Below are 56,414 nucleotides of genomic sequence, written 5' to 3'. Positions count from 1 at the left end.
GCCCCGGGAGCGCCTGGACCGCATGGTCGCCGAACTCGCCCGCGCCCAGGACCATCTCGGCACCGGCTACGTCGGCGGCGTCCCCGGCGGCGCCGCGCTCTTCGAAGGGCTCCGCGACGGCGAAGGCGTGGGCACGCTCGGCTCCAGCGACCACTGGGTCCCCTGGTACAACCTGCACAAGACCTTCGCGGGCCTCATCGACGCCCACACCCTCCTCGGCCACGACAAGGCGCTCCACATCGTGCTGCGCCTCGCGGACTGGTGGCTCGACATCGCCGCCACCATCGGCGACGACGCGTTCGAGACCATGCTCGACACCGAGTTCGGCGGCATGAACGAGGCCTACGCCGACCTCGCCGCCATCACCGGCCGCGCCGACTACGCCGACATGGCCCGCCGCTTCTCCCACCGCGCGATCCTGGGTCCGCTCCTGGAGCGCCGCGACGACCTCACCGGCCGCCACGCCAACACCCAGATCCCCAAGGCCGTCGGCTACGCCGCCACCGCCGCCGTCACCGGCGACACGGAACTCGAAGGCGCCGCAAGGCACTTCTGGCACCAGGTCGTCGAGCACCGCTCGGTCGCCCTGGGCGGCAACTCCGTCCGCGAGCACTTCCACGCCTCCGACGACTTCACCGCCATGATCGAGGACCGTGAAGGCCCCGAGACCTGCAACACCTACAACATGCTCAAGCTGACCCGCCGCCTCGCCGCCGCGGGCCTCGAACCCGCCCACCTCGACTTCGCCGAGCGCGCCGTCTACAACCACCAGCTCGCCTCCCAGCACCCCGGCCACGGCGGCCTCGTCTACTTCACCTCCATGCGCCCGGGCCACTACCGCGTCTACTCCCAACCGGAGACGAGCATGTGGTGCTGCGTCGGCACCGGCATCGAAGCCCAGGCCAAGTACGGCGAACTCGTCTTCGGCGAACACGACGGCGCGCTGGCGGTCAACCTGTACCTCCCCGCGCAGCTCGACGCGCCCGAGTTCGGCGGCCGCGTCCGCATCGAGACCGCCTTCCCCGCAGAGGAAACCGTCACCGTCGTCCTCGACCTGGACGAGCCGCGCGCGTTCGCGCTCCGCCTGCGCGCGCCCGGCTGGTCCGACGGCCTCGCCGACCTCGCGGTCAACGGCGAAGCGGCGCAAGCCGAAGCCGTCCCGGGAGCCGTCCTCATCGAGCGGACCTGGCAGCCCGGCGACACTGTCACCTTCCGGCTCCCGCTGCGGCTCAGCGCCGAACGGCTCCCCGACGGCTCGCCCTGGCAGGCCTACTTCGCCGGTCCCGTGCTCCTCGCCGCCCGCAACGGCGACAGCCGCCTGGACGGCCTCCTCGCCGACGACTCCCGCATGGGCCACGTCGCCCACGGCCCGCTCATGAGCCTCGGCGACGTGCCGATCGTCCCCGACCTGCCCGCCGCCGACGTCCTCGAACCCGAAGGGCCGCTCCGCTACCGGCTCGCCACGGCCGACCCGGCCGGCACCGTGGAGCTGGAGCCGTTCCACGGGCTCCACGACGCCCGCTACACCGTCTACTGGCCCGTCGCCGAGCCCGCGCGGATCGCCGAGCGCCGGGCCGCCCTCGCCGCCGCCGACCGCGACTCCCTCGCGCTCGACCGCACCACGGTCGACAAGGTCGCGTTCGGCGAGCAGCAGCCCGAGAGCGACCACGCCTTCCGCGGCCGGGACACGCAGGTCCACACCACCGCCGACGGCCGCCGCTCCCGCTCGACCACCGCGTCGATGGCCGTCACCTTCAAGGACCCGCAGGCCCAGGCCCAAGGGCTGCGCATCGGCTTCCGCCTCGACGGCCCCGCCGCCGTCGCGATCCGCCTCGGCGGCGTCCTCGTCGCCGAAGAGCGCTGGGACGGCGGCGGCGAGGCCTTCGACCTCGACTACCCCGTCCCCGGCGAGCTCGCGGCCGAGCCCCGCCCCGCCGCGCTCGACCTCGAACTCACCGCCCTCGACGGCCTCCCGACCCCCGCGGTCACCACGGCCCGGCTGACGCGCTGGGCCGCGCCTTAGCGGATTCGCGACGTGTTCCAGGTCGCCGTCCCGGGCTGTCACACTCGGGACGGCTGCGCCGTCTTAGTTTCGGACACAGTCGACCGAAGGAAGGGAACGAGACGATGGACATGCAGCGTGAGGCGGACGGGACGGCGATCCGGGGGCTGTTCGGATCGATCGTGGAGGGGTTGCGCGCCAAGGACCTCGACGCGATCGGGCGGCTGTACGCAGAGGACGTCGTGTCCTTCGACGTTGAGCCGCCGCTCCAGCACGTCGGGATCGACGCGAAGCTGAAGAACTGGGCGAACGTCTTCGCCGTGTTCGCCGAAGTGGACTACGAGCTGCGGGACCTGCGGCTCACCGTGGACGAGTCGATCGCGTTCGCGCACGGCTTCGGGCGGCTCAGCGGGAAGCTGAAGAACGGTGCCGTCACGGAGGGCATGTGGGTGCGGGCGACGTTCTGCCTCGCGAAGCCGGCGGGGGAGTGGCGGATCGTGCACGACCAGGTGTCGGTGCCGTTCGACATCGCCACCGGCAAGGGAGTGGCCGACTTGGAGCCGTAGCGGGGCCGCCGCAGGGACCGGCCAGTCCGCTGCGGGCTCAGTGGCCGCCCCACTGCCATTCGAGGATCTGCGCCCGCATGAGGCGGGCCGCGGCGGGCAGGCGGTCGCCGTCGGTCCAGTGGAGACTGAGGGTGCGGTGGCAGTGCGGGTCGTCGATGGCCACCCAGGCGACCTCCGGGGTCGTCCAGGCGACGCGGGCGATCGCGGGGAACAGGCACACGCCGATGCCGGAGCTGACGAGCACGAACGTGGCGGCGGTCTCGTCGGTCTCGCAGACGATCCGCGGCTCGCGGTTGCGGTCGGCGAACAGCCGGTCGAGGAGGCGGCGCTGCCATAGTCCGGGCCGGGTCGTGACGAACGGCTCGTCGGCGAGGTCGTCGGGGGACACGCGCCCCGCGGCGGCGAGGCGGTGGCCGGGCGGGGTCGCGAGCCAGACCGGTTCGATCGCGACCACGGCCGACTCGGTGCCGGGGGCGGCGACCGGCTGCGAGGCCAGGCACAGGTCCACCTCCTGCGCGAGCAGGGCCCGCTCCATCTCGGCGGGCGCCATCTGATGGAGGTGCAGCTCGACCTCGGGGTGCGCGGCGGTGAACGCCGCGATCGGGCCGGTCAGCGGCAGGAACGTCTCCGAGGCCAGGCGCACGCTGCCCGCGCCGCCGCTGAGGGACTCGGCGACCGCGCGGCGCCCGGCCTCCAGTTCGCCGACGGCCCGCTCGACGTGGTCGCGGAAGAGGCGACCGGTGTCGTTGAGCTGCAAGCGACCCGCGCGGTCGAACAGGGGCGCGCCGAGCTCGGCTTCGAGGCGGGCGATGCTCCGGCTCAACGAAGGCTGGGCCACGCGCAGTTCGGCGGCGGCGCCGCTGAGGTGCTCCAGGCGGGCGACCGCCAGGAACTGGCGCAGGGTGTTCAGGTCCACGAGTGCTCCTCATACCGTTCGAGTCATAACATCATAGCGATATTGGTCTTTGAAGTCTTAACCATATCGTCATAACGTTGCTGGCATGCAACGAGAACTGACGATCGACGCCCCGGCAGCGGCACCCGCGCCGCCGGAGCAGTCGGCGGAGCGGACCGCGGCCAGCGGGTGGGTCCTGCGGGGCGTGTCGACCGCGTACCTGGTCGCGGGATTCGCGCAGCCGGTGTTCGCCGGGGTGTACCTGAGCGGCGACTTCGACGGCCTCGCCTGGCACATGCGCGGCGCGGACCTGGTGTCCTACATAGCGATCGCGCACCTCGTCACCGCGGGCGTCGTGTGGGCGAGAGCGCGCCGGGCCTGGCCGTTCTGGGCCTCGCTGGCGCTCGTGACGGGTGTGACCGCGCAGTACTTCGCGGGGATGTGGGGCGAGCTGTGGCTGCACTTCCCGCTCGGCGTCGCGCTGGTCGCCGGGATCGCCGGGATGTTCGCGGCGGTCTGGCGGCGCCCGCTTCCCCGGCGCCGCAAGGAGGTCCGGGCCGATGGGTGAGTGGAGTCTGCCGGTGTCGCGGCGCCGGGCGCTGGCGATCGGCGCCGGGATCGGGGCGGTCGCCGCGGGCGGGCTGGCCCTGTCCGCCGGGTGGGCCCGCCGCCCCGCCGAGACCGGGGACCAGCTGCGCAGCGCCGTGCCGCTGCCCGAGCCGTTCACGGTGCCGCTGCCGATCCCGCCCGTGCTCGCGCCCGTCGAGTCCACTGCGGACGGCGACCGGTACGAGCTGGTGCAGCAGGAGATCGACGCGGAGGTCATCCCCGGGTTCGCGACGCGGCTGTGGACCTACGACGGGGTCTTCCCCGGCCCGACGATCGAGTCGCGGCGCGGGCGGCACACGACTGTCCTGCACCGCAACGAACTCCCGGTCCCCACCGTGCTCCACCTCCACGGCGGCCGCACCCCCGCCGCCTCCGACGGCTACCCGACCGACCTCGTGCTCCCCGACGGCTGGACCGGCCACGCGGGCCACTCCATGGCCGACGACCGCGCCGCGGTGTCGAACGTGCAGCGCGAGTACGGGTTCCCGCTCGACCAGCGCGCGGCGATGCTCTGGTACCACGACCACCGCATGGACTTCACCGCCCCGGCGATCTGGCGCGGCCTCGCCGGGCTCCACTTCGTGCGCGACGACGTGGAGGACGCCCTCGACCTGCCGCGCGGCGACCATGAACTGCCGCTCATGATCGCCGACCGGGCCTTCGACGAGGACGGCCAGCTCGCCTACCCCGCGGTCGACCCGAGCCTCACCGGCGAGCACGGCGTCACCGAGCCCTACCTCGCCGGAGTCCTCGGAGACGTGGTCCTCGTCAACGGCGCGCCCTGGCCCGAGCACGAGGTGGACACCGGCCTGTACCGGCTGCGGGTCCTCAACGGCTCCAACGCGAGGCACTACGAGCTCGAAGCCGTGGCCGACGACGGCCGCACCGTGCCGCTGGTGCAGATCGGCGCCGACCAGGGCCTCCTCGCCGCGCCCGTACGCCACGAGCGGCTGCCGATCGCGCCCGCCGAACGCTACGACCTGCTAATCGACTTCGGCGGCCTGCCCGTCGGTTCGACTGTGCGCCTGCGGAACCGGCTCGGGAGCGGCGGCACCGCCGACATCATGCGGTTCCGCATCGCCCGCGAAGGCACCGCCGCCGCGATCCCCGAGACCCTCGCCGAAGACCTCCCCGAGTGGGACCGATCGGAGGCGGCCGTGGTCCGCGACCTCGCGTTCCGTGCGGGCCGCATGGACGACGGGCGGCACGGCTGGCTCATCGACGGCCTCCCGTTCGACCCCGCCCGCACCGACGTCACGGCCCGCCTCGGCGACGTCGAGGTGTGGCGGCTCGTCGCCGACGTGCACCACCCCGTCCACCTGCACCTCGTGGGCTTCCGGGTCCTCTCGCGCGGCGGCGGGGCGCCGCTGGCGCACGACGCCGGGCTCAAGGACACGATCTCGCTGCGCCCCGGCGAGTCGGCCGAGATCATCACCCGCTTCGACGGCTACCGGGGCCGGTACCTCTTCCACTGCCACAACGCCGAGCACGAGGACATGGGCATGATGGCGAATCTGGAGATCGTCTAATCCGGACCCGAGGGCGGCACCGTCACCGGCACCGCCTGAGCCACCACCCGAACCGGGACGCCGCCCCGCGCGGCGCCCCGGTTTTCCCGTTTGCCGCAACCGTTCCCGCATGCGAGGATCGGCGGATGTCCGACGCCGAACCGACCGACCGCATCGGCCTGCTCCGCTGGCAGTTCGACCTCACCTGGGCCTTGTTCGAGTACCACCTCGAACGCCTCGAAGACGAGGACTTCCTCTGGGAGCCCGCCGCCGAGACCTGGACCCTCCATCCCGCCGCCGATGGCTGGGAGCCCGACTGGGCCGACACCGAGCCCGACCCCGTCCCGGCCCCCACCATCGCCTGGCTCACCTGGCACATCGGCTGGTGGTGGACCACCGCCACCGCGCACGTCCGGGGCCGCGCCCCGCGCGACCGCGCCGACGTCAGGTGGCCCGGCCCCGCCGCCAGCGCCGAATGGCTCCGCGGCCACCGCGACGACTGGCTCGCGGCCCTCGACGCCCTCACCGACGCCGACCTCGACGCGCCCTCCGCGTACCCCTGGCCCGGCGACGCCGGGCTCACCGTCGCCCACCTCGGGGCCTGGGTCAACGCCGAGCTCATGAAGAACGCCGCCGAGATCGGCCAGCTCCGCCTCGTCCGCGCCGCCGCCTGAATCCGTGGGGCGGATGGCACACTCTGGGGATTCTGGGGACCCCGCGCCCTCGTAGAGTCGTCATCAGCAACCCAGCGACACATTCAAGCGGAGGATGAGCACCATGAGCGAATACGACGTGACCCCGGACGAGACCGACGCCGGCGTCGAGGACGAGTACACGACCGAGGACGAGAGCCTCGGCGGCCTCCCCGGCGTCACGGTCGAGGAGACCTTCGACCTCGACGGCGACGGCTACGCCGACAGCACCATCACCGCCGACGGCGTCACCTACATCGACTCGGACGGCGACGGCCAGGCCGACGGCGTCGCAGTCGACTACGACGGCGACGGCGTCTCCGACGAGCTCCTCGTCGACATGGACGGCGACGGCAGCTTCGAGACCGCCGTCTACGACACCGACGGCGACGGCGTCGCCGACACCTTCGAGTCCGACACGGACGGCGACGGCGTCGTGGACCAGGTCTCCTACGACACCGACGGCGACGGCTACGTCAACCAGGTCGTCACGGACACGAACGGCGACGGCTACGCCGACGTCGTCGCCACCGACTACGACGGCGACGGCCTCGTCGACGAGATCGAGATCGACTCGGACGGCGACGGCGCCTCGGACACGACCCTCATCGACTCCGACGGCGACGGCTTCCTCGACACCGTCTACACCGAGACCACCCCGCAGGGCGACTCCTTCCAGTCCCAGACCGGGCAGGTCATCTGACCCCTCCGGCCACGCGCCGGAACCGCTTGAATCCCGGGGGCCGCACCCGCGGCCCCCGGGGACCGCCGAGAGGACCCGAGTTGATCCCCGACCCCACCGTCCTGCACCCGATGGCCGGACAGCCGCGCGTCGTGTTCCTGAAGCCGCTCATCGAATCAGAGAAGATCGAGGTCGGCGAGTACACGTACTACGACGACCCCGACGCGGCCACGGCGTTCGAGGAGCGGAACGTCCTCTACTCGTACGGCCCCGAGAAGCTGCGCATCGGCCGGTACTGCGCGCTGGCGACGGGCACGCGGTTCCTCATGGCCGGGGCCGACCATCCGATGGTCGGGGTCTCGACGTTCCCGTTCGCGATCTTCGGCGGCGACTGGACCGAGTCGACGCTCGACATCGTCATGAACGTGGAGAGCCGCGGCGACACCACCGTCGGCAACGACGTCTGGCTGGGCTACAACACCACCGTGATGCCCGGCGTGACCATCGGCGACGGCGCGATCATCGCGAGCGGCGCCGTCGTCACCGCCGACGTCCCGCCTTACACCATCGTGGGCGGCAACCCCGCCAAGCCGATCCGCAAGCGGTTCGGCGACGAGGAGATCGAGCTGCTGCTGCGGGCCGCGTGGTGGGACTGGCCCGCCGAGCTCGTCACCGAGCACGCCCGCACGATCATGTCGGGCACGCCCGCCGACGTCTTCGCGATCGCCGAGGCGAACGGCCTCACCTGACGTTCGCGAGCAGATCCGCGATGACCCCGTAGCCGCGCTCGCGCGCATGGTCGAGCGCGCTGCGGCCGTTGCGGTCCCGGATCGAGGCGTCCGCGCCCGCGTCGAGGAGCAGCGCGACGATCTCCTGGTGCGCTTCACCGCCGTCGCCGAGCGCGACGGCTTCGAGCAGCGCCGTCCAGCCGTTGTAGTTGACGCGGTCGACGACCGCGGCGATGCCCGTGGCCGCCAGCACCTCCCGCACGTAGTCGGCGTGCCCGCGCTCCGCGGCCGGGTGCAGCGGGCTGCCGCCGCGCCGGTTGGGGACCTCCAGGTCCGGTCCCGCCGGGAGGATCGCCCGCATCATCGCCACCGACCCGGTGACGCCGCAGGTCACCCACGGCGTGTCCCCGAGGTCGTCGCGCGCGTCCGGGTCCGCGCCGCACGCCACGAGGACACGCGCCGCTTCGACCCGGTCGGCCAGCGCCGCGAGCATGAGCGGCCCGCGGCCCTTCCCGTCGCGCACCTCGACCTCCGCGCCCAGTCCCAGCAGCCGGGCCGCCTCGTCGGCGTCCCCGGTGTCAGCGGCTTCCAGCAGCCCCCGGTTCCAGTCCGCGACGTCCCCGGGCGCGGGCCGCGCGGTGCGCCGCGTCTCCTCGACGGACCGATGGCGCGGCTCGGGGACCGGCGCGCAGGCCGCGAGCGAACCGGCCCCGGCCGCCAGCACGAGCCTGCGCCCGATCCCCTTGCGCGCCTTCACTAGCTGTCCAGGTCTTCGAGGGCCGCGAGACCGGCGAGGGCGATCTCCTCGTCGATGTCGCCGCTGGGCGCGCCGCCGACGCCGATGCCCGCGATGGGGGCGCCGTCGTAGGTCACGGGCACGCCGCCCGCGAGGAACAGGGTCCCGGGGATGTCGGCGATCGTGGCGCCGTTGCCCTTGGCCGCGTTCGTCAGGTCGCTCGTGGCCTGGCCCCACGACACCGCGGTGTACGCCTTGGCCTCGGCCGAGTCGGGGCTCTGCGGGCCTGCGCCGTCGCCCTTGACCATGGCGATCGTGTTGCCGTTGCGGTCGACGATCGCGACGGTGACGCGCTGGTCGAGCTCGGCGGCCTTGTCCTGGGCGGCGTCGAGGACCGCGAGGGCCGCTTCGTGGGTGAGGGCGTTCGCGCCGCGCACGCCTTGGACCTCGGCGACCGCGACGGCCTCGATCGGCTCGGCCTCGGCGACCGGCGCGGCATAGGCGCTCGCGCCGACGATGCCGCCGACGACGGCCAGTCCGGCCACGGCCCCGACGGCCAGGCGCTTGCGGAGGTTGATCGCGTTCATTGGTGCTCCTTCGGTTCTCGCGGCGGCGGTTCCGCCGCGGCACTCGGCCAAGTCTTCGGCCGCGGGCGCCTCGGCGCATCGAGCGGCGGTTCGATCCGGTCTCCATCCTTTGATCGATGCGGGCGTCGGACCCGCCGGGCACGCTTGACGCGAAGCGCCCGCGGCCGGGCGCGCGCGGGCCTACGCTGGCCCCCGGGGAGGAGGGAGGGGCCGTGGGAGAGCGCTCCTGGCTGAACGGCGCGATGCACGCCGGGTTCTTCCTGCTGCTCGCCGCCTCCGCTGCGCGGGTGGTCGCCCGGCACGAGCTCACCGACCGGCTCACCGTCGCGGCCCTCGCGGTGGCCGCGCTCCTCGCGCTGCTCTACGGCGCGGGCGTGGTCCTGTGGCGGCGGCTCGGGCCCGCCCTGCCGGTGTGGCTCGGCCTCGTCATCGGCGTGGCCGTCGCGCTGGTGCTCCTGGCGCCCTCGTTCGCGTGGTGCGCCGTCCCCCTGTACTTCCTGTGCCTGCGGCTGCTCCCGACCATCGGGGTCGTCACCGCGGCGGTGCTGCTCACCGCTGCCGTCGTCGCCGGGCAGGTGCGCATCGCGACGGTGGTCGACCCGAGCCTGGTGCTCGCGCCGATCGGCATCGCCGCGATCATCACCGCCGTGTTCTGGGCCCTCCAGTACGAGATCCGGCAGCGCCAGCGCCTCATCGACGACCTCGTGGCCGCCCGCGACTCGCTCGCGGCCTCGCAGCTGCGCGCCGGGGCGCTCGAAGAGCGCGGCCGCCTCGCCCGGGAGATCCACGACACGCTCGCGCAGGGGCTCTCCAGCATCAGCATGCTGCTCCAGGCCGCCGACCGCTCCTGGGGCACCGACCGGTCCCGGGCCCTCGCCGCTCAGGCCGCGGCGGTCGCCGACGAGAACCTGGCCGAGGCCCGCCGCTTCGTCCGCGACCTCACCCCCGCGCGGCTCGAAGGCCGCAGCCTCGCCGACGCGCTCCGCGACCTGTGCGCCGACACCGAGCGCCGCTCGGGCCTGCGCACCGTCTTCCGCGAGGAGGGCGAGCCCGCCGTGACCGGCGAGGCCGCCGCTGCGGTCCTGCTGCGGGTCGCCCAAGGGGCCCTTGCCAACACCGTGGAGCACGCGGCCGCGTCCGAAGCGGTCGTGACGCTCTCGCACCTGGGCGACGCCGTCGCCCTCGACGTGCGCGACGACGGCCGCGGCTTCGACCCCGACGACCTCGACCCTGACGGCGCCGCCGCGTCCGGCCGCGGGTTCGGCCTGCCGGGGATGCGCGAGCGCCTCGCGCGGGTCGGCGGGAGCCTCGCGGTCGAGTCCCGTCCCGGCGAGGGCACCGCGCTCGCCGCGTCCGTCCCGCTCGGTGAGGAGCCGTGATGCGCCTGTTCCTGGTCGACGACCACCCCGTGGTCCGGGCGGGCCTGGCCGCGCTCGTCGACGGCGAGCCCGACATGGAGGTCGTCGGGGAGGCCGCCGACGCGGCCGCCGCGCTGCGCGGCATCCGCGGGTGCGCGCCCGACGTGGTGCTCATGGACCTCCAGCTCGGCGGCGGCCCCGACGGGTTCGCCGTCGCCGAGGAGGTCGCGAAACTCCCCGACGCGCCGCGGGTGCTCGTGCTGACCACATACGAGTCGGACGCCGACGTGCGCCGCGCCGTCGCGGCCGGCGCCACCGGGTACCTGCTCAAGGCCTGCCCGCCCGAGGAGCTGTTCGCGGCGATCCGCGCGGCCGCCCGCGGGGAGTCGTCCCTCTCGCCCAAGGTCGCCGCGCGCGTGATGGACCAGGCCAGGTCCGGTCGCCCGGCGCTGACGGCCCGCGAGTCCGAGATCGTGGGCCTTCTCGCCGAGGGCCTGGGGAACCGGCAGATCGCGCAGCGCCTGTTCGTCACCGAGGCCACCGTCAAGACCCACCTGGTCCACATCTTCGCGAAGCTCGGCGTCGACTCGCGGACCGCGGCCGTCGCCGCGGCCGTCCAGCAGGGCCTGATCCGGCGCTGACCTGGAATTCGGTTCGTGTCCCTGACATGGGAAGCCTGCCGTTATACGCTCGGGTGACGATCGGGGGCGGTGGCCGACTTGGCACCAGGACAGCACGATTCGGGGCGCGCGGACTACCGCGGACTCGCCCCGCTCTTCACGGAGATGGCCGGACTTGAAGCGGACGACCCGCGCCGCGCGGAGCTCCGCGAGCGGCTGATCACCGGGCACCTGCCGCTCGCCGAGCACATCGCGCAGCGCTTCTCCGGCAAGGGCATCGTCAAGGACGACCTCCTCCAGGTCGCCTCGATCGGGCTCATCCACGCCGTCGACCGCTTCGACCCGTCCCTCGGCAGCGAGTTCCTGTCGTACGCCGTCCCCACGATGATGGGGGAGGTGCGGCGCTGCTTCCGCGACACCGCGTGGCCGATGCGCGTGCCGCGCCGCCTCCAGGAGCTGCGCCTCGCCATCAACCGGGCCGCCGGGGACCTCGCGCAGGAGCTGGGCCGCCCCGCCACGTGCGCCGACCTCGCCGCGCACCTCGGGCTCACCGAGGCGGAGGTGGACGAGGGGCTCGAAGCGCGCCAGGCGTACTGGTCGGTCTCGCTCGACGAGCCCGAGTACCGCGATCCGGGCCGCGCGCCGCTGTGCGAGACCATCGGCGCCGAGGACGTCGCGCTCGCGCTCGTGGAGGACCACGAGGCGCTGGTGCCGCTGCTGTCCGACCTGACCGAGCGCGAGCGCCGCATCCTGGCGCTGCGGTTCTTCGAGGAGAAGACCCAGGCCCAGATCGGCGAGGAGATCGGCATCTCGCAGATGCACGTCTCGCGGCTCCTCAAGGGCGTGCTCGAAGAGCTGCGGGAGCGGCTGACGACCGCGCCGCGGTAAGCGCTGCACTTCGGAAGTTTCAGCGGACTTCCGGCCTTTTAAATCGAAACATTTCGATGTATTGTGATCGGGAACATTTGGAACTTCCAACCTCCTGGAGGAACGATGGCATCCCGCTCCGACGACGCCCGCGCCCCGCGCCTGGGCCGCCGCTCCCTGCTCGCATTGGGAGCGCTTCCGATCATCGGCGCCCCCCTCGTCGCCGACGCGGCCTCCGCGCAGACCACGGTCCTCATCCAGCCCTCCATCGGGCAGCAGACGATCCAGGGCTTCGGAGGGATGAACCACACGGTGTGGATCAGCGACCTCACCGCGGCCCAGCGGGACACGGCGTTCGGCAACGGCGCGGGGCAGCTCGGCTTCTCGATCCTGCGCATCCCCGTCCACGAGGACCGCAGCAACTGGAGCCGCGAGGTCGCCACCGCCCAGCGCGCGGTCGCCCTGGGCGCCAAGGTGCTCGCGTCCCCGTGGAACCCGCCCGCGTCCATGACCGAGAGCTTCTCCGGCGGCAAGCGGCTGCGCTACGACCAGTACGGGGCCTACGCCCAGCACCTCAACGACTTCGTCGTCTTCATGCGCAACAACGGGGTCGAGCTCTACGCGATCTCCGTCCAGAACGAGCCGGACTACGCGCACGAATGGACCGCGTGGACCGCGGCCGAGATCGTCCGCTTCCTCAAGGAGAACTCCGGGGTGATCAGCACCCGCGTGATGGCGCCGGAGTCCTTCCAGTACCGCAAGAACCTCTCCGACCCGATCCTCAACGACGCCGCCGCGCTCGCCAACATGGACATCCTCGGCGCGCACCTGTACGGGACGCAGCCCGCGGACTTCCCCTACCCGCTGTTCCAGCAGAAGGGCGCGGGCAAGGAGCTGTGGATGTCGGAGGTGTACTACCCCAACTCCAGCGACTCGGCCGACCTGTGGCCCGGCGCCCTCGACGTGGGCGAGCACGTGCACCGCGCGCTGGTGAACGGCCGCTTCCAGGCCTACATCTGGTGGTACATCCGCCGCGGGTACGGGCCGATGCGCGAGGACGGCCAGATCAGCAAGCGCGGCGCCAACCTCGCCCACTACTCGAAGTGGGTCCGGCCGGGCTACCAGCGGATCACCGCGACCGCGAACCCGCAGTCGGGCGTCTACATCTCCGCGTTCAAGAGCGGGTCCAGGATCGTCATGGTCGCCGTCAACAAGAACGCCTCGGCCGTGTACCTCCCCTTCACCCTCGAAGGCGGCGGCACGGGCTCCTTCGCGACCTGGGTGACCACGTCGAGCCAGACCCTCGCGGCCTCCAACGCGGTCCCGATGACCAACGGCTCCTTCGGCTCCCAGCTCCCCGCGCAGAGCATCCGCACCTACGTCCTGAACTAGGCCCCGCGCGAGCACCGCGAGCACCGCGCGGTGCTCGCGCGGCGTCCCGGCTCAGGCGAGGTCCACGGGCCGGACGCTGAGCTTCTCGGCGATCCGGGCGAGGGCGGCGTGGTCGTCGGCGTCGAGGAGGTCGAGCGCGGCCTCGCGGACGGCCCGCACGTGGACGGGCGCGGCGGCCTGGACGAGCCCGTACCCCGCATCGGTGAGGGCCGCGATCGTGTAGCGGCCGTCCTCGGGGTCGGGCGAGCGCTCCATCCAGCCGCGCTGCTCGAAGCGCTTGACCACGTTGGACAGGCGCGAGAGCGAGCCGTTCGCCAGGAACGCCAGCTCGCTCATGCGCAGGCGCCGCCCGGGGGCCTCGGAGACGTGGCTGAGGACCAGGTACTCGAAAAGGGTCAGCCCGCACTCCTTGTGGAGCGGGCCTTCGAGGCGCGGCGGCAGCATGTAGACAAGCGAGACGAGCCCGGTCCAGGCGTCCTTCTCGGCCGGGTCGAGCCAGCGGACCTGCTCGGACGCGGCGGTTCGGGGAGTCTCGGCCATACGCGCAGTCTAACCGGCGGCCGTGACTTCATGCTTGAAGTCAAATCTGCTACGATGACTTCAAGCATGAAGTCAATCGGAAGGGGTCGCCATGAGCGAGCCGCAGTTCATCATCACCCCCGGGGCCGGCGAGAAGCTGCACGGGATGCTCGGCTACAGCCAGGCCGTGCGCATCGGCGACCGCGTCGAGATCTCGGGCCAGGGCGGCTGGAACGACGACCTCGAATTCCCCGAGGACCTCGAAGAGGAGATCGTGCGCGCCTTCGACAACGTCGAGCGCGTCCTCGCCTCTGCGGGCGCCACCTGGGCCGACGTGGTCCACGTGAACTCCTACCACCTGCCCGACGACCCCGCATACATCGGAGAGCGCCCCGGCCGCGTCATGGCCGAGCAGTTCCGCAAGCGCATGAACGGGCGCGCCCCGATCTGGACCGAGCTCGGCGTCGCCGCCCTCGGCGCCCCGGGGATGCGCGTGGAGATCCGGGTGACCGCGGTCGTCGCTTAGCCCGCGAAGGTCCGGCGGTACGCGCTCGGCGTGACCCCAAGGGCCGCTTGGAAGTGCAGGCGCAGCGATGATGCCGAGCCGAACCCGGCGCCGGCCGCCACGCGGTCGATCGGCTCGTCGCTGCGCTCCAGCAGGTGCCTGGCCCGCTCCAGGCGCTGGTGCAGGAGCCACCGCTGCGGCGACGTGCCGACCTCCTCGCGGAAGCGCCGCGTGAACGTGCGGACGCTCATCGCCTCGCACTCCGCGAGCTGCCGCAGCGTCAGCGGCTCGTGGAGGCGGGCGAGCGCCCACTCCCGCGCCCGGCCCGTCGCGGCCGACCCCGCCTCGGGCACCGGCCGTTCGATGTACTGGGCCTGGCCGCCGTCGCGGTGCGGCGGCACCACGGCCCGCCGCGCCACCCGGTTCGCCACGGCCACACCGAAATCGAGCCGCGTCATATGCAGGCACAGGTCGAACCCGGAGGCCACGCCCGCCGAAGTGAGCACGCGCCCGTCCTCGGTGTACAGCACCTCCGGCTCCAGCCGCACCTTCGGATAGAGCCGCCGGAACCGCTCGGCCGCGTCCCAGTGCGTCGTCGCCGACCGCCCGTCGAGCATCCCCGCCGCGGCGAGCACGAACGACCCCGTGCAGATCGACGCGATCCGCGCCTCCGGCCGGATGCGCTCCAACGCCGCGGCCACGTCCGCGGGCAGCCGCCCCGCCGTCCACGACTCGTCCGACTCGTGCGCCGAGGGCACCACGACCGTCTCGGCCTCGGCGAGCGCCTCCGGCCCGTGCTTGACGTTCACGGTGACGTCGGCGTCGGTGCGGATCTCGCCAGGCTCCGGCGCGCAGGTGACGACCTCGTACAGGTGCTCCCCGCCGGACTTCGCGGAGCCGAACACGCGGTGCGGGATGCCCAGCTCGACCGGGAGGAGCCCGTGCCGGACCAGGACCGCCACGCGGTGCCGCCCGGGATGCCGAAAGACGCTCATGGCCCGATCTTCGCACATGTTGGCCTGCGGGCCACTGGCCGCCCGGCCGCGGCTCGGCGAAGCTGTATCCATGTCCATCGCAGCCCCGGAATCCCCCGAGCAGACCAGACGCCGCACCGTCCACCGCGCGTGGTGGGTCGCCGCCGTCAGCTTCGTCGCCGTCGTCGGCGCGGCCGCCTTCCGCGCCACCCCGAGCGTCTTCATCGAGCCGCTCCACGCCGAGTTCGGCTGGTCCCACGGCACGATCTCCGCCGCCATCTCCGTGAACATCCTGCTCTACGGCCTGTTCTCGCCGTTCGCCTCCGCGCTCCAGGAGCGGTACGGGATCCGCCGCGTCGTGGCGATCGCCCTGGGCCTCATCGCCCTCGGCGGCGGCGCCACGGTCTTCATGACCGCGTCGTGGCAGCTGGTCCTGTGCTGGGGCTTCATCGTCGGCATCGGCACCGGGTCCATGGCGATGGCGTTCGTCGCCACGATCACCAACCGCTGGTTCATCGCCCGCCGCGGCCTCGTCTCCGGCATCCTCACCGCCGGGGGCGCGGCCGGGCAGCTCGTGTTCCTGCCGCTCGTCGGCCTGCTCGTCGAGGGCCCGGGATGGCGCGCGGCCTCGCTCCTGGTGGCCGCCACCGCACTCGCGATGGTCCCGCTCGTCCTCCTCGTCGTGCGCGACCGGCCCGAGGACGTGGGCCTCACGCCCTTCGGCGCGGGCCCCGACTACACGACACCCGCGCCCTCGACGCAGGGCGCGGCGAAGCGGGCCCTCGGCGGCCTGTGGCAGGCCAGCGGCTCCCGCGCGTTCTGGCTCCTGGCAGGCACGTTCGCGATCTGCGGCGCCTCCACGAACGGCCTCGTCGGCGCCCACTTCGTGCCCGCCGCCCACGACCACGGCATGCCTCTGACGGCCGCCGCGTCGCTCCTGGCGGTCATCGGCGTGGTCGACCTGATCGGCACGATCTTCTCCGGCTGGCTCACCGACCGGTTCGACCCGCGGATGCTCCTGGCGGTCTACTACGCGCTCCGCGGCCTCTCGCTGCTCGCGCTCCCGACCCTGTTCGCGGGCGACGTCAAGCCGCCGATGCTGTTCTTCATCGTCTTCTACGGCCTCGACTGGGTCGCGACGGTCCCGCCCACGATCGCGCTGTGCCGCGAGCACTTCGGCGAGGACGGCGCGGTCGTCTTCGGCTGGGTCCTCGCCTCCCACCAGGTCGGCGCGGCCCTCATCGCCTGGGGCGCGGGCTTCGTGCGCGACGCGACCGGGAACTACGACCCGGCGTGGTTCACCGCGGGAGCGCTGTGCGCGCTCGCCGCGGTGATGTCCCTCGCGATCAGACGCGTACCAGTCGCTGCAACTGCGTGACGTGGGCGGGTTCGAGTTCGTCGAGCGAGGCCACGCCGAGGAGCTTCATCGTCCGCTCGACCTCTTCGCGGAGGATGGCGATGGCGCGGTCGACGCCCTCGCGCCCTCCGGCCATGAGCCCGTACAGGTAGGCGCGGCCGATCATGGTGTACCTGGCGCCCAAGGCGACTGACGCGACGATGTCGGCGCCGGACATGATGCCGGTGTCCAGGTGCACCTCGATGTCGCTCCCGACTTCCTTCACCACGTGGGGGAGGAGGTGGAAGGGGATCGGGGCGCGGTCGAGCTGGCGGCCGCCGTGGTTGGAGAGCGTGACGGCGTCGACGCCGAGGTCGGCGCAGCGCTTGGCGTCCGCGACGGTCTGGACGCCTTTGACGACGATCTTCCCGGGCCACTGCTCCTTGATCCACGCGAGGTCCGCGTAGTCCACCGTCGGGTCGAACATGGTGTCGAGGAGTTCGGCGATCGTCCCCGACCAGCGGTTGAGCGAGGCGAACGAGAGGGGCTCGGTGGTGAGCATGTCGAACCACCAGGCCGGGCGCGAGGCCATGTTGAAGAACGTCTTCGGAGTGATCGCGGGCGGAATCGAGAAGCCGTTGCGCTTGTCCCGCAACCGGGCTCCGGCGACGGGTACGTCGACGGTGACCAGGAGCGTGTCGAACCCGGCCGCGGCGGCCCGCTCGACGAGGGCCATCGACCGGTCGCGGTCCTTCCACATGTACAGCTGGAACCAGTGGCGCCCTTCGGGACCGCCCGCGGCGGCGACGTCCTCGATCGGGGTCGTCCCCATCGTGGAGAGCGCGAACGGGATGCCCGCCGCGGCGGCGGCTCCGGCCCCGGCGATCTCGCCCTCGGTGTGCATCATGCGGGTGAACCCGGTGGGCGCGATGCCGAACGGGAGTGCCGAGCGCTTCCCGAGCACGTCCCAGCCGGTGTCGACCTTCGAGACGTCCCTGAGGATCGCGGGGTGGAACTCGATGTCCGCGAACGCCTGCCGCGCCCGCGCGAGCGACAGCTCGCCCTCGGCGGCGCCCTCGGTGTAGTCGAAGGCCGCGCGCGGGGTGCGCCGCGCCGCAATCCGGCGCAGGTCACTGATGGTGAGCGCGGCGTTCAGACGCCGCCGCTTCGCGTTGAAGTCCGGCGTTTTGAAACGTATCAACGGCAAGAGGTCGTGGGGCCGGGGGAATTGTCGTTTCGTCATGGGAGGGCCTATCGGATGCGATGGTGAGGAGTCCGTCCGGGCCATTGTCGCCCGCCCCGAAATTGCTCCGTGACCGGACCCGTCCGCGAGCCGCTCGGCTCCGAATCGTGGTCGACCGGAGTTGACAAACCGAGCGGAGCATGATGATGTCCACAAGGGGGAATCCATCGGCCTGGGCCACAGGCGGACACCGGCGTACGGCGGTAGAGGAGGCGAGGATGCCCGCGCTCGAACAGCTGCTGCACGGCACGGCGCTGGGCGACGACGACGCCTTCGCGCGCCTCTACGACGAGGCCGCCCCGCGCGTCTACGGCCTGTGCCTGCGCGTCCTGCGCGACCCCGCGCAGGCCGAGGAGGTCGCGCAGGAGGTCCTCGTCGAAATCTGGCGCACCGCGACCCGCTTCGACCCCTCCCGCGGGTCCGCCGGCGCGTGGATCTCGACCATCGCGCACCGCCGCGCCGTCGACCGCGTCAGGTCCGCCCAGGCCTCCGGCGACCGCGAGCGCCGCGCCGCAGCCCAGTCCGAACCCGAGTACGACGCCGTCGCGGAGGCCGCCGCGACCCGCCTGGAGCACCGGCAGGTCCGCCGCTGCCTGGGGACCCTCACCGAGCTCCAGCGGCAGGCCGTCACCCTCGCCTACTACGGCGGCCACACCTACCGGCAGGTCGCGTCCCTGCTGGGCGCCGCCGTGCCCACCGTCAAGTCCCGCATCAGGGACGGCCTGCTCAAACTGCGCGACTGCCTGGAGGTGGCCCGATGAGCGCCGACGTCCACACTCTCATCGGCGCCTGGGCCGTCGACGCCCTCGACGATGACGAGCGCGCCGAAGTCGAGCACCACCTCGGCGAATGCGAATCCTGCGCCCAGGAGGCCGCCGAGCTGCGCGAGGCCGTCTGGCGTCTCTCCGACGTGACGATCGCCGACCCGCCCCCGCGGCTGCGCGCCCGCGTCCTCACCGAGGTCGCCCGCACCCGCCAGGAGGCCCCCGAACCGCCCGCGGCCGAACCCCGCACCGCCCGGCCCCGCCTACGCCGCCACCGCGGCATGCCGCGCCTGCGGCTCGCGCTCGCCGCCGGGGCCCTCGCCGCGGTCATGGCCGTCGTCGGCGGCATCGTCACCTGGTCGGTCATGCGCGACACCGAGCCGTCCCGGTCGGACCAGATCGCCGCCGTCCTCGAATCCGGGGACGCCGCGATCGGGTCGATCGCGGCCGACGGCGGCGGCAAGGTCAGCGTCGTGTACTCCGAGCAGCTCGACAAGGCCGTGGTGGTCCTCGCCGGGCTCGCCGCGATCGGCGAGGAGCGGTCCTACCAGATCTGGATGGTCGACCCCGAAGGCCAGGTCTCCGCGGGCGTCATGGACCCGGGCGACCGCTCCGCGACGATGCTCGTCGAGGGGCTCGGCGACGCCGAGCTCATCGGCGTCACCCAGGAGCCCGCAGGGGGCTCCGAGACGCCGACCCTCCCGCTGGTGGCGGGCGTCCCGCTGGAGGGCTGACCCCCAGCCGACACGGGCCCGGCCGCACGGCCGGGCCCGCTTTCGCACCCGCCGGGAAAAACATCCGGAATTCTTTCCCCGCCGACCCATCCGCGGCCCGCCCGCCCCCGAATGAGGGGCATGAGACCGACCATCGCCGCCGCACTCGCCGGCATCGCCTGCGCCGCCGTCGCGGTCGCGACCGCGCAGCTCGCGGCCGCCGCCGTCGACCCCGGCAGCGCCCCGGTCGCCGCGATCGGCGCCGCCGTGGTCGACGCGGTCCCCGAACCCGTCAAGGAGTTCGCGATCCGCACCTTCGGCGAGTACGACAAGCTCGCACTCCTGGCCGGGATCGGCACGGTGATCGCCGCGCTCGCCGCCGCGACCGGCGTCGCCGCCCGTCGGCGCCCCTGGACCGGGTACGCGGTCCTGGCCCTCCTCGGCGGGGCGGGCGCGGCAGCCGCCCTCGCCCGCCCCGCCGCCTCCCCGTCGTGGGCGCTCCCGTCCCTCGTGGGCGCCGCCTGCGGCGCGGGCGTCCTCGCGATGCTGCTCCGCGAACGCTCGGACGGCTCCGCCGCGCCGGGCCGGGCCGTCGACCGCCGGGGCGTCCTCATCGCCCTCGGCGGCGCCGGGCTGGCCGGCGCGGCGGGCTGGCGGCTCACCGGCACCTCGGACCTCGAAGACGCCCGCGCCGCGGTCGATCTGCCCGCGCCCGTCGACGTCGGGCCCGCGGGCGCCGGCCTCGACGTGGACGGCCTCACCCCCTATCTGACGCCGAACGCCGACTTCTACCGCGTCGACACCGCCCTGGTCCTGCCGCGCCTCCTCCCCGAGGACTACCGGCTCCGCATCACCGGCCGCGTCGCGAACCCCATGGAGCTGTCCTATAGAGACCTCCTGGACCGCGGTCTGGTCGAACGGGAGATCACGATCTCCTGCGTCTCCAACGAGGTCGGCGGGAACCTCGCCGGGAATGCGCGCTGGCTCGGCGTGCCGCTCGCCGGCCTCCTCGCCGAGGCCGGTCCCGAACCCGGTGCGGACCAGGTGGTCTCGCGCTCGGCCGACGGCTGGACCGCGGGCACGCCGACCGCGGTCTGCACCGACGGGCGCGACGCGCTCGTGGCCGTCGGCATGAACGGCCGCCCGCTCCCGCTGGAGCACGGGTTCCCGGTGCGCATGATCGTCCCCGGCCTGTACGGGTACGTCTCGGCCACCAAGTGGCTCGTCGAGATCGAGCTGTCGTCCTTCGCGGACTTCGACGCCTACTGGGTCCGCCGCGACTGGGACGCGCAGGCGCCGGTCAAGACCTTCTCGCGCATCGACACTCCCAAGCCCCTCGCGACCGTTCCGGCCGGGCCGGTCACCGTCGCCGGGGTCGCCTGGGCCCAGCGCCGCGGCATCGCCCGCGTCGAGGTCCGCGCCGACGGGGGCCCCTGGAACGAGGCCGAACTCGCGCCCGTCATCGGCGAGGACACGTGGCGCCAGTGGAAGTGGACCTGGGACGCGGCGCCCGGCCGCCGCACCTTGGAGGTCCGCGCCACCGACGGCGACGGCGCCGTCCAGACCTCGGAGCGGGCCGCGCCCTTCCCGAACGGTGCCACCGGATGGCACTCCATCGTCTTGAACGCCGAATGAACCGCGGGGCGCGACCGCGCCCCGAACCGACAGAGAGGCAAGACCATGAACACTCGACTGCTCACCCGCGCAGGCGCCGTGCTGGCCGCGGCCGGATGCGCCTTCGTCTTCACCGCGTGCGGCTCCGGCGACGGGACCTCGAACGAGGACGCCACGTCCAGTGCGGAGTCTGCGCAGGAGGAGACCACCGAGGAGACGCCCGTCTCCGGCGAGTTCGGCGCCGCGTGCTCCGCGGTCCCCGCCGACGGCGAGGGCTCGTTCACCGGCATGGCCGACGACCCGGTCGCGACCGCCGCGAGCAACAACCCGGTCCTGTCCACACTGGTCACCGCGGTGACCGAGGCCGGGCTCGTCGACACGCTCAACACCGCGGAGGACATCACCGTGTTCGCGCCCACGAACGACGCGTTCGCGAAAATCCCGGAGGCCGACCTCCAGGCCGTCCTGGCCGACACTGAGACGCTCACGTCGATCCTGACCTACCACGTGGTCGCCGGGCGGCTCGCGCCCGAGGACCTCGCGGGCGAGCACGCGACCCTTCAGGGCGAGAACCTGACGGTCGAGGGCTCCGGCGAGGACTTCACCGTGAACGGCGAGGCCGCCGTGGTCTGCGGCAACGTGCAGACCGCGAACGCCACGGTCTACATCATCGACACGGTGCTCATGCCCGCCCAGTGATGTCCGGGGCCCGCCGCACGGCGAGTCCCGGAGCGCAGGCCGCCCGGACCCGGTCCAAAGCGGGGCGGCCTGCTTCGAGAGACGACGAGGCCGGGCGCCCGAAAGGGGCGCCCGGCCTCGTCGTGCCGCAGGTCCAGGCGACGGCCTTGACGAGGTGCCGGCCGGCCTCAGACCTCGATGTGCGAGCCGATGATCATCGTGCGCTCGCGCGGGAGGCGGAAGTGCTCGGCGGCGTCGGCGGTGATGTGGGACGTGGCGATGAACAGGTGCTTGCGCCAGGTCGCCATCGTCCGGGCCTTGCCGGGCTTGAGCTGGATCGTCGACAGGAAGTACGTGGCCCGGTGGAGGTTGAGGCGGCGGCCCTCGGCCTGCTCGGGCTCGATCCCTTCGAGCGCGCGCGGCACGTCCGGGGTCTCCATGTAGCCGAAGCGGGCGGTCACGTGCATGACCCCGTCCCGGTCGTCGCCGAGCTGGTCGACGGTGAGCCGGTCGTCCTCGGCGACCCGCGGGACCGGTTCGGTGACGACCGAGAGGATCACGATCTGGGAGTGCCGGGCGTGGTTCTGCTCCAGGTTGGAGCGCATGGCGAGGGGCGCGGAGTGCTTGCCGCGGTCGAGGAACACGGCGGTGCCGGGGACGCGCGCGACCTTCGGCTCGCCCTCGCGGAGCTTCTCGACGAACTCCTGAAGCGAGCCCTCGCGGCTCTCGCGCTCGAACGTGACGACCTCGCGGCCCTTCTGCCAGGTGATCATGACGGTGAACGCGAGCACGCCGATGAGCAGCGGCAGCCACGCGCCGTGGATGATCTTCGTCGAGCTGGCCGACAGGAACGCCAGGTCGATCGCGAGGAGCAGGCCGCCGCCGAGCGCCAGCGCCCAGCGCGGCGCGCCCCAGCGGATGCGCGCGACGTACAGGAACAGCAGCGACACGATGGTGATCGTCCCGATCACGGCCATGCCGTACGCGAACGCGAGCGCCTCGGAGGTGCGGAACGCGAACACGAGGACCAGCACGGACACCATGAGCAGCCAGTTGATCCACGGCACGTAGATCTGCCCGTACTGGTGCTCGGAGGTGTGCGCGATCCGCAGCCGCGGCAGGTAGCCGAGCTCGGAGGCCTGCGAGGCGACGGAGAACGCGCCGGAGATGACGGCCTGCGCGGCGATCACGGTGGCGACGGTGGTGAGGAGCAGCAGGGGGATGCGCAGGAACTCGGGGGCGAGGAGGAAGAACGACCCGGCGACGTTCCCGGAGTCCTCCAGGATGAGTGCGCCCTGGCCCATGTAGTTGAGCATCACCGACGGGAAGACGACGGCGATCCAGGCGCGGGAGATGGGCTTGCGCCCGAAGTGGCCCATGTCGGCGTAGAGCGCCTCGGCGCCGGTGAAGGTGAGGATGACGGCGGCGAGCGCGAAGAACGCGACGCCGAAGTTCCCGAACACGAAGTCGATCGCGTAGGTGGGGGAGAGGGCCCGGAGGATCTCGGGGTTCCCGGCGATGCCGCCGATGCCGAAGAGCGCGAGGGTGGCGAACCAGACGGCCATGATCGGGCCGAACCAGCGGCCGATGACGTGCGTGCCGCGCTTCTGGAGCGCGAACAGCAGCACGATGATGACGGCGGTCGCGGGGATGATGGCCGCTTCGAGGCCCGACGACACGGTCTTGACGCCCTCGACGGCGGAGAGGACCGAGATCGCGGGGGTGATCATGGAGTCGCCGAGGAACAGGGCGGCGCCGAAGATGCCGAGGGCGGCGAGCGCGAACGCGGCCTTGCGGCCGCGGCTGTCGACCTGGCGGCGCAGGAGGGTGATGAGCGCCATGATGCCGCCCTCGCCGTCGTTGTCGGCGCGCATCGCCAGGCCCACGTAGAAGACCGTGACGATGATCGTGACCGACCAGAAGATGAGGGAGACGATCCCGAAGACGTTCTCCGTGTTCACCGGGACCGGGTGCGGGTCGCCGGGGTTGAAGATCGTCTGGAGGGCGTAGATGGGGCTGGTCCCGATGTCGCCGTAGACGACTCCGAGTGCGCCGAGGAACAGCCCCATGCGCAGCGGCCCGCCTTTCAAGGCATGCCCGTGCGCCGGGCCGGCCGGTTCCTGGTCCAGCCTGCCCTCGCTGGTTTGAGCGGTCACGTGTGCTCCCTTCCGGTGCCGCACGCTAGCGCGAACCGGGGGCCGATTGCCCGGTCCAGAGGCCGTTGACGCGAATCCATACGCGTTCTTGACGCCCGCTGTGATGTTCCATACGCGTTCTTGACGCATGTCTGAAAGGTTTCGGGCGGCGAACCGGGGGTCCGTGTCGGTCCCCGGGGGCACCATTGACGGCATGTCCCGTCGAGAGCCGAACACCGCGCCGCACCCGTCGCTCGCGCGGTTCTCCCCGGCCACCGCCTCGTGGTTCGCGCAGACGTTCGGCGACCCGACGCCCGCGCAGCAGGGCGCGTGGGAGGCGCTCGCGGAGGACCGGGACGTCCTCGTCGTGGCGCCCACCGGCTCGGGCAAGACCCTCGCCGCGTTCCTGTCGGCTCTTGACGCGCTCGCGACGGCCCCGGTGCCCGCCGAACCCAAGGAGCGCTGCCGCGTCCTCTACATCTCGCCGCTGAAGGCCCTCGGCGTCGACGTTGAGCGCAACCTCGCCGCGCCCCGCGACGGCATCCGCGCCGAGGCCCGCCGCCTGGGCCTGCCCGAACCGGACGTGCGCACCGCGATCCGCTCGGGCGACACCCCGCAGGCCGAGCGCCGCTCGATCGCGAACCGGCCCCCCGACATCCTCATCACCACGCCCGAGTCGCTGTTCCTGATGCTCACCTCCGGCGCCCGCGACGCGCTCGCGGGCGTGGAGACCGTGATCCTCGACGAGGTCCACGCCGTCGCGGGCACCAAGCGCGGCGCGCACCTCGCGCTGTCCCTTGAGCGCCTGGACGCCCGCCTGGCCCGGCCCGCGCGCCGCATCGGCCTCTCCGCGACCGTGCGGCCCGTCGCAGAGGTCGCCCGGTTCCTGTCGCCGCGCCACGACGTCGCGATCGTGCAGCCGCCCTCCGAGAAGCGCTGGGACCTGCAAGTGGTCGTCCCCGTCGAGGACATGGCCGCGCTCGGCGACGCGCCCGTCGCGCCCACCGCGTCCGCGGCCCGCTCGGCCGGGTCCATCTGGCCGCACGTGGAGGAGCGGATCGTCGACCTCGTCGAGGCCCACCGCTCGACCATCGTCTTCGCGAACGCCCGCCGCGTCGCCGAACGGCTCTCCAACCGCCTCAACGAGATCGAGTACGAACGCCGCCACGGCGAACCGCTGCCCGAGTCGCACGGGCCCGCCGCGGCCATGGGCGGCTCCGGGGCCGCCGCCGGGGCCCCGCCGGTCCTGTCGCGCACCCACCACGGCTCGATCTCCAAGGAGCAGCGCGCCGAAGTGGAAGGCGACCTCAAGGCCGGGCGGCTGCCCGCCGTCGTCGCCACCTCCAGCCTGGAACTGGGCATCGACATGGGCGCCGTCGACCTCGTCGTCCAGGTGGAGGCGCCCCCGTCGGTCGCCTCCGGCCTCCAGCGCGTCGGCCGCGCCGGGCACCAGGTCGGGGCGGTCTCGCGCGGCGTGTTCTTCCCGAAGGTCCGCTCCGACCTCATCCAGTCCGCGGTCGTCGCCGAGCGCATGAAGGCGGGCGCCATCGAGGCGCTCCGCGTCCCCGCCAACCCGCTCGACGTCCTCGCCCAGCAGCTCGTCGCCATGGCCGCCATGGACGAGTGGGACGTGGGCGACCTGCTCGACCTGGTCCGCCGCGCCGCCCCCTTCGCGACCCTCCCCGACTCCGCGTTCGACGCGGTCCTCGACATGCTCGCGGGCCGCTACCCCTCCGACGCGTTCGCCGAGCTGCGCCCGCGCCTGGTCTGGGACCGCAACGCGGGCACCGTCACCGGCCGCCCCGGCGCCCAGCGCCTCGCCGTCACCTCCGGGGGCACCATCCCCGACCGCGGCCTGTTCGGGGTGTTCTTGACGGGCGCCGCGACCGGCCGCGGCGGCGGCCGCGTCGGCGAACTCGACGAGGAGATGGTCTACGAGTCCCGCGTCGGCGACGTCTTCACCCTCGGCACCTCCTCGTGGCGCATCGAGGAGATCACCCGCGACCGCGTCATGGTCTCGCCCGCGCCGGGCGTGCCCGGCCGCCTCCCGTTCTGGCACGGCGACGGCCTCGGCCGCCCCCTCGAACTCGGCCGCGCCCTCGGCGCATTCGTGCGCGAACTCTCCAGTATGGACGACGAGGCGGCGCACGCCCGCCTCGCCGCCGCCGGACTCGACGACTCCGCCGCCCGCAACGCCATCGCCTACCTCGCCGAGCAGCGCGAGGCCACCGGCCTCGTCCCCGACGACCGCACCGTCCTGATCGAGCGGTTCCGCGACGAGACCGGCGACTGGCGCGTCGTGATCCACTCCCCGTTCGGCGCCCAGGTCCACGCCCCCTGGGCCCTCGCCCTCGGCGAGCGCCTCCGCGACCGCCACGGCCTCGACCCGCAGGTCATGCACCACGACGACGGCATCGTCCTGCGCCTGCCCGACACCGGCGAGGCCGAACCGGCCCTCCACGCCGACGACCTCGCCTTCGACCCCGCCGCCATCGGCGACACCGTCACCCGCGCCGTCTCCGGCTCCTCGCTCTTCGCCTCCCGCTTCCGCGAGGCCGCCTCCCGCGCGCTCCTGCTCCCGCACCGCCAGCCCGGCAAGCGCCAGCCCCTGTGGCAGCAGCGCCTGCGCTCCTCGCAGCTCCTCGAAGTCGCCGGGCGCTTCCCCACGTTCCCGATCATCCTCGAAGCCGTCCGCGAAGTCCTCCAGGACGTCTACGACGTCCCCGGCCTCACCGACCTCATGGCCGACCTCCGGACCCGGGACGTGCGCCTCGTCGAGGTCACCACCGTCGAGCCCTCCCCGTTCGCCCGGTCCCTCCTCTTCGGCTACGTCGCCCAGTTCATGTACGAAGGGGACACACCGCTCGCCGAACGCCGCGCCGCCGCCCTCTCCCTCGACTCCCGCCTCCTCGCCGACCTCCTCGGCCAGGTCGAGCTGCGCGACCTCTTCGACCCCGGCGTCCTCGCCGACGTCGAAGCCGAGATCCAGCGCCGCACCTACCCCGCCCGCGACGCCGAGAGCGTCGCCGACCTCCTCCGCGTCCTCGGCCCCCTCACCCCCGCAGAGCTCGCCGAACGCGGCGCCGAAGCGGCCTGGGCCGAGACCCTCGAAGCCGCGGGCCGCGCCATCCGCGTCGACATCGCCGGTCACGCCCATTGGGCCGCAGTCGAAGACGCCGGACGCCTCCGCGATGCCCTCGGCACCGTCATCCCCGCCGGACTCCCCGCCGCGTTCACCGAACCCGCGGACGACCCCCTCGGCGACCTCCTCGCCCGCTACGCCCGCACCCACGGCCCCTTCACCACCGCCGACGCCGCCGCCCGCTTCGGCCTCGGCGGGGCCGTCGCCGAACGCGCCCTCCGGGACCTCGGCCTCGTCGAAGGCGAGTTCCGGCCCGGCGGCGAGCACCGCGAATGGTGCGACGCCGACGTGCTGCGCCGCCTGCGCCGCCGCTCCCTCGCCGCGCTCCGCAAGGAGCTCGAACCCGTCCCGCCCGCCGCGCTCGCCGAGTTCCTGCCGCGCTGGCAGCACGTCGGCGGCAAGTCCGCCGAGGACGACCGCCTCGAAGGCGTCGACGGCCTCGCCCGCGCGATCGAGCAGCTCCAGGGCGCGGCCGTGCCCGCCTCCGCACTGGAGTCCCTGATCCTGCCCTCGCGCGTGGCCGACTACCGCCCGGCGATGCTCGACGAGCTGACCTCCTCCGGCGAGGTCCTGTGGGCCGGCGCCGGATCGCTCCCCGGCAACGACGGCTGGGTCGCGCTCTACCCGGCCGAGACCGCCCCGCTGCTCCTCCCTCCGCCCGGCGATGCACCGACCGGCCTGCACGCCGCGATCCTCGACGCGCTCGACGGCGGCTACGGGCTCTTCTACCGCCAGCTCGCCGACCGCGTCCGCGAGCACACCGAAGCGAACGACGCCGATCTCACTGCGGCCCTGTGGGACCTCGCCTGGACCGGCCGGGTCGCGAACGACACGCTCGCGCCGCTGCGCGCGCTCCTCGGCTCGGGCCGCACGGCCGGATCGACCGCCCACCGGGCCCGCCGCGCGGCCCCGCGCGCCCGCTACGGCGGCGGCTGGCGCGACCTGCGCCAGCAGCAGGGCCCCGTCAGCGGCCCCACAGCGGCCGGACGCTGGTCGCTCCTTCCCGCACCGGAACCGGACCCCACGGTCCGCGCCCACGCGCTCGCCCACACCCTGCTCGACCGGCACGGGGTCGTCACCCGCGGCGCGGTCGCGGCCGAAGGCGTCGAAGGCGGCTTCGCGAAGGTCTACCGGGTCCTGTCGGTCTTCGAGGAGTCCGGGCGGGCCCGCCGCGGCTATGTCGTGGACGGCCTCGGCGCGGCCCAGTTCGCGATGGAGGGCGCAGTGGACCGGTTGCGCGCCATGGCGAACCGTGCCGACGGCACCGCAGTCGTCCTCGCCGCCGCCGACCCCGCGAACGCCTACGGCGCGGCCCTGCCCTGGCCCGACACCGACGGACACAAGCCCGGCCGCAAAGCCGGGTCCCTCGTGGTCCTCGTCGGCGGCGAACTCGCCCTGTACGTGGAACGCGGCGGCCGGACCCTTATCGCCTGGCCCGCGACCGATGCCGCGGACCTCTCGGCCGACCCGCGCCTGAGCGCCGCCGCCGCGGCCCTCGCCGACGCCGTGCGCGAAGGCCGCACCGGGCCGCTCCACATCGAACGCGTCAACGACGCCTACGCCCCCGGCTCGACGCTCGCCGCCGCGTTGCAGGAGGCGGGCTTCCACGCGACGCCGCAGGGGTTCCGGCTGCGGCCGTTAGGGACGCAGCAGCGCCAGGTCCTCGCCCCACGAGTCGAGGTCGTCGCCGAACCCTGCGGCGCGGGCCCTGCCGTCGACCTCGGCGAACAGCTCGCGCTGGCGGTCGAGCGATCCGGTCGCCGCGACGGCGCCGAGCGACTTCAGCAGTGCCGCGGTCTCCCAGTCCGGCAGCGGGAACCGCTCCAGCTCCCACTCCAGGTACCGGTTGTAGGGGCGCGGGCGCCGGTCGACCGCGAACAGGTGGTCGAGGAGGTACCCCAGGCTCTCGGTCGCGTCGAGCCGGGCGGCGAGGACGAGGCCGTCGCGGTGGTTCTTGGCCGACCGGTAGAGCAGGTTCACGTAGCCGTCGAGGCTCTCGGACGCGAGTGCGCGGGCCGCTTCGGCGCCGAGCGTCCGCTTCTCGGCGACGAGTGCGGCGATCCCGCCGTCGAGCCGGTCGAGGACGACCTTGCCGCGCGCCAGCGCGTACCGGGCGAACCCCGGCATCCCCGCGGCCCGGAACTGGGTGTGCGTGATGACCACCAGGTCGAGCTTGTCCGTTCGGTGCCCATGCAGCGCTTGCAGTTCGCTCGCGGCGCCGTCGGCGAGCACGACCCACAGGTCGTGGTCGGAGCGCTCGGAGGCGAGCCCGTCGTGGGCGTGCGATCCGATGAGGACCAGCCCGACGACCGCGGGGTCCGCGGTCGCGGTGCGGACGAACTCGTCGTACGTCAAGTCGGTCACCGGCGCCGTCCGATCCTCATCCAGTAGTCCTCGCGGCCGGTGCCGACCGGGAGCGGCTCGCCGCGGAACCCGTTGAGCCGGTTGAGCATGAACTCCATCGGGCCTGCCTGGGAGGTGCGCCGGTAGAAGTCGAGGGCCCAGAGGCCGTTGACGATCACGAGGCACCGCAGCCGGTCCTCGACCGCCTCGCCCGCGAGGAGGTCGAGGTCGTGGTCGGCCTGGACGCGGGTGCTCGGCATGACCGGGGCCCACAGCACGTACCGGGCGAGCTCCCACATCGGATCGCCGTACATGGCGGCCTCCCAGTCGAAGACGCCCGCGATGCGGTCGCCTTCGACGGTGAAGTTGTCCGGGCCGAGGTCGCCGTGGACGAGCCTGCGGACCTCCGGGAGCCCGTCGGCGATGCCGAGGGCGGTCGCGGTGAGCTCTTCGGTCATCGCGATGTCGTCGAAGGAGCCGAGGGCGTTCCAGTCGGCGGGGAGCAGGGCGCGGAGCTGCGCCGCCCAGGTGGGGGCGGCCCCGTTCCCGGTGGCCGGGTCGATGGAGCCGTACCCCTCGGTGCCGGCGAGGTCGACGGCCGCGATGTCCTCGATGAGCGCCCGCACGACCGGGGCCATGCGGTGCTGGTGCGCCGCATCGGCTCCGGTGAGGTGGACGCCGCCGACACGGGCGGAGACGCACGCGTACGCGCCCGCGCCGACCGGGCCGACGTGCAGGACTTCGGGGACGGGCACCGGCGTGCCGCGCAGGCGGCCCGCGATCCAGGCGTCGCGGTCGAACCCGTCGCGGCGCGGCGCGACCCGCAGGACGAGGTCGCGGCCTCCCGCGCGGAAGCCGAAGGCTTGGGAGACCTCGCCTTCGGTCAGCGGGGTCCAGTGGCCGATCGGGCCGAGGAGGTCGCGCATCGCCTGCGCGGCCTCCTCGCCGGAGAGTGCGGTCTTCACCGGCTCCACGGTAGGGCGCGGAGCCGGTCGCGCCAATCGGTTTTCCGCGTCACCAGGTGACGGGCAGTTCGCCGACGCCGTAGAAGTTCTGGTCGGTGCGCAGGGGGACCTGGGCGGCGGGGACGGCCAGGTGCAGGCTCGGGAGGCGCCGGATCAGCCGCTCGAAGGCGATGCGCATCTCGACGCGCGCGAGCTGCTGGCCGAGGCACTGGTGGACGCCGTGGCCGAACGTCATGTGGCCCTTGGCGTCCCCGGCGACGTCGAAGACGTCGGGCTCGGTGAACTGCTCGGGGTCGCGGTTGGCGGTCTGGACCGAGACGGTCATGAACTCGCCCGCCTTGATCTGCTCGCCTTCGAACTCGAAGTCCTCCCCGGCCTGGCGGATGATGCCGGTGTGGATCACGCCGACGTACCGCAGCAGCTCCTCGACGGCGTTCGCCATGAGCTCGGGCCGCGCACGCAGGAGGTCCCACTGGTCGCGGTTCTCCAGGAGCGCCATGGTGCCGAGCCCGATCATCTTCGCGGTGGTCTCGTGCCCGGCGACGAGCAGGAGCAGCGCCATGCCGATGACCTCCTCCTCGGTCAGGTCCCGGTCGGCGGCGAGGTCGGAGAGGAGGTCGTCCTGCGGGTCGGCCCGCTTGGCGGCGACGAGCCCGGCGATGAAGCCCATGACGCGCTCGCTCGCGGCGGCCTTCTCCTCGGCGGAGACGGTCATGGTCATGATCGTGGCGGCGTCGGCAGTGAAGCGGCCCTGGTCGGATCGCGGCACGCCGAGGAGTTCGGAGATCACCAGGGCCGGGACGGGGAGCGCGAACTCGGCGACGAGGTCCGCGCCGCCGCCCGCGGCCTCCAGCGCGTCGAGCCGCTCCTCCACGATCTCGGCGACGCGCGGCTCCAGCAGCCGCATGCGGCGGACGGTGAACACGCCGGTGAGCTTGCGGCGCAGGCGGGTGTGGTCCGCGCCGTCCATCTCGATGAACATCCCGGGCGTGGCGGGCAGGTCGCCTTCGTAGTCGCCCATCGCCTCGACCTGGGGCATGGGGACGGGGACCTTGAGCGGGGCGCGCAGCCGCGACCGGAACCGGGTGTCGGCGAGGACCTTGCGGCCCAGGCGGTGGTCGGTGACGATCCACCCGAGCGTGCCGTCGGGGTGGTAGCGCAGGCGCCGCAGCGGGGCCTCGCGGTGGAGGGCCATGAGCGCGGCGGGCGGGTCGTAGCGGGTCTCGCGGTCGAGCGGGATGCCGTAGGGGACGGTGTCGTTCATCGGGGTCTCCTGACCGTGCGTCGGTGCGTTTCCACGTATAAACATAATATACGTATACGCGCTCGCGCAAGCCTGCCCGGGATCGGGCGAGAGGGGTCCCGCCGCGGCCCGCCCATAATCGGATCCAGTACCGCCTGAGAGGAACGCCCGAGATGAGCACACCAGTCTTCCCGCCGCAGATCCTGCCGCCGTGGGTCCGCAGCCTCGCCGCGGGCGTCCCCGAGGCGCCCGACGACGCCACCGAGCCGCTGCCGCCCGCCCCGCTCGGCACCGTGTACGCCCTGGGCGAGGACGTCGGCTGGGTCGTGCCGCCGCGCCCCTTCGAGCTCCTCTTCGGACGCGACGAGGCCAACGTCAACATCCCCATGGGCGTCAAGGACAAGCGCATCTCCCGCATCCACGGCCGCCTCATCTGCCACGGCGCGGAGTGGACGATGCGCAACGAGGGCCGCCTGCCGATGCTCCTGCCCGGCGACACCATGCTCCTCGCGGGCCAGGAGCGGCTCATCGAGCACTCCTACACGCCCGTCTACATCGGCGACATCTCGGAAGCCGTGCACTGCCTGGAGATCCGCCTCATCGGCGGCAAGCGCACCCCCGACGACGGCGCCGCCGACGACGAGACCGCCGTCCCCGGACGGCACGAGCTGAGCCCGGTCGAGCGGCTCGTCCTGACCTCCCTCGCCCAGCGGTACCTGCGCGGACTGCCGCGGCCCCAGCCGGTCTCGTGGCGCCAGGTCGCCGACGACATGCGCCGCACCGCCTTCGCGCACGACCGCAGCTGGAGCGAGGGCACCGCCGCCCGCGTCGTCGCCGCGGTGCGCGAGCGCCTCTCCAGCCCCGAGTACCGGCCCCGCGTCGCCGGGCTCCTGCGCGACGAGGTCCTCGGCGAGCCGCTCGGGAACGCCCTGAACGACAACCTGATCCGCGCGCTTCTCCAGAGCGCCACCCTCGATCCGGGGGACCTCGCCGCGCTCGACGGCTAGAGCTCCTGGTAGCACATGATGTAGTAGATGACGTCCGTCGCGGGGTCCCACTGCTCGCCGTCCGGCGTGCTGTCGCTCCAGTAGTACTCGAAGTCGGTGGCCCGCGAATCCCCGCACGCCAGCCACGAGGCGTCGTCGTGGTCGGGCTGCGACGGGTTCGGGTCCTCCGGGTTCACCACGATCCGGTAGTAGTACTCGGCCGCGTCCGGCGAGTCGCAGGCGACGACCACCCACGTCTCGTCGTCGTCGGTCGTGCACTCGCCCACCAGCGGCCGCCGCTCGACCTGCTCGTCGCCGGTCACCGGCGGCGGGGCCGTCGGCTCCGCGCCCTCCTCGACCTCCTCGCCCGAGGTCTCCTCCGCGGCGACGCCGCTGCCTCCGCCGTCGTCCTCCGGGCCGAACGCCGACCACGCCAGGACCCCCGCCGCCAGCAGCAGCGACAGCACCGGCACGAGCAGGTGCAGCCAGTGCGGCCGGGCCGCGGGCACCGACCGGACCAGCTCGGTCCGCTCGCCGGGCTCCGTGCGCAGCCGCTCCTGGATGTCGCGCAGGATCGGCAGCGCCGACCCCGCGTCGGTCACCCCCACCGTCTGCGCCAGCGCGCGCGCCAGCTCCCCGCAGGACCGGTACCGCTGCGCCGGGTCCACGTGCATCGCCTTGGCCACCACCGGGTCCAGCGCCGCCGGGAGCTGCGGGTGCAGCATCGTCACCGGCGTCAGGTCGCCCTCGCGCTGCGCCAGCTCCGCGGCGCTGTCGTCGAGGTGGTCGAAGGGCCGCTGCCCGTTCAGGCAGTGGTAGAGCACCGCGCCCAGCGAGTACACGTCGCCCGCCCGCTCCGCGTCGGTCGCGGGCCGCTCCGCGGGCACCCCGGGGGCGTTCGGGTCCGCCGGGCCCGCGCTGTACACCTCCGGCGCGGTGTACCGGCGCGTGCCGATGCTCTCGCCCGCCACCGTCAGGTCCGGGCCCATGCGGTCCTTCGCGACCCCGAAGTCGCTCAAGTAGACGTGCCCCTCGGCGCCGAACAGGATGTTGGCGGGCTTGACGTCGCGGTGCACCACTCCGCGGTCGTGCGCGTAGTCCAGGGCCCGCGCCACCTGCATCACCACGTCCACCGCGGCCGCCAGGTCGAGGCGCTCGCGGGCCAGGCGCCGCCGCAGGTCGTCCTCGGCCCACGGCATCACCAGGTACAGCAGGTCGTCCTCGGCGGCCGACGCGCGGATCAGGTACATGATGTTCGGGTGCTCCAGCTCGGTCATCAGCTGGATCTCCCGCAGGAACCGCTGCCGGTACCCCGGATGCATCGACAGGTACCCGGCCATCGCCTTCACCGCCACCCGGCGGTGGTGCAGGCGCAGGTCCTCGGCGCGGAACACCTGGCTCAGGCCCGTGGTGCTCGGCGGGTCCGCCGCGAGCCGGTACTCCGGGAGCAGCTCGCCGAGCCTGCGGCGCACGGGGGCGAACGGATCGGAGGTCTCGTCCATCGGAACCGCCTTCGGGGGAGGAGGGCACGGAGCGGGCGCGAACCGGTGCAAACCGGCGCCCCCCGCAACCGCCTTCCATGAAAGCAGACCGCGCCGCCCGCCCGCGGCACCAGGTCCGGGACCCCTCCCGCGCACTTCTGGTTAGACATGTACCCGAAGGCAAGGGACGCACCGGGACCGGGAAGGAGGGCGCGCCGTGATGCTCAGTGAGGGCCAGCGGATCGCGGGCCAGTACACCGTCGAGCGGTACCTCGGCCGGGGCGCGTTCGCCGAGGTCTACCGGGTGCGCCACCGGTTCCTCGGACGCCAGGCCATGAAGGTCTTCAAGCACGTCGGCAGCCGCGCCGCCGCCGAGGAGCTGCTCGAAGAGGCCGTGCTCCTCTCGCGCATCGGCCACCCGAACATCGTGCGGGTCTTCGACGCCGGGATCGCCGAGACCCCCGGCGGCCGCTCCGCGTTCTTCACCATGGAGTACGTCCCCGCCGGGAACCTGGAGCAGTACTGGGCCGCCCGCGGCGACCGGTTCACCCGGATCGGGGAGGCCGTGGACCTCCTGATCCAGATCTGCGACGGCCTCGCCGTCGCCCACGGCGAGCGCCCGCCGATCGTCCACCGCGACCTCACCCCGCAGAACGTCCTCGTCGGCTTCGACGACGACGGCCGCCCCCGCGTGCGCGTCAGCGACTTCGGGCTCGCCAAGCGCACCGACGCGTTCACCGGCCTCGCCAGCGCCCGCGGCACCCTCGCCTTCAAATCCCCTGAGGCCCTGCGCTACCGCAAAGGCGACTCCCCGGCCGGGGACGTGTGGGCCGTCGGCGCCATCGCCTATCTGCTGCTCACCGACACGCTCCCCTTCCACGACGACAGCTCCCCAGTCGCCTTCTTCGGCGTCCCGCGCGACGCACCGCCGCCGTCCCCGCAGATCCGCAACCCCGAAGTCGACGACGAACTCGCCCGGACCGTCCTCCACGCCCTGGAGCCGAACCCCGCCCGCCGCGCCGCCGACGCGGCCGAGCTGGCACGGCTGCTCCGCGGCTGGCGCAACCCAGAAACGAGGCAATGACCATGGCCGGCAAGGCACAGGCCCCGCGCGCCCGCACCGGCGCTCCCCGGCGCGAACTCGACCGCGTGCTCGCCCCGCTCGCGGGCCGGGACCTCTACCGCGACAACGTCTTCCGCACCACCGGCCTGCCCTCCGACGCGACGCCCCGCCAGGTCCGCCGCGCCCGCGAGGAGCGCACCAACCCCTACTACGAGCCGCCCGCCGAGACCCGCGACGCGCCGCTGCCGCCGTCCACCGACCCCGACGAGGTCCACCACGCCTTCGAGGGCCTGCGCGACCCCCTCGCCCGCCTCGTCCACGAACTGCTCTGGCTGCGGCCCGATCTGGGCCCCGACCACCACCACAACGCCGCCGTCCGCACCCACTGCGCCGCCATCGAAGCCGCCGCCGCGGGCGAGGACGCCCCCGCCATGTGGGCCGCCGCCCTCGCCTCCTGGGACCGCGTCTTCGCCGACCGCGACACCTGGCGCTGGGCCCGCCAGCGCGTGCGCGCCATCGACGACCCCCGCCTGGACGTCGACGTCGTGAACACCCTCAAGACCCGCCTCCCCGAGCTCATCGCCGCCGTCAGCTTCGCGCTGGCTGCCGCCGCGGCCGCCGACGGCGACACCGAGGCCGCCGCCCGGCACGTCGCGCACCTCGACGAGGCTGGTTTCCGCGAGGGCCCCGTCAAGCGCGCCCGCCGCGCCGCCGTCGCCCCCGCCGAGGCCCGCGTCAAGGCCGCCTGCGAAGCCGCGGTCGAGCGCGGCGACGGCGCCGGACTCAAAGCGGCCCAAGCGCTCCTGTCCGACACGGCCGAGCCGCTGCGCGTCATCGAGGTGCTCCTCGGCCGCACCGATCCGCTCTCCCGGGCCTGCCGCGACGAGGTCGCCGGGACCGCCAACCGCTGCGCCGTGGGCTACTTCAACAAGCGCCGCAAGGACAACGGCGTCTCCCGGGTCCTGGAGCGGGCCCGCACGATCGCCGCCTCCGACGCGGTCGCCGCGCTCATCGACGACAACCTGGCGGTCGTCAAGACCGAGCCGATCCTCGGCACGGTCGAACCGCTGCTGAAACTGAACAAGATCGACGCCGCGGCCGCCCGCCTGCGCGCCTGGCACCGCATCACGAAGGACCCCGTCCGCAAGGCCGCCCTCGCGGAGATCCTCGCCGACCCGCGCAGGCTCTGCGGCGAGATCAGGGAGGCGAACCTCGGCGGCTGCCTGTTCTTCTTCGGCGCCAAGCAGTACGGCGCCCGCGACCACCGCAGCACCACCCCGGGGGTGCGCACCCACGTCACCACCCTGTACCTGACGTTCCTGTGGATCCCCCTGGTGCCCTTGAGTGCCCACATCGTCGGGTACGACACCACCACCTGGGGCCGGGTCTACGGCGGCCGCGTCCCGCTCAGCGGCGCCGCCCGCGTCTACCGCGTGCTGTTCCTCATCGCCGCGCCCGCGCTGATCGCCCTGCGCTTCGCAGGACCTGGATGGGCACTGTGGACGGCGGCGATGGCCGGGGCCATTGCGGCCGTCGCGCTCTGCGGGCGCGCGCTCTCCCTCGACGCGTGGGCCCGCAAGCAGGAGGCGGCCCGATGAACGTCCTCGCCTCCCTGCGCCAGCGCCGGTTCCCCGCAGAATTCCGCATCGCGCCGCCCGGCCCGGTTCCTGACGAGGTGCCGGAGCCGCCCGCGGTGGCGCCGGTCCCCGCTGACCCGTCAGACCTGTCCGACCGCGACCTGTGCGAGATCGTCACCCAGCTGTGGCGCACCACCCGCAAGATCGACGACCGCGGCGGCGCGGCCGACGTGCCGCGCAACCAGAGGCAGGCCAACCGGCACCTGCGCCAGGCGTGGGACCGCCTGGCCGAGGCGGGCATCCGCGTCAAGGACTACGACGGGGCCCGCTTCGACCCCGGGCTCGACCTCGAAGTCATCGCCTACCAGGAGGAGCCCGGCGTCGTCGGGCAGACGGTCCTGGAGACCGTCCGGCCAGCCGTCGTGCGCGGCGGCAGGCGCATCCAGGCCCCGCAAGTGATCGTCGCAATCCCGACCAAGGAGACCGCCCATGGCGACTTACCGTGAGACCGTCGACTTCGGCATCGACCTCGGCACCACCAACAGCGCCATCGCCCGCGCCGAGGGCGCCGACGCGGTGGTGGTCCGCAACAACCGCCAGCGCGAGTTCACGCCTTCGGCCGTGTACGTGGCCGCCTCGGGGGCCGTCATCGTCGGCGACGCCGCCCGCGACCGGATCGAGGCGGACCCCGACAACGCGTGCGCGGAGTTCAAACTGCGCATGGGCACCCGCGGGGAGCACAAGCGGTTCAAGGCATCCGGGCGGTCCATGACCCCGGAGGACCTGTCGGCCGAAGTCTTGAAGTCATTGCGCGCCAACGTGTCCAGCACCGACGGCGACGAGGTCGAGGCCGCGGTCATCACCATCCCGGCCGCGTTCGAGCTCGACCAGTGCGACGCCACCGGCCGGGCCGCGGAGCTGGCGGGCCTGCGCTTCGCGCCGCTCCTCCAGGAGCCGACCGCCGCCGCCTGGGCGTACAGCGTCAGCAACGCATCGCAGAAGGCGTTCTGGCTCGTCTACGACTTCGGCGGCGGGACCTTCGACGCCTCCGTCGTGAAGGTCCAGGACGGCGAATTCACCGTCGTCAACCACGCGGGGGACAACTTCCTCGGCGGGAAGCGGGCGGACTGGGCGCTCGTGGACGAGATCCTGATCCCGAAGGCGCGCAGCGCGCTCGGCATCGACCTCGACCGCGAGAACCCGCGGGTGCGCGGGAACATCGCGAAGCTCAAGGCGGCCGCTGAGTTCGCGAAGATCGAGCTGTCGCGGGCCCCGTCCGCGGAGGTCTACGTGGAGCTGCGCCGCGAGGACGGGTCGACCGCCGAGTTCGCGCACGAGCTGACCCGCGACGACGTCGACCGGGTCACCCGCCCCCTCGTGGAGACCTCGATCGAGCTGTGCCGCAAGGCCCTCGCCGAGAGCCGCACCCGCGCCGCCGACATCGAGCGGGTGATCCTCGTCGGCGGCATGACCCAGGTGCCGGTGCTGCGGGAGACGCTCGCCCACTCCGTCGAGGGGCTCGGCATCCCGCTCGACCACTCGCTGGACCCGGTCACCGTGGTCGCCCGCGGCGCCGCGATCTTCGCCGGGACGCAGCGCATCCCCAAGGCCGCCAGGGCCGCCCGCCCCGTCGAAGTCGGCCAGGTGCGCCTGGACCTGGAGTTCGCGGCGGTCGGCCAGGACGTCGACCCGCTCGTGGGCGGGCGCGCCGCGGCCGACACCGAGCGCGACTGGTCCGGGTGGACCGTCGAGTTCGACGACACCGAGTCGGACGAGGGCTGGACCAGCGGGAAGGTCCCGCTGCGCCCCGACGGCGCGTTCAGCACCCGCCTGTTCGCGCGGGAGCGCAACAGGACCACGTTCGCGATCACCCTCCGCGACCACCGCGGCGCGGCCGTCCCGACCGACACCCCGAGCCTCACCTACCGGCACGCCGATCTCGTCGGCTCCGCGCCGACGCTGAGCCACTCGATCCGGGTCGGATACGCGGACAACACGACCGGGGTGATCCTCGCGAAGGGCACCGAGCTCCCGGCGAGCAAGACCCTCGTCGCCTACACCACTGTGGCCGTGGACCGGAGCGCCGGGACCGGCCTGATCCTGGTGCCGCTCGGCTCGGGGGAGCGGCCGCGCGCCGACCGCAACACCGTCATCGGTTCGCTCGAACTGCACCCCGCCGAGGTGCGCCGCAACGTGCCCGCCGGGAGCGAGGTCGAGGTGACGGTGCGCGTGGACACGAGCTTCGCGGCCAGCGCCGTCGCCTACGTGCCCGTGCTCGACGAGGAGTTCGACATCGACATCGACCTGTCCCGCTCGACCGCGCCGGGCCTGCCCGAGCTGCGCGCCGACCGCGCCGAGCTGGAGCGCCGCTATGACGGGCTGCGCGAGGACGTGTCCGACACGGACGCGCCCGAGGCCCGGAACCTGCTGCACCGCTTCGAGTCCCAGGACGCCCTGACCGAGATCGACCGGCTCCTGCACCAGGCCGAGGTGGACCCCGACGCGACCGCGACCTGCCAGGTGCGGCTGCGCGACGCCCACACGGTCCTCGACGAGGTGGAGGAGCACCTCGAACTGCCGCGCGCGGTGGACGACGCCGAGGCGACCCGCAAGGCCGTCAGGGAGATCGTCAAGGAGGCCGGGCAGGCCGAGCACCGCACCGACCTGCGCCGCGCCGAGGCCGAACTCGACGCCGCCATCGCCGAACGCGACCTCGTGCTCATCCGCCGCCAGGCCGAGGAGCTGCGCCACCTCGCCGTGCGCCTGCTCGACGAGACCGGGCGCCTCCCCGTGGTCGTCTTCAGCTCCCTCGAACACGAGCTGGCCGACCACCCCAGCCGCGAGGTGCAGCGGCACCTCGCCGAGGGCCGGCGCCGCCTCAACGACGGCGACGTGCACCATCTTGCCGCCGTCAACGCGAAGCTCCGCCCGTACCTGCCCGACGAGGCGGCCGGGCTCGGCCTCGACGGCGGGCGCAGCACCGTGCGGGGAGGCGACCGCCGATGACCGCCGCGACCACCCGCGCCGCCCTCGCCGAAGCCGCCGGGCACGCCCGCGCCGGGCGCTACGACCTGGCTCGCCGGGCCCTCGAACCCGTCGGCGACGACGCGGACGCGCTCGACCTCCTCGCCCGCGTCCACGCCCAGCAGGGCGACCTCGCCGCCGCCGACGGCTACTGGGCCCGCGTGCAGGCCCTCGACCCCGCGCACGAGGGCGCCCGCGAAGGCCGCCGCCGCATCCGCCGGATCTGGTCCCGCAGGCCCAAACCCGTGGCGCGCCGCGTCGGCGCGGCCGCCGCCGTGCTCCTCCTCGTCGCCGCCGGGACCGCCGCCGGGCGCCTGCTCTCCCCTGCACCGGAAGAGGACCGCGCCGTCGCCGACGAGCTCGACCGCCTCGCGTCCGCAGTGGACGCCCTGGAGTCGACCGAGGCCCCCGAACCGACGGAGGCCCCGTCGACGGCCTCGCCGCTGGACCCCGTCCTCGCGTCACTCCAGGACCCCCGCTGGACCGCCACCGCCGAGGACGGGCACGTGTCCGTGGTCCTCGCCGAGTCGCTGTTCCCGGACGGCGGCACCGCGCTCCCCGACGACAGCGGCGACTTCCTCGCCGACCTCGCCGCCGCCGTCGAGGGCCTCCACGTCACCGTGGTCGGCCACACCAACGACATCCCCACCGGCCCCGGCAGCCGCTACGACGACAACGCCGCCCTGGGCCTCGCCCGCGCGCTCGCCGCCGCGCAGGCCCTCGCCGACGCGGGCGGCCCGGCCCTCGCCGACATCGGCATCGCCACCGCCGCAGACGAGGACCCGCCCTACCCCAACGACACCGAGGCCGACCGCACCAGGAACCAGACCGTCACCTTCCTCGTGACCCCCTGAACCGACCGGCGGCCGACCGTGGGGCCCGGCCGCCGGTCCAATCGTGACCCCGCACACCGCCGGTCACATCAGCGCGGGCGCATCCGTCATGGCAGTGAATCCGACGAACACTAAGGAGCACACCATGGAAGCCCGCATCGACTACTACGCCAACCCCGTCGGCGCCAAGTTCGCGAAGCACCTCACGTCCGCCGCGCGGTCGCTCGAAGCCGCCCTGCCCGAAGGCATCGGCAACCTGGTGACCATCCGCGCCAGCCAGATCAACGGCTGCGGCGTGTGCCTCGACATGCACACCAAGGACGCCGTGCACGCCGGGGAGACCGCTGTCCGGGTCGCCCTCGTCGGCGCCTGGAGGGACGCGGTGGTCTACACCGAGGCCGAGAAGGCCGCGCTCGCGCTCACCGAGGCGGGCACCCGCATCGCCGACGGCGCGGGCGTCCCCGACGACGTGTGGGCGGGCGCCCGCAAGCACTTCGACGACGACCAGCTGGCCGCGCTCGTCTCGCTCATCGCCTCGATCAACGCCTACAACCGGCTCAACGCCCTCACCCAGACCCCCGCGGGGAACTACACCCCCGGCCAGTGGGGTTAGCGGCTCTCCGGCCGGGCCGGGCTCGACCGAGTCCGCGCCCGGCCCCGCGCGGTCGCATAGGATCGGCCGCATGAGCACTGCGCTGGTCATCGGGTTGGGCGACATGGGGGAGCGGATCGCCGCGGACCTCGCCGCGAGCGGTTTCGTACACAGGCTGGTCATCGCCAGCCGCTCCGAGCACAACGTCAATCAGGCGGCGGCGATCATCGCCAGCGCCTCCGACTGCCTCGTCGAGCCCGCGCCGCTCGACGCGACCCGCCTCGACGAGGTGGCCGCGCTCCTCGACCGGGTCCGCCCCGACGTCGTCGTCCAGTGCGCCTCGCTGCGCAGCCCGTGGGGCCTCGCCGACCGCGGCGACCCGGCCGCCAGCGCGATCGAGGCCGCCGGGCTCGCTTTGCGCCTGCCCTACCAGGTCCCCGTGGTGCTCAACGTGATGCGCGCGGCCAAGGAGGTCGGCCTGACCGCCCCGGTCGCGAACCTGTCGCTCCCCGACGTGACCGGCCCGGTCCTGGAGCGCATCGGCCTCGCGCCCGCGCTCGGCCTCGGCAACGCGGGAATGATCCAGCGCCGCGCGAGCGCCGTCCTCCGCGCCGAGGCGGGCGGGGGCGTGCCGCCGCTGGTCCGCGTCGTCGGCCACCACTCGCAGCTCACCGGCGTCATGACCGCCGAGGACCCCGGCCGCGAGGACCGCGCCCGCGTCTACCTCGGCGAGGACGGCCGCCGCGAGGACGGCCTCGCCTATCAGGCGCCCGCGATCGACCCGGGCCTGCGCTGGAACTTCCTCACCGCCGCCACCGCGCTCCCCGTGATCGAAGCGCTGCTCCCCGAATCGAAGATCCTGCGCTGGTCGGTGCCCGCCCCGGGCGGCCTGCCCGGCGGGTACCCGGTGCGGATCGACGGCGGCGCCGTCGAACTCGACCTCCCGCCCGGGACCTCTCTTGAGGACGCCGTGGCGTTCAACGAGCGGATGGCCCGCGCCGACGGCGTCGAGCGCATCGACCCCGACGGCACGGTCCATTTCACCGACGCCGCCCGCGAAGCGGTCGCCGGCCTCGCCCCCGACCTCGCCGAACCGCTCCCTGTCGCCGACATGGAGGCCCGCGCCGTGCTCCTCGACGAGGTCCTGGGCCTCTAGACCCGGACAGTCGGTCAACCGGTTGGACGTTATGGTGGATTCCGGTGCGCACGCGCCTCGACCGAGAGGAATCCACATGGGCAGGCTCGACGGGAAGACCGCATTCATCACCGGGGCCGCCAACGGGATCGGGTACGCGGTCGCGGCCCGCTTCGGGGCCGAAGGCGCACGCGTGGCCGTCGCCGACCGCGACGCCGACGCCGCCGCGAAGGCCGTCGCGCGGATCGGCGACCGGGCCCGCGCCGTCACTGTGGACATCGCCGACGAGACCGCCGTGGCCGCCGCCTTCGCCGACCTCGCCGCCGCGGGATGGGCCCCCGACACGGTCGTCGCCAACGCCGCGGTCCAGCTGCTCGGCCAGGACGCGCAGGTCGCCGACCTCGACGTGGACGTGTGGCGCCGCACGATCGACGTCAACCTCACCGGCACGTTCCTCACCGTCAAGCACGCCGTCAGGACCATGCTGAAGTACGGCGGCGGCTCGATCATCCTCACCGGCAGCCCCACCGGGCTCAGCGGCGAAGGCAACGAGTTCGCCGCCTACAGCACCTCCAAGGCCGGCATCCACGGCCTCACCCGCACCACTGCGGCCGCATACGCCCCCAACGGCATCCGCGTGAACACCGTGGTCCCCACCTACACCGAGACCGGCCTGGTCACCACCCTCTCCGACGACCCCGAGGCCCGCGCCGCCATCATCTCCCGCATCCCCCTCGGCCGCCCCGGCACGCCCGCCGACGTCGAGGGGATCATGGTGTTCCTCGCCGGCGACGAGAGCGCGTTCGCCACCGGCGGCCTCTTCGCCGTCGACGGCGGCATGACGGCGCTCTGACATGGGCACCTGGCGCACCACCTCCGCGACCTGGACCGCCGGCCCCTGGTCCCTCGCCCGCCGCGGCGCCGAACTCGCCGACATCGCCTACCGGGGCCGCCCAGTGATGCGCGCGATCCGCGCCGTCGCCCGGGACCAGGACTGGAACACCCCGGAATGGACGGTCGACGTCCTCGCCGACGACGACACCCTCTCGCTAGGGCTCCAGGCGGGCTTGCTGTCCGGCACGCTCACGGTCCGCGGCACCGCCGGCGAACTGCTCATCGAACTCGACCTCGAAGCCGCGGAATCCTTCTCCACCAACCGGACCGGCCTCGTCGCCCTCCACCCGCCGCGCCTCGCCGGGACCGCCCTGCGGGCCACGCACCCGGACGGCACCGTGGAGGACACCGCGTTCCCCGCCGCGGTCAGCCCGCACCAGCCGGTCTTCGACATCGCCGCGCTGGCCTGGGAGCACGACGGCCTCGCCGTTGAGGCGGTCTTCGCGGGCGAGGTCTTCGAGATGGAGGACCAGCGCAACTGGACCGACGCCTCCTACAAGACCTACTCCCGCCCGCTGGCGCTCCCGTTCCCGTACGACCTCGCGCCGGGGGAGCGAGTCCGCCAATCGGTCACCTTGCGCGCCAAGGAACTGCGACCGGCCGCGCCGCTCGCCGCCGACACCCGGATCGTCCTGTCCCCCGGCGGCGCCTTCCCGGAGACCGCCCTCGGCGCCGCCACGGGGCCCGATCCCGAGCCGGTCCCCGCGCCCCTCGGCACCGCCGTCCTCGTCGAACTCGACCTGTGGACCCCGAACTGGCCCGCCGCCCTCGAACGGGCCGCCAGTGCGGGCCTCCCGCTCGACGTCCGCGTCATCGCCCGTCCCGGCGCCGACCTCGACCTCCTCGCGGCGCACCTGGTGCCGCACTGGATCGCACGAGTCGGCCTGTTCGACCCCGACACCCATGTCACCGCCAGCCTCGACGGGCTCCGCGCCGCCCTCGACCGCGCGGGCCTCCGGCCGCCGCTCGTCGCCGGGAGCCGGGCCCACTTCACCGAGCTGAACCGCAACCCGGCCGCCGCGCTCCCCGACGCCGACGCGCTCACGTTCAGCGCCACGCCGCTCTTCCACGACCCGAGCACCGAACAGCTCCTGGAATCCGTGGCCGTGCAGCGCACGGTCGCCCTCCAGGCCGCCGCCTCCGGCCGACCCGTCTACATCGGACCGGTCACGCTCCGGCCCCGCTTCAACAACGTCGCCGCCACCGCGAGTCTTGCGTCACCCCGCACCGACCTCGCCGCGGGCTACGGCCCCGAGTTCACCGGGGCCGCCGACCGGCGCCAGACCGACGACCCGCTCGCCGCGTGGACGATCGCCTCCGCCGCGGCCCTCGCCGTCCCCGGCGTCGCGGGCCTCGCCTGGTTCGAGGAGTGGGGGACCCGCGGCATCCGTTCCGCCGCAGGCGATCCGTATCCGGTCGCCGCGGTCCTGGAGACCCTCGCCGCCATGAGCCCGGGGGAGCTGCTCTGGGGCGACAGCCCCGACGGCCTGGTCTGGGCCCTCGGCTCGCGCACCGGCCCCCGCACCCGCCTCGCCGCCGCCAACCTCGACCGCGAACCGCGTGCCTTCACCGTCGCCTTCGGCCCGGAAGAACTCCGCCTCACCCTCGGCCCCCTCGGCTGGGCCGCCATCGACTGACGCGGCGCGCCGGCCCGTGTGGGCCGACGCGCCTGTCCAGAGTCAGACCGTGGTGGTCCACCAGTCGGAGTAGTCCCAGCCGTTGGCCGAGTTCCAGCCGAGGGACCAGCGGATGCGGTGGCCTTCGGTGAAGTCCTTGTTGCAGATGGTCCACGCCTTGGCCTGGCCGAGGGTGTCGATGCACTCGCCGGTGCGGGAGCCGTCGAGGTCGTACCAGCGGAGCTTCACGGAGTAGCCGTTGGCCGCGTTGTCCTTGACCCAGAGGATGTCGCCGCCGGGCTCGACGCACCCCTCGACGTTGGGGGTGTAGCGGCGATCGGTGCAGGTGCCGGTCCAGTCGGCGTCCACGGCGTAGTTGATCTCGTCGGCGGCCATGGCCGGGGAGGCGATCCCGAGGACCGCGATCACCGAGAGTGCAAGCGCTCCCATTAGGGCGGCGATTCGCTGCTTCATTGCATTCCTTTCCGTACGCTCTGGCTCCCGCTCCGGTCCGATTCCGGACGGGTCGCCGGGACACGCTGCGCGGCAGGGGGATCCGCGTCACACGACGGTGCCGCCTTGAAGACGCGCGAGCGCGGCCGCCGGTTGCTCCGGTCCCGAAACTTTCTGGGATCGATCCCATCGCGCCCGGCCTGGCGAACCGCCTCGCTCAGTCTCTTGCGGCGGCCGTCAAGGGTTGAGCGCCGTCCGCAGCTCGTCGAGTGCCGCGCGCATGAGATCGGCCAGGTCCTCCGGGTCGTCCGCGGTGACCCATTGCACATGGGCCACTTTGAACACCGCGATCCCGGCCTCCGCGGCGAGGCTCGCGGCGGGCTCGGCGACGCCGCGCTCCCGCAGGCCCGCGGCGAGCGCGTCGGCGAGGGACGCGAGCTTGACCGCCTCCCGTTCGCGCAGTTCGGCGTTGGCGGTGATGACGGCGTAGCGCCGCCGCGAGAACTCGTGGCGGTCGATGAAGAACGCGGCGGTGGCTTCGAGGACCGCGGCCACGGTCTCCATGGGGCTCGCCGAGTCCGGCGCGGCCGCGACCGCGTCGGTGAGCCCGGTGTAGAGCGGGCTGGCGTCGGGGAACAGGACCTCGCGCTTGTCGCTGAAGTGGCGGTAGAAGGTGCGCTCGGTGAGTCCGGCGCGCGCGGCGATCTCGGCGACGGTGACCTGCTCGAACCCGTGCTCGGTGAACAGGTCCATCGCCGCCTGTTCGAGGCGCCCCCGCGCGTTCGGTTCCCACCTTGCCATGCCGCGATCATACCGATGTCAGGATCTGACATGACCGTGCTACGTTTGATGTCAGAAACTGACATCATGGAGGTCATCTCATGCGCGTCTTCATCACCGGCGGCTCGGGCTGGATCGGCTCCGGCGCCGTCCGCGCCCTCATCGCCGCAGGACACCAGGTCACGGGCCTCGCCCGCTCCGACGACTCCGCCGCCGCGCTCGCCGCGGCCGGGGCCGCCGTGCGCCGCGGCGACATCGGCGACCTGGGCGTCCTGCGCGACGAGGCCCTCGCGGCCGACGCCGTCGTCCACCTCGCCTTCCGCCACGACATCGCGTTCTCGGGCCGCTTCGACGAGGCCGTGGACGCCGACCGCGCCGCCGCCGAGGCGATCGGCGAGGCCCTCGCCGGGACCGGCAAGGCGTTCGGCCTCGCCTCCGGCGTCCCGGTCACCGAGGGCGCCGCCGCCACCGAGGCCGACGGCCACGACCTGGGCCCGGACGCGTCCGGGCCCGCGCGCCGGTACGCCATCGGCGAGTACGTGCTCGGCCTCGCCGAGCGCGGCGTCCGCTCGATGGTCTTCCGCTTCCCGATCGTCTACGGCGCGGGCGACCCCGGCTTCACCGCCACGATGGTCCAGGTCGCCCGCGACAAGGGCCTGGCCGCGTGGATCGGCGAGGGGACCAACCGCTGGTCCGGCGTGCACCGCGACGACGCCGCCGACCTCGTGCGCCTCGCCGTCGAGCAGGCCCCGGCCGGGTCCACGCTCCACGTCGTCGGCGACGAGGGAGTCGCCATCCGCGACCTCGCCGCCGTGATCGGCAAGCGGCTCGGCGTCCCGACAGGCTCCGTCGCGCCCGCGGACGCCGCGGCGCACTTCGGCTGGCTCGCGGGCTTCATCGGCGCCGACCGCGCCGCCTCCAGCGAGGCCACCCGCCAGCTGCTCGGCTGGAAGCCCGAGCGCCCCGGCTTCCTCGCCGACCTTGAGGAGGGCCACTACTTCTAGGCCCGTCACGTGCGTCCACTTCCCCGAGAACCCGGATAGATCCCTCATGAGCACGCATACTGGGGTGGTTTCGGGAAGGGGAGGTGGACGCCATGCGCGCGTTGACCGTCGAGCCCGGTGTCAAGGGATCGCTGGCGCTGGGGGACATGGACGAGCCGGTGCCCGGCGAAGGGGAGCTGCTCGTCGACGCCATCGCGCTCGGCGTGTGCGGCACCGACCGGGAGCTCGCCGACGGCGAGTACGGCTGGGCCCCACCGGGGGCCGACCGGCTCGTCATCGGGCACGAGTCGCTCGGGCGGGTCCGCGAGGCCCCCGAGGGGAGCGGCTTCGCGCCCGGCGACCTCGTCGTCGGCGTGGTCCGCCGCCCCGACCCCGAGCCGTGCGGCGCGTGCGCGCGGGGCCTGTTCGACAACTGCCGCAACGGGAACTACACCGAGCGCGGCATCAAGGAGATCCACGGCTACGCCAGCGAGGTGTGGACCGTGGAGGCCGACTACGCCGTCAAGCTGGACCCGTCGCTCGCCGACGTCGGGGTGCTCCTGGAGCCGATGAGCGTGCTCGTCAAGGCGTGGGAGCAGATCGACAAGGTGGGCGGGCGCTCGTGGTTCGACCCGCAGTCGGTGCTCGTCACCGGCGCCGGGCCGATCGGGCTCCTCGCCGCGCTCATCGGGTCGCAGCGCGGGCTCGACGTCCACGTCCTCGACCGCGCCCCCGACGGCGCGAAGCCCGAGCTGGTCGAGTCGCTCGGCGCGACCTACCACTACGAGGGCTTTCCGAAGGCGATCGAGGCGGTCGTCCCCGACATCGTCGTGGAGGCCACCGGCTCCGAGGCGCTCGTGTTCGACGCGATGGCCGCCACCGGGAACTTCGGCGTCACCTGCCTGACGGGCGTCTCGCCCGCGGGGCGGCGCATGAACGTCGACGCGGGCAGCCTCAACCGCGACATCGTCCTGGAGAACGACGTGGTCGTCGGCTCGGTCAACGCCAACCTCGACCACTGCACGCGGGCCGCCCAGCTGCTCGCCGACTCCGACCGCGACTGGCTCCGCCGCCTCATCACCAAGCGTGTCCCCTTCGGGGACTACCAGGACGCCTTCCACGCCGGTTCAGGCGAGGTGAAAGTGGTCATCGACATCGAAGGCGCCTGACGCGCACACGCGTGCGGGACGGGGCCGCGGCCCCGCCCCTCCCGCGCGTTCAGAGGCGGTTGCGGCGGCCTCCCGTGCGACCCGTCAGGCGGGCCGGGATCGCAGTGCGGGAGCGGTAGAACTTCACGGGGCTGCTGCTGACGGCCTCCTTGTAGGCGACGGCGGCGCGGCCCTTGAGGTACCAGCGGGCCGGGGTGTCGTCGGGGTTGGTGAACTGGACGACCGCGTCGCCCCGGCCGAGCGAGACGGGCTGGTGGATGTAGCCGAAGCGGAACGGCTTGGGCGCCTTGCCCTTCAGTTCGCGCACGATCGATTCGGCGGTGTGGGCGCCCGAGGGGATGCCGCTCTGGCAGGTGCCGTGGATGACGCCGTAGGCCTGGCGGATCGCGGCGGCGTCGCCGATCGCGTAGATGTTCGGGTGCGAGACCGACCGCAGGGTCGCGTCGACCACGACCCGGCCGGTCGCGTCGGTCTCGATCCCGGCCTCGGCCGCGAGCGGGGCCGCCTGGACGCCGGTCGTCCACAGCGTCACGTCGCTCGCGAGCCGTTCGCCGCCGTCGAGTTCCACCGCGTCGGGAAGCACCCGGGCGACGCTGACGCCCGTGCGGACCTCGACGCCGAGCCGGTCGAGCGCCTTCAGAAGGTAGGCGCGGGCCTTGGGCCCCATCATGGAGCCCGGTTCGCCGCGGCTGACCAGCCGGACCTTGAGCTCGGGATACGCCTCGGCCGCCTCGGTGGCGGCCTCGATGCCAGTCAGGCCTGCCCCGGCCACGATGAACACGCCGGTCGGGTTGTCGCGCAAGGCGACCGCCAGCTTCGGGTCGTCGATCGTGTAGGCGTTGGGGACCTGCGGGGTGCGCGATCCGAGCGCGTACACGAGCGTGTCGTAGTGGAGGTCGCGGCCGTCGTCGAGGACGACGCGGCCCGCGGCGGTGTCGATCGCGGCGGCCCGGCCCGGCACGAACCGGACGCCCGCCGGCTCCACGAGGTCGGGGATGCGGAACTCGGCGAGCTCGTGGCCCGCGGCGGCCTGGTGCTGGCGCAGGCGCTCGTTGAAGCGGTCGACCGGGTTGAGGATCGTGACGCGGGCGGCCTTGGTGCGGCGGGCGACGCCGACGGCCGCCATCATGCCGGTGTACCCGGCGCCGATGATGAGGATGTCGTTCATGCCCCCAAGGACGGGCGCCGGAACGCATTCGTGAGGCGCAGTGACCTAGTTCACAGGGCACCGAGCTTCTCGGGGTTGGAGACCAGGTGGATCTCCTCGATCACGCCGTCCACGAGGTAGAGCATCACGACCGCCGCCGCGGTGCCGCCCGACCGGACCACGACCGCCGGACCGCCGCTGACCTCCTCGAACGTGACGCTCGGGTCCTCCGGCATGCGCCTGGTGAACGAGATGAGCGCGTTCGCGACCAGCTCCATGCCGGTGAGCGCCCGCCGCGGGGCCGGGGCCAGGCCGCCGCCGTCGCACACGAGCACCACGTCGGGCGCGAGCGCCCCGAGGAGCGCCGCGAGCTCCCCGCCCGCGCACGCCGCCATGAACGACTCCGTGGCCCGCCGCCGCGTCGCCTCGTCGGTGTCGTACCTGCGGCGCTTGGACTCCACGTGCTCGCGGGCCCGCATCGCGGTCTGCCGCACCGACGCCTCGCTGCGGTCGACGATGCGCGCGATCTCGGCGTGCGAGTACCCGAACGCCTCCCGCAGCACGAACACGGCCCGCTCCAGCGGCGACAGCGCCTCCAGGACCAGCAGCATCGCCGACGAGACGGTGTCGGTGAGCGCCAGCCGGTCCGAGGCGTCGCCGCCCGCGGGCACCGGCTCCGGCAGCCACGGGCCCACATACGACTCCCGCTTCGCCTGCGCGGACCGCAGCCGGTCGATCGCCAGCCGCGTGGTCACCGTGACCAGGTACGCTTCCGGGTCCTCGACCGCCGCCTCGTCGACGCCGTTCCAGCGCAGCCACGCCTCCTGCACGACGTCCTCGGCGTCGGTGACCGTGCCGAGGACGCGGTACGCGACCGCTTTCAACAGTCCACGCTGCTCCTCGAACACGTCCATGCGGCCGAGACTACAAAGAGGCCGGGGCCGCGCGTCCGCAGCCCCGGCCCGTTCCTTCATGCGCCCCTTACGCGGGCAGGTTCCACACCTGCGTCCAGAGCCCGTTGCAGTCGTAGATCTGGAGGTCGGTGCCGTCGGCGGTGCCGCCCGCCGAGATGTCCAGGCACCGGCCCGACTGCGGGTTCAGCAGCGACCCGTTCGCCTGCGGCGTCCAGACCTGCGCGCCCGAGCCGTTGCACTCCCACAGCTGCACCTTCGTGCCGTTGGCCGTGCCCTGCGCGTCGACGTCGAGGCACTTGCCGAACGACCGGAGCGAGCCGTCCGAGTACCGCGACCAGTCCTGGCCCGAGGCGATCCCGCACGCGTAGATCTGCGCCCGGTTCCCGTTGGCCGCCGTATTCGTGTCCACGTCGAGGCACTTGCCCGTCTGCGGGTTCACGACCGCGCCCGTCGCGCCCGGGACCGTGCCGATCCCGAACCGCACCTCGCACTGGTTGTTCTGGCCCAGCCAGGTCGCGGCGAGGTACAGGTAGCTCGTGCCGTCCTCGCGCGGGATCGCCGGGGTCGAGTAGCCGGGGCACGACGGCACGCCGGAGGCGTACCCGCCCGTGGGGTTCACCGTGACCGGGGTGGTCGCCTCGAACCAGTCGCCCGCGCCGAGGTTCCGGTTCGCGAACAGCACCGTCCCGGACTCGGCGAGCACGGTCTTGTTCCCGGTCGGCCCGGCCACGACGCGCTGGCCGGAGAGGAGCAGCGTCCCGTTCGGGCCGCCCGCGGGCGTCCACGAGATGTACGGGGTGTGCAGCAGCTCGCGGTCGTCGGAGGTCTGCACGAGGGTGCCGCGGTCGCCCGCCGCGCCCCAGTTCAGGCCGTCGTCGGAGTACTTGATGTACACCTCGCACGCGTGGTCGGCGTTCGTGGCGTCGCGGCACAGCTCGTAGCTCATGACGAAGCGCCCGTCGGGCAGCTCGGCGAAGGTCTGCATGCCCGGGCGCAGCAGGTTGTCGGCCGGGAACACGACGTCGTCCTGGATGCCGGAGCTCCAGGTCGCGCCGCCGTTGGTCGACGTGTAGTGCGCGATCTTCTGGTTGTTGGTGGCACTGTTGGAAGGCCGCTCGTCGGAGATGAAGCACGCGAGGGTGTTGTTGTCCGCCACCAGGAACGTGGGCTCCCAGATGCCGTGGCCCCACGTGTTCGGCTCGCCGGAGGTCTGCGTGCAGTTCGACAGGTACGTCCAGGTGACGCCGCCGTTCGTGCTCTTGAAGACCTCGACCTTCTGCGCCGAGTAGTTGCCGACGTCCCAGGCGGTGCCCGCGGCGAGCAGGTCGCCCGCGTTGAGCCCGTTGATGTTCCGCGGGACCTCGAAGAGCGTGGGCGCCTCCAGGTCCCAGCCGGGAGTGTTCGAGGTGATCGTGGAGATCTGGGTCCAGCTGGTGCCGCCGTTGGTGGAGCGGTAGATCGGGAGGCTCGTCGGGGCGTTGTGGCCGCCCTTGGCGAACGTGGCGAGCATCGTCTCGTTCGACGAGCCGTCGTGTTCGAGCCCGATCGCCCGCGGGTAGCCCGCGGTGCCGCTCGGGTACGTGGTCAGGTTGGGGGAGTAGAGCACCGTGCCCGGATACGCGGCCTGCGCCGGGGTCGCGACGAGGGCCTGCGCGCCGGCGGCCGCGAGGACCGCGGCCGCCAGCAGCACGGCCCAGCGGCGCGCCGCAGCGGCCAGCCGTCTAGTCACCGTCATGGGTTGCCTCCTGTGAGTGGGTGCGCCCGCATCTTTGCAGACGTTGCAAACACCATGCCAGCAATTTGCCTACGTTGCAAGAGGGCAAATCGGGCGCCTAAGTCGCGCTCAGGCCCCGGTGGACTCCCGGACCACGAGCCGATGCGGGGCCACGACCTCCTCGGCCGGGACCGACGGGTCGTCGATCCGGGCGACGATGCGGCGCACCGCCTCCCGCGCGATGAACGGCGTGTCGAGCGAGACCGTGCTCAGCGAGGGCCGCGCGAACCGGCCCTCCTCGATGTCGTCGATCCCGATGACCGCCACGTCCTCGGGGACGCTCAGCCCGGCGTCGAAGACCGCGCGCATCGCGCCGACCGCGAGCAGATCCGAGAAGCAGAAGATCGCGTCGGGCCGCGGGTCGAGCGCCATGAGCGCCGTCGCCGCCTCGTACCCGTCGGTGCGGCTGTAGTGCGGCGCCGGGGTCGCGTACGCCGCCGGGACCTCCAGGCCCGCTTCCTCAAGGGCCGCTTCGTATCCGGCGGTGCGCAGCAGCGGCGTCGAGTACTCCTCCAGCGGCTGCGCCCCGATCGCGGCGATGCGGGTCCGCCCGGCCGCGACCAGGTGCGCCACGGCGTCCCGGGCAGCCTGCACGTTGTCGATCGCCACGTGGTCGAAGCGCCCGTCGAACTCGTGCTCGCCGAGCAGCACGAGCGGCATGTGCTCGGAGCGGTGCATGTCGAGCAGCTCCGACTTCGTGACGAGCGGGCTGAAGAGGATGCCGTCGAACAGCATCGTCCGGTCGTCGCCCATGAGGAGGCGCCGCTCGCGCTCGTGGTCGTGCCCGGTCTGGTCGATCATGACGCGGTAGCCGAACTCCGCGGCCGCGTCGATCACGTCCCGGGCGAGCTCGCTGAAGTACGGTACGTCGATCTCGGGCACCACGAGCGCGAGCATCCCCGTGCGGCCGGTGCGGAGGGTGCGCGCGACGGGGTTCGCGCGGTAGTCGAGCTCCTCTATCGCGGCGAGCACGCGCTGGCGCATGCGCTCGCTGACGTGGGCGTATCCGCTCACGACATTGGACACGGTGCGGACGGAGACCTGCGCCAGTTCGGCGACGTCGCGAAGTGTTGCCGGCATACGGCCCATCCTACCGTTTGCAACGTCGGCAAAGGGGTGCTAGGTTTTGCACACGTTGGAAAATCACACAAGGGAGTGTTCCATGCAACGCCATCTCCTCCGGCGACGCGCCCTGCTCGCGTCCGCCGGGCTCGCCGCCGCGGCCCCCGCCCTGGCCGCGTGCGGACCCGACATCGCCTCCGACGAGGAGTCGGACGCGTCCAGCCTCCTCAAGGCCCCGGACCGCACCGAAGGCGAGATCACCGTCTGGGACCGCTCCGGCGACCTGTTCGAGGTCTTCGAGGGCGCCATCGCCGCCTTCAACGCCAAGTACCCCGACATCACCGTCAACCACGTGGCGATCGACATCGACGCGAAGCTCCAGAACACGCTCATCACCGGCGCCGACGTGCCCGACGGCGTGTTCCTCGACGACGCCAAGGTCGGCGGCTTCACCGACTACCTGTGGGACCTCAGCGACGTGCTCGCCCCTTACGCCGCCGACATCGCCCCGCAGAAGCTCGACGTCAACACCGTCGCGGGCGGCGTCTACGGCGTGCCCTTCGACCTCGACCCGGGCCTGCTGTTCTACAACGCGACCGCGCTCGAAGCCGCCGGGATCGACATCAACGCCATCGCGACCTACGACGACCTGCTCCAGGCCGCCCGCGACTACCAGGCCGCCGTCCCCGGCTCGGCCCCGATCCACCTGGAGCAGTCCGCGTTCCTCGGCCAGCTCCAGCTGGAGATGTACGCGAGCCAGCTCGGCACCTCCATCGCCGACGCCGACGGGAACCTCCGCCTCGACACCCCCGAGTTCGAGCGCATCCTCACGTTCCTCGACACCGTGCGGCAGGAGGGCCTCGGCACCCGCGCCGAGTACCTGACCCCCACCGACATCGCCGAACTCGACAACGGCAACCAGGTGTTCTACCCGTGGGCCATCTGGTTCTCCTTCGCGCCGCAGCAGGTCCTCACCGAGACCACCGGCGACTGGCGCGCCGTCCAGCTCCCCGCCTGGGACGCCGGCGGCGCCCGCTCCGGCGCCATGGGCGGCTCCTCGTTCGTGCTCCCCAAGGACGGGAAGAACGCCGACCTCGCGTGGCTGTTCTACGAGTTCCTCATGTTCGACGAGGCCGGGTACACCGCCGTGTGGGGCCCCGGCGACGTCTACCCCGAAGGGCTCGCCACCTCCATCCCCAGCTACACGCCCGCCGCCGACCCCGCCAAGCCCCTCTACAGCGGGATCACCGCGCTCGGCGGCCAGGACCTGTGGACCGTCGCCACCGAGGCCGGGGCCCAGATCCCCGGCGGCACGCCCACGCCCGCCTGGTGGACCGGCGCCGTCGACTACCTCGGCAACGACCTCCAGCGGATGCTCGACGGCGACCTCACGCCGCAAGAAGTCCTCGCCCAAGCCAGCGAGGACATCCAGACGAACCTGGTCGACCGCCAGTGACGGCGCTGTCTGCTGCACCCGCGACCCGGCGCGCCCCTCGCGCCGGGCGCGGCCCGCGCCTGCGGCGCCGCCTCGCGCCGTACGTCTTCGTCCTGCCGTTCGTCGCGGTCTTCGCCGCCTTCAGCGTCTACCCGCTGTTCTTCACCGCCCGCCTGTCCTTCACCGACTGGCGCGGCACCGGCGCCGCCACCTGGGTCGGCTGGGACAACTACACGTACCTGCTCACCAACCCCGCGTTCTGGGCCTCGCTCGGCAACTCCGCGGTCCTGTGGCTGCTCATCGTGCCCGTCCAGATGGTCCTCGGCATCCTCGTCGCCGTCCTGCTCAACAACGCGAAACTGAAGCTCCGCGGCCTCTACCGCGTCGCCTTCATCGTCCCGTTCGTGACGCCGCTCGTCGCCGTCGCCCAGATCTGGGTCGTCCTGTTCGACCAGCGCTACGGCGCCGTGAACGCCTTCCTCGGCCTCTTCGGGCTCCCCGACACCGGCTGGCTCACCACCAGCGCCTGGGCCAAGCCGACCCTCGCGCTCCTGTTCCTGTGGAAGACCACCGGCTTCATCGTCATCATCCTGCTCTCGGGCCTCCAGTCGATCAACGCCTCGATCTACGAGGCCGCCGACCTCGACGGCGCCTCCAAGACCCGCCAGCTGTGGAGCATCACCGTCCCGCTCCTGCGGCGCACCATCGGCTTCGCCGTGGTCCTCCAGACCCTCGCGGTGTTCCAGATGTTCGCCGAGCCGTTCGTGGTCACCCAGGGCGGGCCGTACAACTCCACCACCACCGCGGGCTACTACCTCTACAACCACATCACCCGGGCGGACCTCGGCACCGGCGCGGCGAACTCGTTCCTCCTGGTCGTCCTCGTCATGGCGCTGTCGCTCCTGTTCGTCCGCCTGCTGCGAGCGAAGGACTGACGATGGCCGCCAACCCGGAACGCACCCGCCCGCACGTCGGCTCGCACGTGCTCCTGATGATCCTGCTCGTCGCGTTCCTGTTCCCCGTCGGCTGGGCGCTCCTGTCCGCGTTCAAGCCCGCCGACGACATCATCAGGTCCCCGCTGACGTTCGACTTCGGGACGTTCACCTTCGACAACTACACCGCGATGTTCCAGGACGTCCCCATCGGACAGGGCTTCCTCAACACGGCCGTGGTGCTGCTGTTCAAGGGCGCCGCCACCATGTTCCTCGCCCCGCTCGCGGCCTTCGCCTTCGCGAAGTACCAGTGGATCGGCAAGAACCTCGTCTTCGGCGCCGTCCTCATCACCCTCATGCTCCCCACGATCGTGCTCATCATCCCGCTGCTGCTGGAGATGAAGGAGCTCGGCTGGGTGAACACCTACCAGGCGCTCATCCTCCCCGGCGCGGTCGACGCGTTCGCGATCTTCTGGATGCGCCAGGTGATCAGCGCCGTCCCCGACGAACTCCTCGACGCCGCCCGCGTCGACGGCTGCGGCGAGTTCGCCATCTTCTGGCGCGTCGTCGTCCCCGTCATCCGCCCCGGCCTCGCCGGCCTCGGCGTCCTCACCGTCATGAACATCTACAACGACTTCGTCTGGCCCGTGGTGGCCGCGAGCTCTGAGCGCATGGCGACCCTCCAGGTCGTGCTCTCCACCCTCGCGCAGAACATCACCGGCAACCGCATCGGCGCCGACTACGCCACGGTCACAGGCGAACTGCTCGCGGCGAGCTCCGTCGCACTCGTCCCGCTGCTGGTGCTGTTCATCCTGCTCCAGCGGCACTTCATCAACGGCATCCTCGCCGGCAGCGTGAAAGGCTGACGCATGACCCTCCCACCCGAGACGCCCCGGCCGGAGTACCCGAGGCCCGACCGCGACCGCTCCGCGCGCTGGCTGAACCTCAACGGCGCCTGGGACTTCGCCGCCGACGGCTTCGCAGGCCCGATCACGGTCCCGTTCGCGTGGGAGAGCCGTGCCTCGGGGGTGCGGCGGCCCTGGCTCGAACACGGCGCGTACCGCCGCACCGTCACCGCCCCCGCCGAGTGGGCCGGGTCCCGCGTCGTCCTCTCGTTCGGGGCCGTCCACCACCACGCCGTCGTGCGC

Annotated in this window: 49 protein-coding genes and 1 pseudogene (2 of these 50 cut by a window edge); 34 read left to right on the top strand and 16 right to left on the bottom strand. The window is 73.0% G+C overall.

The features are described from left to right. On the top strand, positions 1 to 2,023 hold the 3' portion of the coding sequence (locus B0I28_RS09575; protein ID WP_106363598.1) for a glycoside hydrolase family 127 protein. 248 nt of this gene lie to the left of the window's left edge; 2,023 of the gene's 2,271 nt are visible here — the last part of the coding sequence; its start codon lies off the left edge, out of view; it ends in the stop codon at positions 2,021 to 2,023. Positions 2,024 to 2,127: 104 nt separating this feature from the next. Next, the gene (locus B0I28_RS09570) at positions 2,128 to 2,568 is read left to right on the top strand and encodes a YybH family protein (RefSeq protein ID WP_106363597.1); all 441 of its coding nucleotides are present in this window, start codon (positions 2,128 to 2,130) and stop codon (positions 2,566 to 2,568) included. A 37-nt stretch (positions 2,569 to 2,605) separates the two neighbouring features. On the opposite strand, the gene B0I28_RS09565 is transcribed toward B0I28_RS09570, so the two are convergent. Beyond that, entirely contained in the window at positions 2,606 to 3,484 is an 879-nt protein-coding gene (locus B0I28_RS09565) for a LysR family transcriptional regulator (protein ID WP_106363596.1), read from the bottom strand. Positions 3,485 to 3,569: 85 nt separating this feature from the next. Here B0I28_RS09565 and B0I28_RS09560 point away from each other — a divergent pair, with 85 nt between their 5' ends. The 5 genes from B0I28_RS09560 to B0I28_RS28235 all read left to right on the top strand — a co-directional run bounded on the left by B0I28_RS09560 (position 3,570) and on the right by B0I28_RS28235 (position 7,703). Beyond that, the gene (locus tag B0I28_RS09560) at positions 3,570 to 4,031 is read left to right on the top strand and encodes a hypothetical protein (protein ID WP_219926671.1); all 462 of its coding nucleotides are present in this window, start codon (positions 3,570 to 3,572) and stop codon (positions 4,029 to 4,031) included. After that, positions 4,024 to 5,601, top strand: a complete 1,578-nt coding sequence (locus B0I28_RS09555; protein ID WP_106363595.1) for a multicopper oxidase family protein — start codon at positions 4,024 to 4,026, stop codon at positions 5,599 to 5,601. Before B0I28_RS09560 ends, B0I28_RS09555 begins: the two co-directional genes overlap by 8 nt. A 125-nt stretch (positions 5,602 to 5,726) precedes the next feature. Beyond that, entirely contained in the window at positions 5,727 to 6,254 is a 528-nt protein-coding gene (locus B0I28_RS09550; RefSeq protein WP_106363594.1) for a DinB family protein, read from the top strand. Between the two features lie 103 nt (positions 6,255 to 6,357). After that, positions 6,358 to 6,975, top strand: coding sequence for a hypothetical protein (locus B0I28_RS27630; RefSeq protein WP_219926670.1), 618 nt, complete (start codon positions 6,358 to 6,360; stop codon positions 6,973 to 6,975). Positions 6,976 to 7,085: 110 nt separating this feature from the next. Beyond that, positions 7,086 to 7,703 carry a CatB-related O-acetyltransferase gene (locus B0I28_RS28235; protein ID WP_146148049.1) on the top strand — a complete coding sequence of 206 codons (618 nt, stop codon included), beginning with the start codon at positions 7,086 to 7,088 and terminating at the stop codon, positions 7,701 to 7,703. Here the strand turns inward: B0I28_RS28235 and B0I28_RS27865 are convergent. Together B0I28_RS27865 and B0I28_RS09530 are read right to left on the bottom strand one after the other, a co-directional pair. After that, positions 7,696 to 8,277 (bottom strand): ankyrin repeat domain-containing protein, encoded by a 582-nt coding sequence (locus B0I28_RS27865; protein ID WP_342761204.1) that lies wholly within the window; start codon positions 8,275 to 8,277, stop codon positions 7,696 to 7,698. The two genes, B0I28_RS28235 and B0I28_RS27865, sit on opposite strands and share 8 nt — an antisense overlap. A gap of 161 nt (positions 8,278 to 8,438) precedes the next feature. Further along, the gene (locus B0I28_RS09530; RefSeq protein ID WP_106363592.1) at positions 8,439 to 9,005 is read right to left on the bottom strand and encodes a GlcG/HbpS family heme-binding protein; all 567 of its coding nucleotides are present in this window, start codon (positions 9,003 to 9,005) and stop codon (positions 8,439 to 8,441) included. A 212-nt stretch (positions 9,006 to 9,217) separates the two neighbouring features. Between B0I28_RS09530 and B0I28_RS09525 the strand changes: the two genes are divergently transcribed. The 4 genes from B0I28_RS09525 to xynC all read left to right on the top strand — a co-directional run bounded on the left by B0I28_RS09525 (position 9,218) and on the right by xynC (position 13,242). Beyond that, entirely contained in the window at positions 9,218 to 10,384 is a 1,167-nt protein-coding gene (locus tag B0I28_RS09525) for a sensor histidine kinase (protein WP_219926669.1), read from the top strand. Then, positions 10,384 to 11,004 carry a response regulator gene (locus B0I28_RS09520; protein WP_106363591.1) on the top strand — a complete coding sequence of 207 codons (621 nt, stop codon included), beginning with the start codon at positions 10,384 to 10,386 and terminating at the stop codon, positions 11,002 to 11,004. Before B0I28_RS09525 ends, B0I28_RS09520 begins: the two co-directional genes overlap by 1 nt. A 78-nt stretch (positions 11,005 to 11,082) precedes the next feature. Further along, the gene (locus B0I28_RS09515; RefSeq protein ID WP_219926667.1) at positions 11,083 to 11,871 is read left to right on the top strand and encodes a SigB/SigF/SigG family RNA polymerase sigma factor; all 789 of its coding nucleotides are present in this window, start codon (positions 11,083 to 11,085) and stop codon (positions 11,869 to 11,871) included. Positions 11,872 to 11,976: 105 nt separating this feature from the next. Next, complete coding sequence (xynC, locus tag B0I28_RS09510) at positions 11,977 to 13,242, top strand: glucuronoarabinoxylan endo-1,4-beta-xylanase XynC (RefSeq protein ID WP_106363589.1); 1,266 nt, start codon at positions 11,977 to 11,979, stop codon at positions 13,240 to 13,242. Positions 13,243 to 13,293: 51 nt separating this feature from the next. Here the strand turns inward: xynC and B0I28_RS09505 are convergent, their stop codons facing one another. Then, positions 13,294 to 13,782 (bottom strand): MarR family winged helix-turn-helix transcriptional regulator, encoded by a 489-nt coding sequence (locus B0I28_RS09505; RefSeq protein ID WP_106363588.1) that lies wholly within the window; start codon positions 13,780 to 13,782, stop codon positions 13,294 to 13,296. A gap of 91 nt (positions 13,783 to 13,873) precedes the next feature. On the opposite strand from B0I28_RS09505, the gene B0I28_RS09500 reads away from it, so the two are divergent. Beyond that, on the top strand, positions 13,874 to 14,287 hold the full coding sequence (locus B0I28_RS09500) for a Rid family hydrolase (RefSeq protein ID WP_106363587.1): 414 nt from the start codon (positions 13,874 to 13,876) through the stop codon (positions 14,285 to 14,287). Here the strand turns inward: B0I28_RS09500 and B0I28_RS09495 are convergent. Then, positions 14,284 to 15,261, bottom strand: a complete 978-nt coding sequence (locus B0I28_RS09495) for a GlxA family transcriptional regulator (RefSeq protein ID WP_106363586.1) — start codon at positions 15,259 to 15,261, stop codon at positions 14,284 to 14,286. The two genes, B0I28_RS09500 and B0I28_RS09495, sit on opposite strands and share 4 nt — an antisense overlap. 70 nt (positions 15,262 to 15,331) lie before the next feature. Between B0I28_RS09495 and B0I28_RS09490 the strand changes: the two genes are divergently transcribed. Next, positions 15,332 to 16,618 (top strand): MFS transporter, encoded by a 1,287-nt coding sequence (locus B0I28_RS09490; protein ID WP_106363585.1) that lies wholly within the window; start codon positions 15,332 to 15,334, stop codon positions 16,616 to 16,618. Here the strand turns inward: B0I28_RS09490 and B0I28_RS09485 are convergent. Next, complete coding sequence (locus B0I28_RS09485) at positions 16,587 to 17,819, bottom strand: alpha-hydroxy acid oxidase (RefSeq protein ID WP_106363584.1); 1,233 nt, start codon at positions 17,817 to 17,819, stop codon at positions 16,587 to 16,589. The genes B0I28_RS09490 and B0I28_RS09485 overlap by 32 nt on opposite strands. Before the next feature lie 146 nt (positions 17,820 to 17,965). Here B0I28_RS09485 and sigK point away from each other — a divergent pair, with 146 nt between their 5' ends. The 4 genes from sigK (at position 17,966) to B0I28_RS09465 (ending at position 21,609) form a co-directional block, all read left to right on the top strand. After that, a complete protein-coding gene (sigK, locus tag B0I28_RS09480; protein WP_106363937.1) occupies positions 17,966 to 18,580 on the top strand; it encodes an ECF RNA polymerase sigma factor SigK in 615 nt (204 codons plus the stop codon). Then, complete coding sequence (locus tag B0I28_RS09475; protein WP_106363583.1) at positions 18,577 to 19,317, top strand: anti-sigma factor; 741 nt, start codon at positions 18,577 to 18,579, stop codon at positions 19,315 to 19,317. The genes sigK and B0I28_RS09475 overlap by 4 nt, the downstream gene beginning before the upstream one ends. Before the next feature lie 120 nt (positions 19,318 to 19,437). Continuing rightward, positions 19,438 to 20,931, top strand: coding sequence for a molybdopterin-dependent oxidoreductase (locus B0I28_RS09470; protein ID WP_106363582.1), 1,494 nt, complete (start codon positions 19,438 to 19,440; stop codon positions 20,929 to 20,931). 45 nt (positions 20,932 to 20,976) lie between these two features. Then, positions 20,977 to 21,609 carry a fasciclin domain-containing protein gene (locus B0I28_RS09465; protein ID WP_106363581.1) on the top strand — a complete coding sequence of 211 codons (633 nt, stop codon included), beginning with the start codon at positions 20,977 to 20,979 and terminating at the stop codon, positions 21,607 to 21,609. A 167-nt stretch (positions 21,610 to 21,776) separates the two neighbouring features. Here B0I28_RS09465 and B0I28_RS09460 read toward each other — a convergent pair whose 3' ends face one another. After that, entirely contained in the window at positions 21,777 to 23,657 is a 1,881-nt protein-coding gene (locus B0I28_RS09460; RefSeq protein ID WP_106363936.1) for a potassium transporter Kup, read from the bottom strand. Between the two features lie 280 nt (positions 23,658 to 23,937). Here B0I28_RS09460 and B0I28_RS09455 point away from each other — a divergent pair. Then, positions 23,938 to 28,500: pseudogene (locus B0I28_RS09455) on the top strand (ATP-dependent helicase); the annotation flags it as partial. 725 nt (positions 28,501 to 29,225) lie between these two features. Here B0I28_RS09455 and B0I28_RS09450 read toward each other — a convergent pair. Continuing rightward, entirely contained in the window at positions 29,226 to 30,173 is a 948-nt protein-coding gene (locus tag B0I28_RS09450) for a phosphotransferase (RefSeq protein ID WP_146148032.1), read from the bottom strand. A gap of 49 nt (positions 30,174 to 30,222) precedes the next feature. After that, a complete protein-coding gene (locus B0I28_RS09445) occupies positions 30,223 to 31,437 on the bottom strand; it encodes a cytochrome P450 (protein WP_106363578.1) in 1,215 nt (404 codons plus the stop codon). 152 nt (positions 31,438 to 31,589) lie between these two features. Between B0I28_RS09445 and B0I28_RS09440 the strand changes: the two genes are divergently transcribed. Further along, positions 31,590 to 32,423: an FHA domain-containing protein gene (locus tag B0I28_RS09440; RefSeq protein ID WP_106363577.1), complete on the top strand. Its 834-nt coding sequence runs from the start codon at positions 31,590 to 31,592 to the stop codon at positions 32,421 to 32,423. On the opposite strand, the gene B0I28_RS09435 is transcribed toward B0I28_RS09440, so the two are convergent. Continuing rightward, the gene (locus tag B0I28_RS09435) at positions 32,420 to 33,904 is read right to left on the bottom strand and encodes a serine/threonine-protein kinase (protein ID WP_106363576.1); all 1,485 of its coding nucleotides are present in this window, start codon (positions 33,902 to 33,904) and stop codon (positions 32,420 to 32,422) included. The two genes, B0I28_RS09440 and B0I28_RS09435, sit on opposite strands and share 4 nt — an antisense overlap. A gap of 199 nt (positions 33,905 to 34,103) precedes the next feature. On the opposite strand from B0I28_RS09435, the gene B0I28_RS09430 reads away from it, so the two are divergent. From B0I28_RS09430 to B0I28_RS09390, 9 genes are all read left to right on the top strand, one after another. Next, positions 34,104 to 34,967: a serine/threonine-protein kinase gene (locus B0I28_RS09430; RefSeq protein ID WP_106363575.1), complete on the top strand. Its 864-nt coding sequence runs from the start codon at positions 34,104 to 34,106 to the stop codon at positions 34,965 to 34,967. 2 nt (positions 34,968 to 34,969) lie between these two features. Continuing rightward, a complete protein-coding gene (locus B0I28_RS09425) occupies positions 34,970 to 36,544 on the top strand; it encodes a hypothetical protein (protein WP_106363574.1) in 1,575 nt (524 codons plus the stop codon). Further along, positions 36,541 to 37,029 carry a hypothetical protein gene (locus tag B0I28_RS09420; RefSeq protein WP_106363573.1) on the top strand — a complete coding sequence of 163 codons (489 nt, stop codon included), beginning with the start codon at positions 36,541 to 36,543 and terminating at the stop codon, positions 37,027 to 37,029. The genes B0I28_RS09425 and B0I28_RS09420 overlap by 4 nt, the downstream gene beginning before the upstream one ends. Then, on the top strand, positions 37,013 to 39,529 hold the full coding sequence (locus tag B0I28_RS09415) for an Hsp70 family protein (protein ID WP_106363572.1): 2,517 nt from the start codon (positions 37,013 to 37,015) through the stop codon (positions 39,527 to 39,529). Before B0I28_RS09420 ends, B0I28_RS09415 begins: the two co-directional genes overlap by 17 nt. Continuing rightward, positions 39,526 to 40,401 (top strand): OmpA family protein, encoded by an 876-nt coding sequence (locus B0I28_RS09410; protein WP_106363571.1) that lies wholly within the window; start codon positions 39,526 to 39,528, stop codon positions 40,399 to 40,401. The genes B0I28_RS09415 and B0I28_RS09410 overlap by 4 nt, the downstream gene beginning before the upstream one ends. Positions 40,402 to 40,525: 124 nt before the next feature. Next, positions 40,526 to 40,993 carry a carboxymuconolactone decarboxylase family protein gene (locus B0I28_RS09405; RefSeq protein WP_106363570.1) on the top strand — a complete coding sequence of 156 codons (468 nt, stop codon included), beginning with the start codon at positions 40,526 to 40,528 and terminating at the stop codon, positions 40,991 to 40,993. 70 nt (positions 40,994 to 41,063) lie between these two features. After that, positions 41,064 to 42,128, top strand: a complete 1,065-nt coding sequence (locus B0I28_RS09400) for a saccharopine dehydrogenase NADP-binding domain-containing protein (protein ID WP_106363569.1) — start codon at positions 41,064 to 41,066, stop codon at positions 42,126 to 42,128. Between the two features lie 76 nt (positions 42,129 to 42,204). Further along, positions 42,205 to 42,960: an SDR family NAD(P)-dependent oxidoreductase gene (locus tag B0I28_RS09395; RefSeq protein ID WP_106363568.1), complete on the top strand. Its 756-nt coding sequence runs from the start codon at positions 42,205 to 42,207 to the stop codon at positions 42,958 to 42,960. A 1-nt stretch (position 42,961) separates the two neighbouring features. Next, on the top strand, positions 42,962 to 44,638 hold the full coding sequence (locus B0I28_RS09390; protein ID WP_106363567.1) for a D-apionate lactonase family protein: 1,677 nt from the start codon (positions 42,962 to 42,964) through the stop codon (positions 44,636 to 44,638). 42 nt (positions 44,639 to 44,680) lie between these two features. On the opposite strand, the gene B0I28_RS09385 is transcribed toward B0I28_RS09390, so the two are convergent. Continuing rightward, positions 44,681 to 45,091: a hypothetical protein gene (locus B0I28_RS09385; protein ID WP_146148030.1), complete on the bottom strand. Its 411-nt coding sequence runs from the start codon at positions 45,089 to 45,091 to the stop codon at positions 44,681 to 44,683. Positions 45,092 to 45,307: 216 nt separating this feature from the next. Beyond that, a complete protein-coding gene (locus B0I28_RS09380) occupies positions 45,308 to 45,871 on the bottom strand; it encodes a TetR/AcrR family transcriptional regulator (RefSeq protein ID WP_106363565.1) in 564 nt (187 codons plus the stop codon). Positions 45,872 to 45,951: 80 nt separating this feature from the next. Here B0I28_RS09380 and B0I28_RS09375 point away from each other — a divergent pair, with 80 nt between their 5' ends. Next, positions 45,952 to 46,854: an SDR family oxidoreductase gene (locus B0I28_RS09375; protein WP_106363564.1), complete on the top strand. Its 903-nt coding sequence runs from the start codon at positions 45,952 to 45,954 to the stop codon at positions 46,852 to 46,854. Between the two features lie 92 nt (positions 46,855 to 46,946). After that, complete coding sequence (locus tag B0I28_RS09370) at positions 46,947 to 48,002, top strand: glucose 1-dehydrogenase (protein ID WP_106363935.1); 1,056 nt, start codon at positions 46,947 to 46,949, stop codon at positions 48,000 to 48,002. Between the two features lie 49 nt (positions 48,003 to 48,051). Here B0I28_RS09370 and B0I28_RS09365 read toward each other — a convergent pair whose 3' ends face one another. From B0I28_RS09365 to B0I28_RS09350, 4 genes are all read right to left on the bottom strand, one after another. After that, the gene (locus B0I28_RS09365; RefSeq protein ID WP_106363563.1) at positions 48,052 to 49,170 is read right to left on the bottom strand and encodes an NAD(P)/FAD-dependent oxidoreductase; all 1,119 of its coding nucleotides are present in this window, start codon (positions 49,168 to 49,170) and stop codon (positions 48,052 to 48,054) included. A gap of 50 nt (positions 49,171 to 49,220) precedes the next feature. Continuing rightward, positions 49,221 to 50,063: an RNA polymerase sigma factor SigJ gene (gene sigJ, locus B0I28_RS09360; RefSeq protein ID WP_106363562.1), complete on the bottom strand. Its 843-nt coding sequence runs from the start codon at positions 50,061 to 50,063 to the stop codon at positions 49,221 to 49,223. Positions 50,064 to 50,130: 67 nt separating this feature from the next. Next, on the bottom strand, positions 50,131 to 51,798 hold the full coding sequence (locus tag B0I28_RS09355) for a sialidase family protein (RefSeq protein ID WP_106363561.1): 1,668 nt from the start codon (positions 51,796 to 51,798) through the stop codon (positions 50,131 to 50,133). Positions 51,799 to 51,906: 108 nt separating this feature from the next. After that, a complete protein-coding gene (locus B0I28_RS09350; RefSeq protein ID WP_106363560.1) occupies positions 51,907 to 52,917 on the bottom strand; it encodes a LacI family DNA-binding transcriptional regulator in 1,011 nt (336 codons plus the stop codon). 82 nt (positions 52,918 to 52,999) lie between these two features. Here B0I28_RS09350 and B0I28_RS09345 point away from each other — a divergent pair, with 82 nt between their 5' ends. The 4 genes in view from B0I28_RS09345 to B0I28_RS09330 are tightly spaced (at most 3 nt apart) and all read left to right on the top strand, a layout consistent with a single transcriptional unit that may run on beyond the window. Then, positions 53,000 to 54,355 (top strand): extracellular solute-binding protein, encoded by a 1,356-nt coding sequence (locus B0I28_RS09345; protein ID WP_106363559.1) that lies wholly within the window; start codon positions 53,000 to 53,002, stop codon positions 54,353 to 54,355. Then, on the top strand, positions 54,352 to 55,269 hold the full coding sequence (locus tag B0I28_RS09340) for a carbohydrate ABC transporter permease (protein WP_106363558.1): 918 nt from the start codon (positions 54,352 to 54,354) through the stop codon (positions 55,267 to 55,269). The genes B0I28_RS09345 and B0I28_RS09340 overlap by 4 nt, the downstream gene beginning before the upstream one ends. 2 nt (positions 55,270 to 55,271) lie before the next feature. After that, entirely contained in the window at positions 55,272 to 56,132 is an 861-nt protein-coding gene (locus tag B0I28_RS09335; protein ID WP_106363557.1) for a carbohydrate ABC transporter permease, read from the top strand. A 3-nt stretch (positions 56,133 to 56,135) separates the two neighbouring features. Beyond that, on the top strand, positions 56,136 to 56,414 hold the 5' end (the start) of the coding sequence (locus B0I28_RS09330) for a glycoside hydrolase family 2 protein (RefSeq protein ID WP_106363556.1). It continues 1,803 nt past the right edge of the window; the window shows 279 of its 2,082 coding nt (coding positions 1–279); it begins with the start codon at positions 56,136 to 56,138; the stop codon falls past the right edge of the window.

The sequence above is a fragment of the Glycomyces artemisiae genome (assembly GCF_003002955.1).
Taxonomy (GTDB): domain Bacteria; phylum Actinomycetota; class Actinomycetes; order Mycobacteriales; family Micromonosporaceae; genus Glycomyces; species Glycomyces artemisiae.
This window is presented reverse-complemented; position numbering and strand designations above follow the sequence as displayed.

Excerpts from the sequence above, each read along its gene's own strand:
- B0I28_RS09570 (WP_106363597.1), top strand. The coding sequence starts at position 2,128 with ATGGACATGCAGCGTGAGGCGGACGGGACGGCGATCCGGGGGCTGTTC.
- B0I28_RS09560 (WP_219926671.1), top strand. The coding sequence starts at position 3,570 with ATGCAACGAGAACTGACGATCGACGCCCCGGCAGCGGCACCCGCGCCG.
- B0I28_RS09555 (WP_106363595.1), top strand. The coding sequence starts at position 4,024 with ATGGGTGAGTGGAGTCTGCCGGTGTCGCGGCGCCGGGCGCTGGCGATC.
- B0I28_RS09550 (WP_106363594.1), top strand. The coding sequence starts at position 5,727 with ATGTCCGACGCCGAACCGACCGACCGCATCGGCCTGCTCCGCTGGCAG.
- B0I28_RS27630 (WP_219926670.1), top strand. The coding sequence starts at position 6,358 with ATGAGCGAATACGACGTGACCCCGGACGAGACCGACGCCGGCGTCGAG.
- B0I28_RS28235 (WP_146148049.1), top strand. The coding sequence starts at position 7,086 with ATGGCCGGACAGCCGCGCGTCGTGTTCCTGAAGCCGCTCATCGAATCA.
- B0I28_RS09530 (WP_106363592.1), bottom strand. The coding sequence starts at position 9,005 with ATGAACGCGATCAACCTCCGCAAGCGCCTGGCCGTCGGGGCCGTGGCC.
- B0I28_RS09520 (WP_106363591.1), top strand. The coding sequence starts at position 10,384 with ATGCGCCTGTTCCTGGTCGACGACCACCCCGTGGTCCGGGCGGGCCTG.
- xynC (WP_106363589.1), top strand. The coding sequence starts at position 11,977 with ATGGCATCCCGCTCCGACGACGCCCGCGCCCCGCGCCTGGGCCGCCGC.
- B0I28_RS09505 (WP_106363588.1), bottom strand. The coding sequence starts at position 13,782 with ATGGCCGAGACTCCCCGAACCGCCGCGTCCGAGCAGGTCCGCTGGCTC.
- B0I28_RS09500 (WP_106363587.1), top strand. The coding sequence starts at position 13,874 with ATGAGCGAGCCGCAGTTCATCATCACCCCCGGGGCCGGCGAGAAGCTG.
- B0I28_RS09495 (WP_106363586.1), bottom strand. The coding sequence starts at position 15,261 with ATGAGCGTCTTTCGGCATCCCGGGCGGCACCGCGTGGCGGTCCTGGTC.
- B0I28_RS09490 (WP_106363585.1), top strand. The coding sequence starts at position 15,332 with ATGTCCATCGCAGCCCCGGAATCCCCCGAGCAGACCAGACGCCGCACC.
- B0I28_RS09485 (WP_106363584.1), bottom strand. The coding sequence starts at position 17,819 with ATGACGAAACGACAATTCCCCCGGCCCCACGACCTCTTGCCGTTGATA.
- sigK (WP_106363937.1), top strand. The coding sequence starts at position 17,966 with ATGTCCACAAGGGGGAATCCATCGGCCTGGGCCACAGGCGGACACCGG.
- B0I28_RS09475 (WP_106363583.1), top strand. The coding sequence starts at position 18,577 with ATGAGCGCCGACGTCCACACTCTCATCGGCGCCTGGGCCGTCGACGCC.
- B0I28_RS09470 (WP_106363582.1), top strand. The coding sequence starts at position 19,438 with ATGAGACCGACCATCGCCGCCGCACTCGCCGGCATCGCCTGCGCCGCC.
- B0I28_RS09465 (WP_106363581.1), top strand. The coding sequence starts at position 20,977 with ATGAACACTCGACTGCTCACCCGCGCAGGCGCCGTGCTGGCCGCGGCC.
- B0I28_RS09460 (WP_106363936.1), bottom strand. The coding sequence starts at position 23,657 with ATGGGGCTGTTCCTCGGCGCACTCGGAGTCGTCTACGGCGACATCGGG.
- B0I28_RS09445 (WP_106363578.1), bottom strand. The coding sequence starts at position 31,437 with ATGAACGACACCGTCCCCTACGGCATCCCGCTCGACCGCGAGACCCGC.
- B0I28_RS09440 (WP_106363577.1), top strand. The coding sequence starts at position 31,590 with ATGAGCACACCAGTCTTCCCGCCGCAGATCCTGCCGCCGTGGGTCCGC.
- B0I28_RS09435 (WP_106363576.1), bottom strand. The coding sequence starts at position 33,904 with ATGGACGAGACCTCCGATCCGTTCGCCCCCGTGCGCCGCAGGCTCGGC.
- B0I28_RS09430 (WP_106363575.1), top strand. The coding sequence starts at position 34,104 with ATGCTCAGTGAGGGCCAGCGGATCGCGGGCCAGTACACCGTCGAGCGG.
- B0I28_RS09425 (WP_106363574.1), top strand. The coding sequence starts at position 34,970 with ATGGCCGGCAAGGCACAGGCCCCGCGCGCCCGCACCGGCGCTCCCCGG.
- B0I28_RS09420 (WP_106363573.1), top strand. The coding sequence starts at position 36,541 with ATGAACGTCCTCGCCTCCCTGCGCCAGCGCCGGTTCCCCGCAGAATTC.
- B0I28_RS09415 (WP_106363572.1), top strand. The coding sequence starts at position 37,013 with ATGGCGACTTACCGTGAGACCGTCGACTTCGGCATCGACCTCGGCACC.
- B0I28_RS09410 (WP_106363571.1), top strand. The coding sequence starts at position 39,526 with ATGACCGCCGCGACCACCCGCGCCGCCCTCGCCGAAGCCGCCGGGCAC.
- B0I28_RS09405 (WP_106363570.1), top strand. The coding sequence starts at position 40,526 with ATGGAAGCCCGCATCGACTACTACGCCAACCCCGTCGGCGCCAAGTTC.
- B0I28_RS09400 (WP_106363569.1), top strand. The coding sequence starts at position 41,064 with ATGAGCACTGCGCTGGTCATCGGGTTGGGCGACATGGGGGAGCGGATC.
- B0I28_RS09395 (WP_106363568.1), top strand. The coding sequence starts at position 42,205 with ATGGGCAGGCTCGACGGGAAGACCGCATTCATCACCGGGGCCGCCAAC.
- B0I28_RS09390 (WP_106363567.1), top strand. The coding sequence starts at position 42,962 with ATGGGCACCTGGCGCACCACCTCCGCGACCTGGACCGCCGGCCCCTGG.
- B0I28_RS09385 (WP_146148030.1), bottom strand. The coding sequence starts at position 45,091 with ATGAAGCAGCGAATCGCCGCCCTAATGGGAGCGCTTGCACTCTCGGTG.
- B0I28_RS09380 (WP_106363565.1), bottom strand. The coding sequence starts at position 45,871 with ATGGCAAGGTGGGAACCGAACGCGCGGGGGCGCCTCGAACAGGCGGCG.
- B0I28_RS09375 (WP_106363564.1), top strand. The coding sequence starts at position 45,952 with ATGCGCGTCTTCATCACCGGCGGCTCGGGCTGGATCGGCTCCGGCGCC.
- B0I28_RS09370 (WP_106363935.1), top strand. The coding sequence starts at position 46,947 with ATGCGCGCGTTGACCGTCGAGCCCGGTGTCAAGGGATCGCTGGCGCTG.
- B0I28_RS09365 (WP_106363563.1), bottom strand. The coding sequence starts at position 49,170 with ATGAACGACATCCTCATCATCGGCGCCGGGTACACCGGCATGATGGCG.
- sigJ (WP_106363562.1), bottom strand. The coding sequence starts at position 50,063 with ATGGACGTGTTCGAGGAGCAGCGTGGACTGTTGAAAGCGGTCGCGTAC.
- B0I28_RS09355 (WP_106363561.1), bottom strand. The coding sequence starts at position 51,798 with ATGACGGTGACTAGACGGCTGGCCGCTGCGGCGCGCCGCTGGGCCGTG.
- B0I28_RS09350 (WP_106363560.1), bottom strand. The coding sequence starts at position 52,917 with ATGCCGGCAACACTTCGCGACGTCGCCGAACTGGCGCAGGTCTCCGTC.
- B0I28_RS09345 (WP_106363559.1), top strand. The coding sequence starts at position 53,000 with ATGCAACGCCATCTCCTCCGGCGACGCGCCCTGCTCGCGTCCGCCGGG.
- B0I28_RS09335 (WP_106363557.1), top strand. The coding sequence starts at position 55,272 with ATGGCCGCCAACCCGGAACGCACCCGCCCGCACGTCGGCTCGCACGTG.